The organism is Roseivirga misakiensis (assembly GCF_001747105.1).
GTDB lineage: Bacteria > Bacteroidota > Bacteroidia > Cytophagales > Cyclobacteriaceae > Roseivirga > Roseivirga misakiensis.
Genome location: NZ_MDGQ01000005.1, coordinates 1,614,804 through 1,672,474, shown reverse-complemented (window position 1 = coordinate 1,672,474; position 57,671 = coordinate 1,614,804). Strand labels below are relative to the sequence as shown.

Sequence of the window (57,671 nt, the reverse complement as noted above, 5' to 3'; positions counted from 1 at the left end):
GGGCGGAAAAAACAAAAGGCTATTTAGAGTAACGACTTACGGTTACAATATGCTCAAAGAATCCAAAGCAACGAGGGAGTCATTTTGGAATGTGTTACCACAAATTTCAACTAATTGATGAAGGAAGTTACTCCTCCAAAATTGGGTCAAAAGCTTCTGAAATGGATTATTTCAGAGGAGCTTTATGATGATATCGATGGCGATTTAACAGAGGTGTTCTACAACGACGTCTCCGACTTGTCATTAGCAGCCGCCAAGCGTCATTACCTCTGGAGTGTACTTTCATCGACAAGAAACATCCACTTAAGAAGAAAACTCAAATTTTATAACCCACTGGTCATGTATAAAAACTATTTCAAAATCACCTTCAGAAATATTCTGAAGTATAAAGGTTATTCGTTCATCAACATCTTCGGCCTGGCATTAGGGATGGCTTCCTGTTTGCTCATTCTTCTTTTTGTCCATAATGAGAGAAGTTTTGATGGATTTCATGAAAAGAAGTCAAATATTTATCGATTAGACGAGGTTCAAACTTTTGGGGCAGTCTCGGCCCAGAAAGTAGCCTTATCTATGTATCCGATGGGCCCAAACTTAATGGCAGATTACCCTCAAATAATCGATTTTACTAGGTATTGGACGTTAAATAGAACTCTGCTGAACATTGATAATGTATCGCATTATTTAGAAAATCCGGTCCGTGTTGACACCTCTTTCCTTAGGATTTTTGATTTCAAACTCATTCAAGGTGATCGAGACAAAGCGCTAAACGAGTCGCTAAATATACTCTTGAGCGAATCTAACGCTGAACGAATTTATGGATCGGAAAACCCGATGGGTAAAATTATCGATATCCCTGATTTTGGTGCTCAGTTCACAGTAGCTGGTGTTTTTGAAGATGTTCCAGATAACTCTCATCTGCAGTTTGATGCGCTCGTAAGCACGCTTGCTTGGGATGATGAACAGAGAAAAAATGCATGGGGTTCAAATTACTTGAACACCTATTTAGAATTAGCGAATAATGTAGATATCGATGCATTAGAGTCGAAATTCAATGACTTCTTGGTCAAGTTTATGGGAGAAGAATCCCTAGACTATTATGAGCTTTTCCTACAACCATTGAATGAGGTTCACCTAGGCTCAATGGACATTACGCACGACTATAACAACCATAAGAAGTTCTCTAAAGCGTCGGTCGATATTTTTCTAATCTTAGCCTTTTTCGTTTTACTTATAGCGAGTATAAATTTTATGAATTTATCCACTGCCCGAGCTGCTACCCGTTCCCGTGAAGTGGGTGTTAGGAAGTCAGTAGGAGCATTTAAGGGCCAAATTACTGGTCAGTTTGTAATTGAATCTATCATGCTCGCTCTGTTAGCCCTTGTGGTGGCGATCGGCATGTGTTATGGTGCTATCAATACGCTCATTAATATCATCGATCGGGATTTAAGTATGAATCTCTTTTTCGAACCTTTCAATTTGATGCTTGTGCTCGTTACCGCAGTATTGATTGGTAGTTTATCTGGTATTTACCCCGCTTTCGTGATGTCTCGTTTTAATCCAGTGACAGCCTTGAAAGGTAATGGTTCTACAGGTGGTAGGTCTACGTTTAGAAGTGTTTTAGTGGTTTTTCAGTTTGCCATTGCCATTGCTATAATCATTGGTACTACGATCGCGACTCGCCAACTAAACTTTATGCAAAACCTAGATTTAGGTTTCGATAAAGAATTGGTCGTGTCGATAGACATGTATGGCGATACTAACGAGAAGTATGATGTGCTAAGAAGTGAATTGAACAATCAGCCTAGTATTATTGGTGTTACTGGAACGAGCCAAAAGCTTGGCAATAACTTGCATCAGACCAGTACAACTTATGAATTAGATACCGCTAGGGTAAATGGTTCGAGCTCTTTTGTGATTGTGGATAGTAATTTCTTCGATTTCTATAAAATGGAAATCGTTGAAGGTAGAGCATTGAGTAAAGACTTTGCGGCAGATGGCCAAGGGAGAAGTTTTATAGTAAATGAATCTTTGGCTAAAGAACTCGGGGCCGATGGTTCTGATGTGCTGGGTATGCCATTTCATTTCGGAGGCACTGATACACTAGGAGCCATTGTGGGAATTGTAAAGGACTTTAATTATAACAAGCTTAACTTGAAAGTTGAGCCACTTTTTATGAGTAATCAACCTTGGGCTTCTTGGAGTGAAATAAATGTGAAAATTAAGCCAGGTAATATTCAGGCTTCATTAGAAGAAATTGAGGCGGTATGGACCTCCTTATTTCCTCAACGGCCATTCGAATATGAGTTTCTTGATGATCATATCGATGCGATGTATCAATCGGAACAACAATTGACACAAGTGATCAGTATTCTGTCAGGGCTTTCTATCATAATTGCTTCACTAGGACTTTTTGGTTTGGCCTCATTTACGGTTCGACAAAGACTTAAGGAAATGGGTATTAGGAAGGTTTTGGGGGCTAGTGTTAGCCAAATTGTAATGCTACTGTCCAAACGTTTTACGGTTCTTGTTCTGATCGCCTTTATAGTAGCCGCACCATTAACATATTACCTCATGAACGATTGGTTGGAAGGCTACACTTATAAGATTACCGTTGGTGTCACCGTGTTTTTAATCGTAGGCGTTGGATCTTGGCTAATTGCTTTACTCACGGTAAGTATTCAGTCTTTAAGAGCAGCTAAATCCAATCCTGTAGATACGCTAAGAATAGAATAAGATTTTTGAGGTTAAGGTGGAACTAAATTTTTTTACTCTTTTTGCGTCTTTTTTTTCATTGGTCGTCTTCGGATAAAAACTATGAAAAGAATACATATCAATTTATCGGTTAAGGATGTTCAAAGGTCTATTGAATTCTATAGTGCACTTTTTGGAACCTCGCCGAGTTTTATCAAACAGGATTATGCTAAATGGTTGCTCAATGATCCAAGTGTTAATTTTTCAATTTCTCAGACACCTGGAGTAACGGGGATTAATCATCTGGGCATTCAGGCAGATAACGAGGAGGAATTGTCACAGCTTTACCATCAGGTAGGAGAGGCAAAAGGAAAGGTTAGAAACGAAGGGGATACTATTTGCTGTTATGCGCATTCAAATAAGCAATGGATTAAAGATCCACAGGACGTAGAGTGGGAGATGTTTTATACTTACGGCCAAACTGAAGTGAATAAAGTTGCAACTAAAGAATGTTGTGACGACAATTGTTGTCAAGTATGAATCCGCAATGTCAAGTAGTAGCGCCTGTTTTTCAGGAATATAGTTTAAAGCTCACTCGGTTTATTAATAGCCGAGTGAGTGACCCTGTGGATAGTGAAGAGCTTTTAAGCACGGTAATGATGAAGATATATGATCATTGCGAAAAGCTTGAAGACATCAAGAATACGGAAGCATGGCTAATCACGATAGCTAAAAATACAATTGCCGATTATTTTCGAGATAGACAAAGACAGTCTGGTAAACAGCACATGTCTGATGTTCTGATAGACGAGTCAAGTGATGCTTATCAAGACTTAGAAGCATGTGTTCCTTCTTTAATCAAAAAACTACCTGAGAAATACGCTAAGCCCTTAGCTGATTATGAATTAAGAGGTATACCTCAAAAGCAGCTAGCGAAAAAATACGGTTTAAGTGAATCCGGACTCAAATCGCGTATTCAAAGAGGAAGAAAAATGCTCAAGGAAATGTTTTTTCAATATTGTGGACACTTGGTGTTAGAACTTGGCTGTAATGATTGTGATAATTGCTGATATCCAATAAAAGCCCTGATTCTATCCTTAAATCAGCCAATAACAGAGTAATCGTGATTACACAAAAGGAATTTCGCTTCTACGATGTATTAATAATTTGAGTTCGTTTACAAAGATTCTCTAGCGACGTCTCACAGTCAAACAGATACACTTAAGGCTTTTCTTTCATAAATATTATAAAAACCTTGATTGAAATTACCGACTTGTAAATTGGTAATAGCGCCTAGTGGATTTACATTTGACAAAAAGGAATTATAGAATTCCTGCTTGAATAGCCATATGAGTTTTTTTTCGAGACATAGGGAAGAATTTACGGTAATACGCGATTATGTGATTGGGTGGCTACTCGCCCTTACGCTTTGGACAATTGTTCGCAGCGTAGGTGTAACAGTAAACGGCCCCGTAAATGAACCCACACTATTGCATAATATTCGTATTGTAACAGTTTTCGGAATTTTAATGGGCGTACTATTTGGGATAGCACAGCTGAAGCTTGAGCGATACCTTTACAGACGTGTTCCGCTTTGGCGATTGGTTCTTTATGGATTATTGACCGACGTTGCCATCATGGCCATCATGTTCTCGATGGCTTATCGGATATTTCGAGATATTGTAGGGTTTAATGAAGATGTTTCATTCTTACAATTCATTCAAGACCCATCTGCAATACTTGTCTTTCTCTATTCAATACTGGTAAGCTTCGTTCTAGCGTCGATTCGGCAACTCAATTTGCTACTAGGTAAGGGTAATCTATGGAGATTTATCAAAGGTGATTTTTATCAACCAAGGGTGGAAAATCGAATCTTTATGTTTGTAGACTTAAAGGATTCCACTGGAATTGCTGAGCGCCTCGGACATATCAATTATAGTAGTTTTATTCAGGACTGTTTTTATGATCTGCATGTGGTTCAAAACTATAAGGCAGAAGTCTATCAATATGTTGGAGACGAGGTGGTACTGAGTTGGAAAGTCACCAAAGAATTGGATTATAGTCTTTGCATTCAAGCCTTTTGGGCTTTTGAGGATCGTCTTTTAGCCCGTGCAGACTTTTATAAGCAGAAGTATGATTTAATTCCTACTTTTAAAGCAGGGCTACATTTCGGAGAAGTAACTACGGCTGAGGTAGGGGAGATTAAAAAGGAGATTGCTTACCATGGTGATACAATGAATATTGCCTCTCGCATTCAGAACAAATGCAACGATTTTGGTCGCACTTTACTGATTTCTCAATTTTTTAGGGAGGAAATAAAGAAACACAAGCATTACAACTTAGAACTTATGGGGAACGAGCTACTGAAAGGTAAAAATCAAGTGATTGATATCTATGCAGTCAACAGAGCATAACGACGTTATGCTTTTTGTACGATTTCTAGGAAAGTTTTACCCTCTATTTTAGCGTCTAACCAACTGATCAAGTCAAAATATAGTAAGGGTTTGGCATCCAGCGGATTTTTCTTTAATCGCTCTAAATGATGTCTAAGCTCAATAAATGACTTTTTCAAATCTTGAGGATAGATTTGTCCAATACCAGAAATTAAGCTTAGGAAAGACTTCTGGAATTCACCTAGGTTGTCTTCTTTCTTAATATAGTTTAAAGCTGATTTGATTTTACTTTCCATTAGGTCAATATCTCCAGTGTCATAGGCAATTAGTATATCTATGATCCTAGAAAACCCCTTAAGGTCAGTTCGCAGGTTATCACTATAGGCAACAACTTTATTCAAGTAGGATTTCGCTGTTTCATAATCAGAAATGGCGAAATAGAATACACCGGCCTTATAGTATATGACCATGAGGCTATGCATATCGATGGAGGAGCGAATCGTGGCTACATCGGCCAAGACTTTCGTAGTGCTTGAGGTCTGATCTCGGAAATCCTTTTTTAAGAAAACGTTATTGAAATGCTGGATGGCCTTATACTTTGTAAAGAGTGTTCTAGCATTGCTTGTAGATAATGCCTCTGAAGTCTCCAATTGTAGTAAAATGCTAAAGTATTCTGAGAATTTCTCTACGTCATTCACACGAAACGCCGATTGTAATAACCTATTTAGTCCTTTTAGGTAACCGGATTGACGCTTTTTATCCAATTGAGTATCCTGAAAAATTAGAATCCATTTTTCGGCGTATTTCACGCAAGATTCAAAATCGTAAGTCAAATAAGAAAACCAGTAGAATGTCCTGTATAAGTAGAATTTCTCGTTAAAAGCCAGCTCATCCTCGTTATAATCTGGCAGACTTGTATAAAAAAGAGCCCTTAGGTTATTCAAGTCTCTTTCATTTTTTACGGTACCTTGTTCTATAAACCTGGCTTTCATTTTAATGGCCAGCGTAAAGAATTTTTGAACGTTATTAAAACGATGGAAAGCACTTTCAGTTTGTGCATCCAAATCGTCTACATAATCCTCATTTAGTTCGAAGACTTGCTGTGATCTTATTTGCTTTTCGTAATCTAAAAGCGCCAATTGGAATAGATCTTTTCGGTAGTCACCTGTTGTGTTTTTGGCTTTTTTGAGCAAACGGAGACTTTGTTGATACAAACCCTTTTTGTACAGCACTCTTATATAATCAAGCTGTTCGCGCAGCTCAATGTCAATGTCGTGCTTTAGATTAGACAATCGCAGACTGGCTAAAATCTGACTGTATAAATGCGACTTGAGGTTAGCAAATTGTGTGTCGCTAACATCGGTAAGGCGTTTTTTCAAGTAAACTTCGTCGTACTCTTCTAGCTTATCCATGGCATCAAAAAGCCTTAAGAATTTGGCTTCATTGGTCGTGCCAGACCTTTTTGCAAAAATTTTAAAACTACGCTTTTCAGACTTGGTCAAAGACTTGATCAGTTCAAAGAGTAATTGCTCATTTGGCGTTTTGGACATGCGATGAAATTAGTATTTAACTATCAGATAATCAGTAGTCTATATAATATATTTTAGGTTTTGGAGATCATAGAATTGGCTTATTCTCGATTTCGCAAAACAATCAAAGAAGGTAAATTCCTAAATCATTCTGATCTCCATCGTGGAGAATCAGTGTAAACGTTTCCCAACAGCGTTTCAATCCAAATAGCGAGAATCATATGACGAGAGGATTATACCGTCCAGAGTTCGAGAAAGATGCATGTGGAATAGGGTTTATTGCCAAAATGAATAATGAGGCATCTCATGATGTTGTAGCAGATGCACTAACCATGTTGCATAGAATGGAACATCGCGGTGGGGTGGCTGCTGACGATATGACGGGTGATGGAGCTGGTATAACAACAAAAATTCCTGATCAACTTTTTAGAAATGAGGCGAAGTCTCAAAATATTGATTTACCAAACCCGGGAAACTATGGAGTGGCAATGGCCTTCATTCCTAAGAACCTAATCTCACTTTATGACGCCATAATTTCTGATGCCTTAGACGAACTTAATCTGGATAGTTTTTGGGTGAGGTCAGTCAAAACTAACAGTCACGAGTTAGGAGAGTTTGCTAAATCCAACGAGCCCGAGATTATACAATATTTCATTAAAGGAGATGATTTAACAGGCACGGCACTCAATAGAAAGTTATACATTTTTAGAAAACTAGCTGAGTACAAAGCAAAAGGCCAACAACAATCAGATGCCTTTTATTTTACTTCATGTTCTTCAGACACTATTATCTACAAAGGTGAGCTAAGAACTTGGCAATTAGATGATTACTACAGTGATCTTCAACAGGAAAGTTATGGTAGCTCAATGGCTATTGTACACTCGAGGTTTTCAACTAATACGCTGCCCGAGTGGCGATTGGCACAGCCCTTTAGGTTCATTGCACACAATGGGGAGATTAACACGATAAAAGGAAACATCATCAAGATGCTTTCCAGGGAGGCGCTGTTTAAAAGCACGCATTTCACCAAAGATGAAATTGATATTCTGCTACCTATCTGTCAGCTTGAGTTTTCTGATTCTGCCAACCTAGACATGGCTGTGGAACTATTAGTGATGGGAGGAAGAAGCCTTGAACGTGTTTTGGCTATGCTTGTACCACCTGCATGGAAAGAAAATGAAGCACTGACTAAGGAATTAAAGGCATTTTATGCTTACTACGCGACTTTCTTAGAGCCGTGGGATGGGCCAGCAGCACTGTGCTTTACCGATGGTCACGTAATTGGTGCTTGTATCGATAGAAATGGCCTACGGCCAACGCGTTATGCGATTACGCAAAGTGGAAAGATAGTTTTTGCATCTGAAACAGGTATTGTCGACCTAGAACCGGCAGATGTTATTAAAAGAGGTAAGTTAAAACCAGGGCAGATGCTCTTGATTGACTTGGATAAAGGCACTTTCGAGGAGGATGAGGAGATTAAATCTAGGCTTAGTCTAGAATACCCATACGAGGAATGGAATAAAAACTTGCTTTTACCAATCGATGAGATTTGTCCACCCGAAAAGGTATTTAAAGCAAAGACTGATCATTTGCTAAACGATCAGCTTCTTTTTGGTTACTCCAGAGAAGTTTTGAAGTTCATTCTTGAACCGATGGCAACCAAAGGTACAGAGCCTATTGGATCGATGGGAAATGACACGCCATTGGCTGTATTCGCAAAGCGGAATGCACATATTTCAAATTATTTTAAGCAACTTTTTGCACAAGTAAGTAATCCAGCTATCGATCCGATCAGGGAAAAGTCTGTAATGTCATTGGTCACTTATTTAGGACAGTCAAACAACCTTTTGGAGGATAATGACCCAACGTCTAGAAAAATAGTATTGGAGCATCCCGTTTTAACTGAAGCCCAGTGCTCATTTCTCAAAAAATACAATGCCGTAAATTTCAAGGGAACGGAGCTTTCTGCCGTATACCGCGTTGCAGATGAAAGTTTAGAAGAGGCTTTGGAAAGGCTTACTTTCTCGGCAGAAGAGCTTGTTAATGCTGGCGCTAACTTGTTGGTAATTTCGAACAAGCCTGTTGCTGGGAAGCTGTCTATTCCTGCACTATTGATCACTGGTGCCGTACATCATCATTTACTCGATAAAGGCCTTAGGGCAAGAACGAGCCTGATTGTAGAGGCTGGTGATGTACTAGAAACGCATCATTTTGCTACACTTATTGGTTACGGAGCATCTGCGGTTTGTCCATATCTGGCCTTTCAAAGTATTGTAGCAAATGATGCCTTGGATAAGGCAGAAGCGATTGAGCATTACATAAAAGGAGTTAATTATGGTCTGAGGAAGATACTGTCGAAGATGGGCATATCAACGCTTCAGTCATATGAGAGTGCTCAGATATTTGAAATATTAGGTCTAGCCGATGAAGTTGTTTCAAGATGTTTCAAAGGATCTGTAAACAGGATTTCTGGAAAGGGTTTTAAAGAATTGGAACAAGAAATCATTGAAAACCATCGATTGGCGAGGGATTCTTATGAAATAGATAGACGGTTGGCCGATGGAGGTATTTACCAGTGGAGAAAGGAAGGAGAGGCCCATCTTTTTAATCCAAAAACCATTCACTTACTTCAAAAATCTACCAAACTCAACGATCAAGCACTGTTCAGAGCATATTCAAAAGCCATTGACCAGCAAGAGGAGGCTAATGTAACATTGAGAAGCCTGTTTGACTTCAATAAGACTGAATCTATTCCACTAGAAGAAGTTGAAAGTTCAGAAAAGATAATGAAGCGATTCGCTACTGGCGCTATGTCTTTTGGTTCTATATCCGAAGAGGCGCATACTACCATAGCAAAAGCAATGAATTTAATTGGTGGTAAATCGAATAGTGGAGAAGGAGGAGAAGATGCTAATCGGCTTAAGCCAGATAAAGATAGATTACTCGCGCGTTCGGCCATTAAGCAGGTAGCTTCAGGACGATTTGGTGTTACAGCGCACTATTTAGTGAATGCAGATGAGATTCAAATTAAAGTCGCCCAAGGAGCCAAACCTGGAGAAGGAGGGCAGTTACCAGGGTTGAAAGTAGATGAGAATATCGCTAGAATTCGAAATTCAACACCAGGAGTGACGCTCATTTCACCACCACCACACCACGATATTTATTCGATTGAGGATCTAGCTCAGCTTATTTTTGACCTAAAGAATGTCAACCCCGAAGCCGAGATAAATGTAAAACTCGTATCTGAGGCAGGTGTTGGTACCATTGCAGCCGGTGTGGCGAAGGCCAACGCTGATAATATTCTAATATCAGGACATGATGGCGGAACAGGCGCTTCGCCATTGGGTTCTATACAACATGCCGGAATTCCATGGGAGATCGGTTTGGCTGAAACACATCAAACGTTAATGCGGAACGGCTTAAGAAACCGCATTAAACTCCAAACTGACGGACAAATTAAGACGGCTAGAGACATTGCAATAGCCACAATTTTAGGGGCTGAAGAATGGGGCGTAGCCACTGCAGTTTTGGTTGTGGAAGGCTGCATTATGATGAGAAAATGCCATTTAAACACCTGCCCAGTTGGTATTGCCACTCAAAATCAAAAACTGAGAAAACTCTTCATAGGAAAGGTGGAACATATCGTCAATTTCTTTACGCTAATGGCTGAAGAATTACGGCTAATCATGGCAAATCTTGGTGTTAAGACCATAAATGAACTTGTTGGGAGAACGGATTTATTAACCTATAACAAGGATAAAGCACAAGGAAATGTTGGTGGTTTGGACTTGTCACCGATTCTTGATAATCCATTTATTGATGAAACTAAGGTCCAGTATAAGAATGAATCACAACCTAGTCGTATTGATCAAGTTTTAGATCACCGACTGATTCAACTGGCGCAGCCAACCTTTAAACATGCTGAAAGAGTACGTTTTGAGCAATCAATCATCAGTGAGGATAGAACTACAGGTACTATGCTCTCAGGAAAATTTGCACAACAGTTTGGCGCAGAAGGATTGGCAGATGGCACGATTACAGTAGATTTTTCAGGAACGGCCGGGCAAAGTTTTGGTGCTTTTTTAAGTCATGGTATCACATTTAACCTTGAAGGGGAAGCAAATGACTATGTGGGTAAGGGGCTTTCTGGTGGTAAATTGGTGATCTATCCATCGCCTGAAAGCAGCTGCAAAGCCGCCGAAAATATCCTTATTGGCAATGTAGCCTTGTATGGAGCCACGCGAGGACGACTTTATATAAATGGACAAGCAGGAGAACGTTTTGCAGTGCGTAACTCAGGTGCTAAGACCGTTGTAGAAGGAGTAGGCGATCATGGATGTGAGTACATGACCGGTGGTCGGGTAGTGATTCTTGGAGAAACAGGAAAGAATTTTGCCGCAGGCATGAGTGGAGGAATAGCCTATGTTTTCGCACAAGATTTCGATTTTCATAGTCGATGTAATATGGAGCTCGTTGAACTAGAGTTTCCGAATGACGATGATTACAATTTCTTACTTCAGATGATCGAAAAGCACCATCGATACACGAATAGTGTCAAGGCTATCGAGATTTTAAGTCAATGGGAGCATGCGAAGCAACACTTTGTAAAGGTGATTCCAACAGAGTATAAAAAGGTATTAGACCTAAGAAACAACTTTAGACAAGTTATAGCCTAATGGGAGATATTAAAGGATTTTTAAAGCACGATAGAATTGCAAAAGGCAATGAGGCTCCTGAACAAAGGAAGAAGCACTTTGAGGAGTTTTCTATTCCATGGAATAAGGCAAAATATGAGGATCAAGCCAGTAGATGCATGGACTGCGGAATTCCATTTTGCCATGAAGGCTGTCCTTTGGGAAATAAAATCCCTGATTTCAATGATGCGGTTCATCGGGGTAACTGGCAAGAAGCATGGGAACTTCTGAAAACGACGAATAACTTTCCTGAGTTCACGGGGCGTATTTGTCCAGCACCGTGTGAGGCATCTTGTGTTTTAGGCTTAAATAATGAAGCTGTAAACATAGAACATATTGAAAAAGAGATCAGTGAAACTGCCTTTAAAGAAGGTTGGGAAAAGCCGATTGTTCCTACCACAGAGACAGGTTTTAAAGTGGCCGTAATAGGTTCTGGACCTGCAGGTTTAGCGGCTGCCGAAGAATCTAGAAAAAGAGGACACAGTGTAACCGTTTTTGAAAGAGATAATGCACCTGGGGGGCTTTTACGATATGGAATTCCAGATTTCAAGCTAGATAAATCGACAGTGGCGCGAAGAGTTTCTTTAATGGAAGCGGCGGGAATTGAGTTTAAAACTGGTGTTGAAATCGGGGAGGATATCACTGCTGAAGTACTAGAAACCACCTTTGATGCCATCATATTATGTACTGGATCAACTGTTCCAAGAAATCTGACTATAGAAGGAAGGGATTTAAAAGGAGTCCATTTTGCCATGGACTATTTGAAGCATCAGAATCAAGTCATCGCAGGTGAAATTGACAGCTTAAATTCGGAAATGGATATGGCTGGAAAACGTGTGGTGGTTATTGGTGGGGGTGATACAGGAGCAGATTGTGTTGGGACATCGAACAGACAAGGTGCCGTTAATGTCAGCCAAATAGAACTGCTTGAAAAACCACCATTGGCCAGAGCTACTAGCAATCCTTGGCCAGAATGGCCGATGGTTTTGACCACCTCAACCTCACATGAAGAAGGAGTGGATAGAAACTGGGCGCTGCTGACAAAACGTTTCATCGGTTTAGACGGTAGGCTCACTGGTGTAGAGACTGTAAAGATTCAATGGATAGATCAGGCAAGGTTCGAATATCAAGAGGTTTCGGGAACTGAGGAAGTTAAACCATGTGACGCGGTCTTCTTAGCTATCGGTTTTGCCAAACCTGAAACAAAAGGAATAGTCGAGCAATTTGATCTTGCGCTAGATCAGAAATCAAACATTAAAGCGTCAGGATATAAGACATCTAAGCCGAATGTTTTTGCAGCGGGTGATTGTAGAAGAGGTCAATCCCTAGTAGTTTGGGCCATTGCGGAAGGAAGAAAAGCAGCTGTTGCTGTAAATCAGTATTATCAAGCCTTAGTTCCAAAGACTTAGTTTTTATTGTCACTTAAAACAGTGTCAAGAATTGGTTTAATTATGCTTTCCATTACGGCATATCCAGCTTTATTTGGGTGTACCAAATCATCTGCAGTTGTATAATCCGGAACTTTCATCCCGCCATTTCCATCTTCCATAGCACTAAATAAATCGGCATAGATCATATTATTTGCTTTTGCATAGGCTTCGATTTGTGCATTTAACTCAGGGATTTTTTTCAAAGGGTTCATATTAGGCTTCCAAGGGTAATCTTTCGCTGGAAGCACAGAACAGAGGATTACTTTAATGCCATTTTGTTTTGCAATAGCAGCCATGCTTTTAATATTCATTGCGATTTCATTGACTGAAACTGGACCAGAATTTTGAGCAATATCATTGGTTCCTGCAAGAATCACTACGGCCTTGGGTTTTAACGCAATAACGTCTGCTTGAAAGCGTAATAACATTTGATGCGTGACCTGTCCGCTTATGCCTCTGCCGATATAGTTATTATCGTTGAAAAAATCGGGACTATAGGAAACCCAAGCTTCGGTAATTGAATTCCCCATAAATACGACACGCTTTTCCTCTGAAGTTGGAGCTTTTAAGGCCGAATTAGCTTTTTCATATCTCATAAAATCAGCATAATCGTGAATACTAAATTGGTCTTGCGCCATCGCAGTGCTAATGTTGATGATGAAAAGGAATATAAAAGTACTCAGCCTGTTCGTTTTCATGGTTCTTTCTTCAGAAGGTCACTTATTTTGGAATCCACTTCCTTAGCCGTATTTCCGCTGTAGCCTGATTTAAAGTATTGAATTACACCATTCTTATCTATAATACAATGAGTTGGGTAAAGCTTGATGTTATATAAAAACGCAATCTCGCGTCCTTCAGGGACGATATCGTAGTCAAAGGATTGATTTGACAGGAATTTGTCAATCATGGGTTTTTTATCCAAGGCCACAGCTACGAACTTAACGTCCTCACCTTCGTGTTTCTCTACAATTTCATTGAGTTCGGGCATTTCCAAAATACAGGGCTTGCAGCCAACGAACCAAAAGTTGATGGCTACAACAGAGCCTTTTAAATCGGCTAAACTAATTTCTTCACCATTCAAATCTGTGACAGTAAATGGTCTGGCCGGTTTACCTATGGAAGCGGCGAGTAATTTCTTGTTAGCCTCAGATTCCTCCAGCCGTTTTAATTGTTGCTCGGAGGCTCCCTTGACATGCATGGCGACTATTTTGCCTTCTTTATCGACATAAAAGTCTTGGGTAAACCTGCCGGTTTTCATGAATTCAAGGACCTTCTTTTCATCGATTATTTTTCCCTCTGGCCCATAGAAAACGATTCTGCCACCATACCTGTTAGGTTCTCTGGCTTGCTGGGTTGTGATTACCTTCCATTCCGCAGGGAATTCTATTTTTTTCTGTCCATGAATTTGGCTGAAGCTTAGTAAAAGCAATAAGAAATAGAAGTATTTAGCCTTTTTTACCACCTATCTGCGTAGTTTAACCTGTAGCTAATATATCAAAAGTTGTCATTTGACGCTTTCGCCCCTTAGGTTTTATTCCTATCGGACAATTTCTTAATTTGAAGCATGCAATATGATGTAAGTAGCACCGACGAGTACATTGCCGTGCTAGAGAATGATTGGAGAAAAGAAAAGCTACTTCAACTTAGAGAAATAATTAAGCAAAGTGCCACACATTTGGTAGAGGGTATCAACTATAAAATGCTTAGTTATGCCGATCAAAAGGGAGTGATTTTTCACCTTAATGCACAGATGAATTATGTGAGTTTTTATGTTGGCGATGCATCTAAAGTAGACCCTTCAGGAGAACTGCTTAAAGGAATAGATGTCGGGAAGGGCTGCTTAAGGTTTAAAAAAAGCGTAGACCCTAATAACACTCAAATCGACTCCTTTATCAAAAAGGCGGTACTTTTGTGGCAGAATAATGTTGATATTGGTTGTTGAATTAACAACCTCACATGGCTTAATGCTGTTATACACTTGAATATACTTCAGAACATTAAACACGATTCAAAATGAGCTTTAAATTAACGACCGCCTTCCTGACACTACTCGCATTTTTGGCTTGTGATACACCTGAACTATTTGATTCAGATGAACCCACTACCGAAGCCGTAAAGGCTGAACTTGTTACCTCCGAGTTGACCAACCCTTGGGGGATGGCATTTTTACCGAACGGAGAAATTCTGGTGACTGAAAAGAGCGGTACCATCGTACGAATCGCCAATGGAGAAATTGTTAATAAAGACGTCAAAGGTGGACCAAATGCTGTTTCTAGAGGGCAGGGTGGACTTTTGGATATTGAGTTACATCCGGATTTTGAAAACAGTAAATGGGTCTATTTCACCTTTGCTAGTGACGAAGGCGAGGGGTCAGGGGCAATGACTGCACTTTCTAGGGCTCAATGGACAGGTGAAGGTTTTGAAAACCATACGGTGCTCTATAAAGGTTCACCGAATACACGAGCAGGACAGCATTTTGGCAGTAGAATCGCGTTTGATAATGATGGCTATGTTTATTTTTCGATAGGCGACAGAGGTAACAGAGATAACAATCCTCAGGATATCACAAGAGATGGAGGCAAAGTTTACCGCTTACATGACGATGGTAGAATTCCATCAGATAATCCTTTTGTCAACGTGGATGGAGCAAAAAAGGCTGTTTATTCTTACGGTCATAGAAACCCACAAGGAATGGCCAAAAACCCTGAAACTGGAGATATTTGGGCCCACGAACACGGTCCTCGCGGTGGGGATGAATTAAACCTGATCAGTAAAGGAAAAAACTATGGTTGGCCAGTAATTACTTACGGTATTAACTATAGCGGGAGTAAGATTACCGATGAAACTTCCCGTGATGGTATGGAGCAGCCAGTTACTTATTGGGTTCCATCAATCGCACCATGTGGTATGGCCTTCGTGAGCGACTCAAAATATAATGGCTGGGATGGAAACATAATTGTTGGTTCCTTAAAGTTCTCTTATTTGGTGAGGCTAGTAGTTGAAAATAATAAAGTCGTAAAGGAAGAAAAGATCGCAGAAGGTATTGGTAGAGTTAGAAACGTAGAAATGGGTAATGACGGTTATCTGTACGTAGGAGTAGAAGGAAAAGGTCTTTATCGTTTGCTACCAGAATAACGATTAGCCACTTTTTTTGGCTAGCGCAAAGTAATTTCCTAACAGTAAAAGCGACATACCCAAAGCCGTGTAAACTGTGAAATTGAATCCTTCCAAAAAGGTAGAAATAGTCACAGCGATAAGAGGTAAGAGGACGATTGCATAAGCCGCGCGATCTGGCCCTATTTTGCTAATCAAGGTCAAGTAAGTAACAAAGGCGATGATTGAACCAAAAATCGTTAAGTAGCTCAAGGATAGGACATAGGCCAAACTAGTATCAAAAACGATTGTTTTGCCGACTACGAGTGCAATTCCGAGCATCAGTAGTCCGCCATACCCCATTCCAAATGCTGTAGACTGAATAACAGGGATATTAATTTTTGAATTACTCGCCGATACTATATTGCCTAAACTAGCGCTTGCTACACCTAAAAAGCACAGGACAATCCCCGTAACCGAGTCGCTCCCCATGGAGAATGATTGTAACTCATCTTTAAAAATTATCGCTGTTCCAAGAAGCCCTAAAAGCGCTCCAGAAATGACTTTAGATACAACTTTTAGTCGAAGAAAAATGGCTCCAAAGATCATATTAAAGAAGATAATGGTAGAAAATGCAACCGCGACTAAGCCACTATTGATCAAAGATTCAGATTGATAAACCAACCAGTAATTCATGCCAAACAAAAGTGATCCTTGTAAGGCAATTCTTGCATGGACTTTCAACGGATAATTGAGCGATTTCCTCTTGATTAAGCAATAGCTTAAAATAATGAAAGATCCAGCCAGAAAGCGATAAGAAACAGAAAGCAATGGATCAACTGTACCTAATTGAAACGTGATAACGTACCAAGTGGAACCCCAAATAACAGCCGGAATAATGAATAAATGAACATTGTTAACCTTGCTGTCTTGCATGCTGCAAATTAAACCAAATCAATTCGGAGCAGAAGTTACCTAATTGAAAATGTTTGATAGTCCAGTTGAAGTTTTCTACATATTCAGCCAGTAGGTCAACTTAAATACAATTTGACGATTCTTGATATTTAAGCCGTCATTACCATAATTATCGGTATAGACGAGGAAGAAATCAGACATAGGCTTGTAACGCCACTGAAAACGGCTGAAGATGTTATAGTTTTCGGATTGTGAATTATACTGAATAGAAGTAGTCCAGAACATTTTATTCGAAAAACTGATTTCCGTGTTCGCCCGGAACAAATGCAATTTGGTTTCGCCGAAACCTTCGGCCAGTTCCACACTATTGTACTCATAGTTTATCCCGAAGGTACCCCAAGGCTGTGCGCGTACATTTAGGCCAGTGGCTATTCCATACCTAGTGCCATTGTAAAAGTCTCCGTAACGTAGCGTCCATTCCGTGTTGAATACTTTACGTCTATCAGTATTAAAGTTGACGTTGTAATCTGTGAATTTGAAATTGGTGGCTGGGAGAGGAGTATCAGCACCTATTAAGTTGGTAGGTACTGGTAAATTTACTTCGGTGAAAAATCTATTGAACCTTAATTCAGACGTGTTTTTAAACATGAAGTCATAGCCAAGCCCATGGTTTCTTTCATTTAATGAACCATCAGGGTTGTTATAGAGCCAATGCCAAGTTCTCGGTCCGTGTTGATTTAAAATGCTCTTGTCATTTTTTGGAAAGAATCTATATACTGACCATACATTATATCTGCTAAAGCCCTTTCGGATGCTCTCTTCAGTGATCGCATCAAAATTGTTGATCCTTGGGTTGAAGCCCAATTCAGTGATATAATTTTCACCCACCCGATCGAATGTCCAGCCGCCTCGGAGGTGTCTACCGCGATATCCTCCAGACATTCCATAATAAGTGTTTTCTCCTAATTTATCGTCTGTGGTAGCCGCGTGAAACCTGACGGTATTATCCCAGGTGCCAGTAGGGTGAACGTAGTTGAATTCTAAGCCCCCATTCCGACCAAAATCATCACTAGCAGCCTGTCTATTGATAAAAAGCGCCTTAATTACTGACCTTTTAAGTACCCGTTGGTGCACAGCTGCCACTGTATAATTATTGGCAAGTGACTCTTCAGTTTCGCCAGTCTGAATGTTCATAACACCCAGTCGCATGTCTTTGGTGATATTTCCTGTGAGGCGCGCTCCGTAGTTAATCGGGACTTGCTGACCCTCCGAAAGGCCTATAGTCCTAGAAAAGAATGGTTGAATTTGCCAGCTTCCGAAGTTGGAAAAAATGTCGCCGTTTTCAAGAAAGAAGTTTCTCCTTTCTGGGAAGAAAATACTGAAACGCGTCAGGTTAGTCACTTGTTGATCTACGTCCACATTTGAAAAATCTGGGTTTAATGTGAGGTCCAGACTTAAAGAACCAGTCACAGCTACTTTAGCATCAATTCCCGCGTCAAAATCCTGTGTATAGTTGGTTTGGCCTTCATCTTCGAAATCCCGCTGTGTGCCACCAGCTACATAAGGAATCAACACTACTTTGCCTTTTGCCTTTTCGGGTTTTTCTTCCCACTTCATGGTCCCCATGAAATTCAAATCTATGCCGCCATAATTGAGTGGAAACTGTGTCCAGGTTGAGTACTCATTGCGTTGCATATCTCCACGGATAAAATTGATCCCCCAATCAGAAATTTGAGTTCCATACCGTAATGTTTTCATAGGTATAGCCATTTCCACTAGCCAGTGATCGGCATATTGTTTCACTTCAGAATACCACTTATTATCCCAGTTTTCGTCGAACTCAGTTCTACCACCATCAAGGCTTAAAAGAGCCTCCATTTGCGCACCACCAGCATTTACTCCAAAAAAGAAACCGCTCTGTTTATTGTTAAATGGATCTATTACTACGGTGAAATTGTCGCTGTTCCAGTGCGCATCACGGTTATCCCTTCTTAAGGATTGGACAACTCGGTTTCCTGTGTCATAAAGTTTTGCCTTTACATAGATATACTCTGCATCGTAGGTGGCCCAAACTTCAGATAAAGCATTGGCCACCCCCTGATCTTCGGGCCAGTGATTGATAAACTGAGATATTTTTTCGGCATTTTCCCAGCCTTCATCACTTTCATCACCATCTATGCTGATAAGGCCTTCGGTATGTTTCAGATTATAGATAAATAAGTCGCGCGTCTCGCGGGTATCTTGTGCCATAATATCCGACACCAAGAGAAAGAGTATGAGGTAAAAAAATGGTTTCATAGTAGCAGCAGTTGATCGTTGGTATGATCGCGTATACTATGACTATGACTTTAGGTTTAGCGAATTTTGGCCTTTTAGACCAATGTTTGTACCTGATAGACGGAAGGACTATCTGGCCAAAATATGTATTTGGTCGATGTTAATACGAACTTCAGGAGTACTATTAACCCTTACATCCAATAAACTGTAAGTTTGCAACTTATTGAATAAGTTTAGGGTTCGAATTAACCATTGCTGAGTGGCTAATCCGTTTCACTGAATTTAAAATCAGCAACTTTTAAAAGGCCCATTTAAGCTTACTATGCCGAAGATCAATTTTGAACGACTGATGTTTGATACACCACGACTCATGTGGCATGTGATCTTTTGGCTCATCTATACTTCATTTTTTGCGATCGTTTATGGTTCTTTTGAGGAAGACTATAGTCGTCAGTTTCAACATGTTTGGTTAGATGCCATTGTACAGATTCCAGCGGTATATTTGGTGCTTTATGTCCTGATGCCAAAACTCTTGTTTAAAGGTAAATATGGGCAGTTCTTCGGCTGGTTATTGCTGATAATATTGGTTTTTAGTGGCCTGAATTGGTTCGTTTATGTTTTAGTACAAAAGCCTTTGCTTTGGCCGGATGATCCATATCAACCCATTTTATGGAACGTAGGAAAGATATTCAAAACCACAGCTAAAATTTATCCTGTTGTGGTGTTAGCCATCGTATCTAAGTGGTTCAAATATTGGTACAGAGAGGAAAAGAATAATCGACTATTATCAGAAGAGAAGTTACAAGCCGAGCTTAAGTTTTTAAAGGCTCAAATCCATCCTCACTTTCTATTTAATACGCTTAATAACTTATATGCATTAACCCTGAAAAGCAGTAAAGAGGCACCAGAGGTTGTTTTAAAGCTTTCAGATTTACTCAATTACATGCTCTATGAATGCAGTGCGGATAGCGTTTCGCTCGAGAAAGAGGTGAGGCTTGTCAAGGATTACATCGCATTAGAGAAGATCCGCTATGGCGATCGGCTTGAAGTTAATTTCAATTGTGCTCAACATATTGGTGATGTCATGTTAGCGCCTTTGATGATTTTACCATTTGTAGAAAATGCGTTTAAACATGGTGTTAGTGAAGAATTAGACCAGTCATGGGTAGCTATCGACTTAAATAGAAAAGGTGAGCAGCTAACCTTAAAGGTAGAAAACAGTAAAAGTATACAACACAAAGAAGAAGACCACTTTGAATACAAGAAAGGGATAGGTCTTAAAAATGTTAAAAGAAGGTTAGAAATTTTGTACGGAGACGACTACCAGCTGGACATTCACGAGTCCGAGGAGTCATTTTTAGTAGTGCTCAAATTGAATTTTAAAGGTCATTAATATGAAATGTATCATCGTGGACGATGAGCCTTTAGCCCGAGAGGTTATCGAATCTTATGTGGCTAAAATAGACGGATTGGAGTTGGTCGCTTCATGTGATAATGCTGTAAAGGCGTTTGACATCCTGAAAAAGGAGTCTATTCAGCTTATCTTTTTAGATATCCAGATGCCCAAATTGAATGGGATTGATTTTCTGAAAGTACTTCACCCATTGCCTAAGATAATTTTTACCACCGCTTACCGCGAATATGCGATTGAGAGCTATGAGTTGGATGTGGTAGACTATTTGCTCAAACCAATCTCTTTTCAACGCTTTTTGATGTCTGTAAACAAGGCCATGAATGAAAATGGTACAACAGGAATAGAAGAGGGGCAAGGAGACGAGCTAAGGTCGGATCATCCTTACATATTTCTCAAAGCCGATCGAAAAATGGTAAAGGTATACCTGAAGGATATCTTGTATATAGAAAGCCTGAAAGACTATGTGAGGATTAAAATGCCTAATAGAGATGTAATCAGTCTTCAGAAAATCAGCTTTTTGGAGCAAAAATTACCTGAAGACTGTTTTATTAGAATACATCGATCTTTCATTGTTCCATTTAAGAAAATCGAGGCCTATTCAAACCACGTGATTGAAATAGCTGGAACAGAGCTGCCTATTGGCAGGAATTATAAGGAGAAAGTCCTCGGTATTCTCAATGATGATAAATCTATTTTAGGCTAAACTATCGCTTAGTTCCTGAAATTGTAGATTCACAACCATCTGATGATGGACCATCATTTGACAAAGTTAAAGTGGTACCGTTGATGGTGTAAATCGCGGTTTCACAGTCTCCATCGAAGCAAATCGTGATTTTATTCCCGTCAATCGAATAAGTAGAAGTCTCTGACTCCGTTTCCGTTTGGGATTGATTTGTTGCTAGATCTGTAATGACCGTTACAAAATTTGTTGTGAAGTTGCCATCGGCATCAATCACTAATGTAGCAGATCCACAAATCTCGAAGCCAAACTCATTTACACAAGTAATTAAGTTTGCGGTATTGTCGTCTGGGTCTGTACAGTTGACTGAGGAGAGGTTAGTAACATCCCAAGTTCCAATTATTTCATCCGCTGGGTTTACATCATCTGGATCGCAAGATAGAACAAGAGAAGTAGAGACAAGCGCCAATAATAACAGGCGCATAAAGCGTGTTGTGTTTTTCATATACTGAGTTTTAATCGTGTTGTTATCTTCAAATGTAGATAAACCTGATTAAAAATGGTAGAATCAAATTAAACCGCTGCTTTTAACCCTATTAAAAACATAAAGCATTTCTGAGGCAATTTGTAATGAACGCTCATCATACATTTCCTCTTCTTGTGGAGTGTCATCAAAGGCTTTTGGGTCTTCATACCGTAAAGGAATTCGAGCATCAGTTCCTGGAATAAAAGGACAATTCTCGTCAGCGTCGGAGCAAGTCATTACAGCGGCAAAACCAGACTTAGGGTTAATTGGATCGTCAAACAGCTTTGAAAAGCAAGTCAATGGCTCATTATCCGAGTATCGTACTTCATATTTTGGGTTATTCGAGTCATTACCGACTATTTGGAATCCTTGGCGCCGCAGTGAGGCAACAGCTCTTTCGTTAAAGGCAGTTACTTCTACGCCTCCAGAGAAAGACTGCAATTTAATATCGCTGTATTCGGCTGCGGCAGCTGCCCAAATTTGAGAGAATTGACTACGTCTTGAATTGTGCGTACAAATAAAGTGAAGACGTAAATCTTTACTAGTTTCAAGCTGTTTCCGACAATAGTCGGCCAGTTGATTTAAAATATCTAGTCTTTCTGTTGGAATAGATAAAGCGGCTGCGCTCTCAATAGTTTCTAGTACTTGTGTGTTCATGAATTCACTATTCTATGTTAACAACAGCCAGAATTAGGATCACAAGCGTTGGCTTTCATTCTGATATTTTTGAGTCGAATTTTTGGCTTTTCTGCTGGCAATCCACATTTATCAGGAGCTAGGCAATCCGTTTGTTTATTGATTAGGAAAAATTGATTGTCGCTGAAATCCAGACCGAATTTCGATATTGTCTGTGGCCCCTGATATTCTACTTCAACTTCAAAGTCACCCATGTCAAGGAGCTTTTCCGAAAGCGATACAATGTCTAGTAATTTCTGTGGTTGTAATCTGTGGTCGACATCTACTGAAGACCAGAGTTGAAAGTTTACGACTTTTTCGTCTCTCATAGTACCACCACAGTCAATGAAATTCTTTTGAATAACACCAACCTCAGTAATGTGAAAGTGAGAGGGGACTTTAGTGCCATCAGGCAGTACAAATTGAAGTCTTTCTAAAGTCTTAAGCTTGTTCTTTACTTGTGATAATCTCATTGTAGCTCGATTATATATCTATAAATACATATATGAAAATATACTAATATGTATATATTAATATTTATTGAATTGAAGCTGACTCATCCATAAACCAGATTAATTCACCGTGAGTAGGAGATACATGAGCCGCTGGATACGTTTTATAATTACCGGTCTTATTAAATATCTCTGTCAACTTTTCTGCCTTACTTGCTCCAGTCGCTAGAAAACAGATAGACTTTGCATTGTTAATCACTGGTCCGGTTAGCGTTACTCGCTTTTGACCTGAATCTGGATTTATGCCAACTGCACAAACACTAGGGCTATTCATCAGCTCAATTTCGTGCGGAAATATCGAAGCCGTATGGCCATCAGTTCCGATACCTAGTATGATAATGTCGAATGCCGGAATATCATTTATAGATTGTAAATTCTTGTTTAAAAGAGCTCCGTATCGGTCGGCTTCATCATCAGGTAAATTCTCTCCCAAAACACGATGAATATTAGCCTCTGGTATGTTAATCTTAGAAATTAAATGCTCAACAGTCATCTTATAGTTGCTGTCATCATCCGTAGGAGGAACACAGCGTTCATCTCCCCAATACAAATGGATTTTCGACCAATCGATCTCATTTAGGTATTTTGAGGCTAGCAGATCAAACAAAATTTTTGGCGTCGATCCACCAGAAAGGGCTACCGTTAAACTGTCTTGTGATTTGTGTTTAGATAGTAGGTACTGCGCGAAACCATCGGCAGCCGCATTAGCGTCTTTGTATATCTGTTTTTCCATTTCTATAATTCGCAGTAGTTGCCATCGTCCGTGAGATTTGAGCACGGATATCGCCAATTCATATTCTCTCCATCTATCAGGTTATCCGCATTTTCTGGCCCCCAAGTTCCTGCTGGGTAACCATAAACCGGAATAGATTCGTCGTTTTCCCAGGCTTTTAAAATGGGGTCAATGAATTCCCACGCCGCTTCGGTACTGTCACCTCTTGCGTATAGTGTGGCATCACCCTGCATACAGTCCAGAATTAATCTCTCATAGGCATCTGGCACATAGACATTGCTCAATTCGTCATACTTGAAATCCATGTTTACCTGCTCTGTATTAAAACCAGCACCAGGTATTTTCATATCAAACTTGAGCAGTATGCCTTCATTTGGCTGAATTCTGATCACCAATACGTTTTGCTGGTTCGATAATGAGCTATCATGAGCAAATAGATGGTGATGATTTGGTTTAAAATGAATGACGACCTCAGTTACGCGAGTAGGCATGCTTTTACCGGTCCTGATATAGAAAGGTACATCTGCCCAGCGCCAATTGTCTATGAAGAACTTCATGGCCACGTAAGTCTCGGTCTTCGATTGATCTTGAACACCTTCCTCCTCACGATAACCTTTAACAGCTTCACCACGCACAGTAGAGTTTAGGTACTGACCACGTATTACATTCTCCTTAATATCTTGATCGGTATAAGCTCTCAAGCTTTGAAATACCTTTAGCTTTTCGTTTCTAATGGACTCAGCGTCAGGCCTTACTGGCGGCTCCATAGCTACAAGTGCAACTAATTGAAAGAGATGATTTTGGATCATATCTCTTAAAGCACCAGATGAATCATAATAGCCGCCTCTTTTTTCAACACCGACGTGTTCGGCCGCAGTGATTTCTATGCGATGAATATAGTTCCTATTCCAAAGTGGCTCGAAAATACTGTTTGCAAAACGTGTCACAAACATATTCTGAACGGTCTCTTTGCCTAAATAATGATCAATTCTATATATCTGTTCTTCGGAGAAACTGCAGAGCAACCCTTTATTGAGTGCTTTAGCAGATTCAAGGTCGTAGCCAAAAGGTTTTTCTACAATCAATCTACTCCAGCCATCAGTATTCCCATTCAATCCATTTTCTGCCAAGCCATTGGCGATCGTTTGGTAAAGACTTGGTGGGGTAGCTAGATAAAAAATGTAGTTGTTTTTGGTTGTTATCTCCTGATCGAGCTGTTCAAGCCTGTTCTTTAATTGACCGTAAGTCTCAATATTTTTAGTGTCAACCGCTTGATAAAAGACAAGCTTAGCAAAGCGTTCTAGGTTTTCTTCCGTTGCTGTGGATTTGCCTTTCAGGTGCTCATTGTTGAATACAACCTTAATGCGATACTCTTCATCTGTAAATTCTGACCTGCTCACACCAATTACAGCATAAGATTCTGGTAGAAAGCCTCCGCAGAACAAATTGAATACTGCTGGAATTAGTTTTCTTTCGGTGAGATCACCAGAAGCACCAAAAATTACCAGTGCCTGATTGTCAGTTTTTTTCATTTATTTTTTTTGGTCGACCTAGCTTGCTTTCTTTGTACAGACTTAAATCGAAACGCCAGAAAATAGTTCCCAAAACTAGCGAATGACGTGCAATGATAGAAGTCGATTTAGCTTTATGTCGAATTAAATTTTAACATTCAACGAATTCGGCAAAACGAGGTACTTAGAGTATAGAAATTAGAATATGACAGATACAAAATTTGATTTTGGCTTAGTAGGTTTAGGTGTAATGGGACGAAATTTTATCCTCAATGTAGCGGATAATGACTTTTCGGCAATTGGTCTAGACTTGGATAAAGAAAAGGTGGATTCATTGCTTTCAGAAGGAGAAGGTCGGGTTGTACATGCCACACAAGACAAAATTGAGTTCATCAACAAGCTGGCTAGCCCTAGAAAAATCATGCTTTTGGTACCAGCCGGTAAACCTGTCGATGCTGTCATCAATGATTTGAAACCTCACTTATCGGAAGGAGATATTATTATAGACGGAGGTAACTCATTTTTTACAGATACAAATCGTCGTTTTGAGGAGTTAGCAGCTGATAGTATTCATTTTTTTGGTGCAGGGGTTTCCGGAGGTGCGAAGGGTGCAAGAAAAGGACCTAGCATAATGCCTGGTGGAGATAAGCAGGCTTATGCCTTTATCAAACCAATCTTTGAGGCCGCATCGGCCAAAGTGAATGGAGAACCATGTGTGGCTCATTTGGGAAATGGTTCTGCGGGTAACTATGTCAAAATGGTACACAACGGGATTGAGTATGGACTTATGCAATTGATTTCTGAAGCTTATTTGCTCATGAAAAATGGTATGGGGCGCTCTAACTCCGAAATTCAACGAGCCTTTGCAACGTGGAATAATGGTCGACTAAAATCATTTTTAATTGAGATTACTTCTGAGATATTTAACAAGAAGGATGATTTAGCCGATGGCGATCTCATTGATGCTATTCTTGATAAAGGAAAACAAAAAGGCACTGGTAAATGGACTTCACAAAATGCCATGGATTTAGGTATTCCCATTCCGACCATTGATGTGGCAGTGAGTATGCGGGAGATTTCTGCGCTTAAATCTCAACGGGTGGCCGCTGAAAATCTTTATGGCAAAAAGGCAATCAATTCTTCTGAGCTCACGATTGAGCAGTTAGAAGAAGCACTATTTTTTAGCTTCATCGTGACTTACGCTCAAGGTATGCAGCAGCTCGTTTATGCTTCTGAAGCTTATAATTATGAGTTAAACCTTGAAACGATAGCTAAAATTTGGCGTGGTGGCTGCATCATTCGGGCTGAATTGTTAGAACAAATGAGAATCGCTTTTGACAAGAACCCTAGCCTTGAAAACCTGTTATTGGATGAATCATTCGCTGAAATGATCAAGCCTTTGCTCCCTAGTGCCTCAAAAGTGATTACTGAAGGGATGAATGCTCAAATTCCATTAGCAGCTATGAGTGCAGGCTTAAACTATTTTAATGCCTTCACATCTGGGAGACTACCGATGAATTTGGTTCAAGCTCAGCGCGATCACTTTGGATCGCACACGTATGAACGACTTGATCGAGACGGCATTTTTCATACCGAGTGGTAATTAAATTGCTTGATAAGCGATATAAATCAGTATAAAACTGCTTAGCGAGATCATACTTGATTGGATGGTCCAAGACCGCAAGGTTTGTTGTACAGAGTGATCCAAATAACGGTTGACAAGCCAAAAGCCACTATCATTTACATGTGATAAGACAATAGAACCTGCCGCAATGGCCATCATAATCAATGTTTTATCCAGCATGGTCAAGTCCATACCAGGGATAACGGCTGCTACTATGCCTGCTGCAGTAAGCATGGCTACGGTAGCGGAACCCTGCATAATTCGCACCAATACGGCTACCAAATAGGCCAGTAGCACAATAGAAATTGTACCTGACTTCATGGCATCGGCAATCATTTCACCAATTCCAGTGTTAATCATCATTTGTTTCAAAACACCACCGGCACCAGTAATTAGAATGATAGACCCCGCAGGTCCAAGCGATTTATTGGCTACATCGAACAACTCTTTCTTGGTAGCGCCTCTTTTTGAGCCTAAAAAGTACATCGCCAATAAAGTAGCAATGATAAGAGATACGAAAGGATGTCCGATAAAACTTATCGCATCTACAATCGCCCCCCCTGAAATAATACCTTCACCCGCTAGCGTCTTCAGTAAGGAACCCACTAAAATCAACACAATTGGCAATCCAAGGATAAAAAATATGGTACGAACGAGTTTACTATCAAACTGATCATCTACGACAGCTGCTTCTTGATTTATAATTGCCGATTTAGGTGTGAGGAACCGACTTAATACTAATCCACAGATCAATGATATGGGTAAACCGATCGCTGCTCCAACGACAATCGCGTAACCCAAGTCTACCTTGAGGATATCGGCTACGGCTACTGGTCCGGGTGTTGGTGGAATAAAGCTGTGTGTAATGGCCAAGCCAGTTAATAAAGGCAAGGCATAGTGCAATACATTTTTACCACTCTTTAAGGCGAGGGCCTTGACGATCGGAAATAAAATGATAATGCCTACATCGAAGAAAACGGGAATGGCAACGATAAAGCCTGTAACCAATAAAGCTAATCGGGATTTAGCTTCACCGCCTTTTTTTAACAGAAACTTTGCCAATGCTTGGGCACCTCCGGAGTGTTCAAGTAATGCCCCGAAAATGGCGCCCAGCCCAACGATAGTTGCAACAAAGGCTAAAGTATTGCCCATGCCAGTCGAAATGGAGTCTATGATCTTCTCTCCAGATAATCCACCGATAAGTCCAACCCAGATACTGGCTATCAACAAACTCAGAAAGGCGTTTAATTTTAGCCTTATGATGAGGAGTAAAAGAATGGCGATACCCGAAAGGATAGCAAAAATGAGTTGAAGGTCATTCATGGCGTTTCAAATTGACCAAAAAGCTAATGAATTAAATGAAGTCTGCGAAATGTTCGGTGGCTAGACTAATGATTTCAGTAGGGCTCTGCTTTGCATTGAAAGTAACGGCATCTTTGGGCTCCTCTAAAGTATTGAGCTGAGATTTGACAAGTGAAGCAGGCATAAAATGATTTTCTCTACTGCTTAAACGTGCGACACCTTCTTCATAAGTCAACTTTAGGTAAACGTATTGATTATCAAGTCTTTGATTCAAATAATCGCGATATGATTCTTTTAAAGCGGAGCAAGCCAATACAAATGAGTCTCGATGAGATTGCAATACATATTCTACAATGGCTCCAAGCCAAGGCCACCGATCATCGTCGTCAAGAGGAGTACCTCTACTCATTTTTTTTATGTTTTCACTGGGGTGAAAGTCGTCTGCATCTAAAAATGGAATTCCAATACGATCGGAAAGCAACTTACCAATTGTCGACTTGCCAGAACCTGAAATACCCATCACTATGATTAGTCTCTTTTTAGACATTTACTTCCTCAATTTGTTAAAATCACGATTTTGCCGACAATTATACTAAACATGCTAAAGATCAATTCGTTGAAATGAATTAAATTAGTCTTTATGCGTATTGGCCTCACCATAATAGCCCTTACTATGCTGTGCTTTACAGATGTTAAAGCGCAAAAGTTTGGTGAGCCGTCGCATGTGCAAAGTATCTATTTTGGCGGAGGAAGTTATTACGTCAGTAGAAGACAATCGAAGGAACTGATGAGCTTTTTAGATTCGATCCCCAATTTGCACAATTTCGTTATTACTGTTCACAGTCATACAGACAATCGTGGTGGAAAAGAATATAACCAATGGTTAAGCACCATGAGGAGTGAAATGGTGATTGAGGAGCTTATTCAGCACAAGAAAATCAAGAAAGAAGTAATCGAAATCAAAGATTTTGGTCTGTTTAACCCAGTTCATGATAACAGTACTTGGGAAGGCCGACGCAAGAACAGACGTGTAGATATCATTTTTTGGCTCGCTATTTAGATTCCCTTCGGATTCTTTTAATCACAACATTATAATGGTCGTTCTTTTCATGGCTATTTTGAATTTAAGTATGTCAATCCAAAACTTAGCATCGAAAAATCGAAGTATATCATGTCCGTTGAATTGGACTTAATATCTTTGAAAGTGTCGAATAAGAGAATTGCCATAATTGGGGGAGGTGCAGCAGGCTTTTTTGCTGCCATATCTGCTAAACAACACGAGCCAGAGGCAAGTGTTACAATTTACGAGAAGTCCAATAAACTTTTAGCCAAGGTAAAAGTATCTGGTGGCGGACGCTGTAATGTGACGCATGCTTGTTTCGAAAAATCGGCTTTATCGAAGTTCTATCCCCGTGGTGGTAAACAATTAAGAAAGGCATTCGATCAATTCTACACGCAAGATACTGTTGACTGGTTCACTAATCGAGGAGTGGAATTGAAGGTGGAATCGGACAATCGAATGTTTCCAACAACGGATAATTCTCAGACCATTATTGATACTTTAATGGAGGAGTGTAAAAGGCTTGGCATTAGGATAGCATTAGGCTCTGGAGTTTCTCAAATTTTACGACAACCAAACCTTCTTAGCCTTACTATCAATAATCAAGAATTATTATTTGATAAAGTGATTGTGGCCACGGGAGGAAGCCCTAAAACACAGGGATTCGATTGGATAAAGGCCTTGGGGCATACTATTCAAGACCCCGTGCCATCGCTTTTCACTTTCAACATGCCGAAAGAGAAAATAAAGGCATTAATGGGATTATCAGTGCCAAATGCAACGGTCAGGGTACAAAAAACAAAACTGATGCAATCTGGTCCATTACTTATTACACATTGGGGAATGAGCGGTCCAGCAATCCTAAAAACATCTGCTTGGGGAGCCCGATTATTGAGCGATTTGGGTTATCAGTTTGCCATACATGTGAATTGGTTAGGTAATCTTACTGAAGCTGATTTTCGAGCTAAAATCGACGATCATATGCAACAATATGGTAAGCGATTGATTCGAAATAAAAATCCATTTTTACTACCCCAAAGGTTGTGGGACTATCTCATAGAAAAGGTTGCAATTGATAGTGATAAACCTTGGCTGGAGATCGGCAAGAAAGGTGTAAATAAGTTGCTGAATGTACTGCTCAACGATCAATACGAAGTTTCAGGCAAAACTACCTTTAAAGAAGAATTTGTAACCTGTGGTGGTATTTCTTTAGCTGAAGTTGACTTTAAAACCATGGAAAGTAGGGTCTGTTCTGGGCTTTATTTTGCTGGTGAGGTACTTGATATTGACGGGATAACTGGAGGTTTCAATTTCCAGGCAGCCTGGACTACTGGTTTTATCGCGGGTAAACATTCTGAATAAACAGTTGTCCACTCAAGGAAATCGAAGACGGACTTTCGGAGCTTTTGTATTATCTTCCAAAACTGATTTTACTGTTCTACTTTAATATTGACAAATGTCTGGAAAACGCATTTTAAAGGCCATTTTACTAACGTTTTTAGCGGTGCCTGTCTTAGGCCAAGATATGGCTGATTTACTTAAATCATACCGATTTCGTAGTGTTGGGCCTAATCGAGGTGGTCGAGTGACCGCTGTGATGGGTGTAGAATCGCAACCGTCCGTATTTTATATGGGGGCTACTGGTGGCGGTGTATGGAAAACGGATGATTACGGTATATCATGGCGAAATATTTCAGATGGCTATTTCACAACGCCTTCTATCGGTGCCATTGCCGTCTACCAAAAGCAACCAGATGTTATCTATGTGGGTACGGGTTCAGATGGTATTCGATCAAACGTGATTACTGGAAAAGGTGTTTATAAGTCTACTAATGCTGGTAAGAAATGGGAATTCATTGGGTTAAAGAATACTGGCCAGATTGGTGCTGTTGAAATTCATCCAGATAACCCAGATGTCGTTTATGTGGCTGCCATTGGTCAAGCCTTTGGCAAAAATGAAGATCGAGGGGTTTATAAGACTACCGATGGCGGAAAATCTTGGGATAAAATTCTTTTTCACTCCGATAGCGTAGGTTTTTCTGATCTAGAATTTGCTCCAGACGATCCAAATACGATTTATGCAGGTGCTTGGAGGGGAGAGCGTAAGCCTTGGACCATAATTAGTGGTTCTACTGAAGGTGGTGTTTATAAATCAACAGATGGCGGTGCCAATTGGACGAAGCTTTCAAATGGTTTACCAAGTAATTTGATAGGTAAAATTGACTTTGCGGTTTCTCCGGCAAATCCAGATGTGGTTTACGCCAATATAGAAGCTTCTGACGATCAAGGCGGTCTATATAGATCAGATGATCGTGGGGCGAGCTGGGAGTATGTTTCTGATAACTCAAACCTGACGAACAGACCATTCTATTATACGAACATATATGCCAATCCAAAAAATGAAAATGTACTCTACAACAGTGCATTAAGGTTTTTAAAATCTGAAAACGGCGGTAAAAGTTGGCGATCAGTTCAAACGCCGCACGGTGATAATCACGATATATGGATTAACCCAAATGATACAACTATTTGGATTCAAGCCAATGATGGTGGAGCCAATGTGACATTAAACAATGGGAAATCATGGTCTACTCAATCCAATCAGCCAACAGCCGAATTGTACCAGGTTGATGTTGATGATCAAGAACCTTATTGGTTATATGCTGGTCAGCAAGATAACTCTACCATGGCTGTGCCAAGTATGCAAACTGGTAGTGCTCGTGCAACGATATTCGGCGTAGGAGGGTGCGAAACAGGTCCTGCAGTACCAAAACCAGGTAATTCAGATATAGTTTATTCTAACTGTAAAGGCCGTTTTGGGACTTTTGACAAGCAAACGGGTCAGGAAATGCAGTACTATGTAGGTGCTAGCAATATCTATGGCCACAACCCGAAAGATTTAAAGTTTAGATTCCAGAGAGTGGCGCCAATTCATGTTTCACCCCATAATCCAAATGTAGTTTACCATACCTCTCAGTATGTTCACAAGACCATGGATGATGGTAAAACATGGCAAATCATATCTCCAGATCTAACTGCATTCGATGATCGGTACCAAGTTGTACCTGGAGCGCCAATTACAAGAGATGTAACAGGTGAAGAATACTTTAGTACTATATATGCTATTCAAGAATCGAAAATTAAGGAAGGCCTGATTTGGGTAGGTGCCAATGATGGACCGGTGCACTTGACAAAAGATGGTGGTGCAACATGGGACAGAGTAACGCCAGATATGCCAATTGGTGGCCGTGTAGATGCTGTAGAACCATCGGTACATAACCCCGCTAAGGCCTATGTAGCAGTATTAAGATATCAGTTGAATGATTATGCGCCATATATCTACAAAACAGAGGATTATGGTCAGTCGTGGGAGCTTTTAACAACTGGGGACAATGGATTGCCAGGTGATTACCCAACACGCGTAATTAGAGAAGATCCAGAGAAGGAAGGTATTCTCTATGCAGGGACTGAATTTGGTCTTTTCGTGTCATTAAACGACGGTAAAACATGGAATGCATTTAACAATAATCTACCAGTAACACCGATTACGGACATGAAGATTCACAGAGATGACTTGGTCATGTCAACCATGGGTAGAGGTTTCTGGATTTTGGATAATATTTCGAGTATCAGGAGCCTAGATAAAGCTGCAAAGACTTCAGCTTACCTATTCAATCCAAAGGATGCGATTCGATATAGAATGAATGGACGTAATAGCCCAAGAAGTGGAGCTAATATTGAGTATTATATCGCCGATGAGAAACAACAAGTTAGACTCGATATCATGAATACCTCGGGTAAAATTGTAAGGTCTTTTGTAAGTGGAAAATCTGAGCCAGCAGTGAATACTGAAGTAGATATGGGTACTGGTTTTAGTAATCCGCCAGCGTCAGGCGGCCTGTCCAACAAGGCGGGTATCAATAGATTTAACTGGAATATGAGGCATCATGGAGGTTGGAGTGCAAATCCTAACCGATCGTATATGGGCAACGGTCCAATGGTTGCGACAGGAGCTTATAAGGCACGTTTGACCGTGGGTGATCAAATTCTAGAGACGAGTTTTAATGTCGAGTTAGACCCTCGATCTACGCTCGTAAACGATCAAGATGTAAAAATGCAAGAAACACTTGCCTTAGGTTTGAGAGAATTCCAAGGAGAAGTAGCCAAACTGATAAAAGCAGTTAATGATGAGCGAAAAGCGCTTGATAACTCCCTTAATCAGGAAAAAGTGAGTAAGAAGACCCAGAAAAGAAAAGAAGCACTTGATGCGGTTTACTACCAGTTGGTGACTTCGCCAGGAACTTATATGCAGCCAATGCTAAGTGCTCAGACTAGTTATTTGAACAGTATGATTTCTAGAGCCGATCAACAACCGGGTAAAGATGCATATGATCGTTTCGAGGAATTGAAATCGAAGTTTCAAGAAATTAAAAAGGAATTCGAATCACTGAAGTAAGCAAGTGTCAGACTTAGGTTCGAATAAGTGGTACAAAAAATTACCGCATCCAATTGTGATGCTGTTTGCGATCATTGTCTTAACGGCAATTTTGAGCCATATAATTCCTGCTGGAGCCTTCGAACGAGAGATTGTTGATGGTAGACCAAGGGTTATTCCAAACTCTTATAAAACCATTGAGCAGACGCCACTTTCCTTTCTAGATACGTTTTTAGCGATCCCAGGAGGGTTCTCTTCGGCCATCGCGATCATTTTTGTGGTACTTTCTAGTGGTATCATGTTCGGCGTATTGGAAAAGTCGGGTATGATTGAAAATGCAGTAGGGACTTTCATTAAAAAACTCGGTTTAGAGCGGAGATATCTGGTGGTGGTGATCATGACTTATGTCTTTGGGATGCTCGGTGTTTTTGTGGGTTATGAAAATAATATCGCCCTGATTCCCATCGCAGCGATTACGAGTTTGGCACTAGGAGGCGATTTAATGCTTGCTGCGGCTATATCTGTAGGTGGTGTAACAGTTGGCTTTGGGCTTTCACCATTCAATCCCTATACCGTGGGTACAGGCCACACGATCGCGGAAATGCCTATGTTTTCAGGTTGGCTAATCCGATCAATTCTTTGTTTTTCAGCCTTGACATTTCTAGCCTATTGTAACATTCGATACTTTAAAAAAATCATAAAAACCCCCGAAAAGAGCCTTTCATTGGGCATAGATACGAGTGGTTTTCAATTGTCAAAGCCAATTCAAGAGTACCGTATGACAATCAATAACTGGTTGATCCTGTTGATTTTTGTTGGTGGTATGGCCTTTATGTTATTCGGAGTGTTTACCTATAAATGGTACATCAATGAAATCTCAGCCACATTCATAATGATTTCGATCGCTGCGGGAATTGCTTCAAGAATGAGTGGTAGAACGATTAGCGAAACGGCCTTAAAAGCTGTGTCAGTCGTAGCGCCAGGCGCATTTATGGTTGGTTTTGCCACCTCTATTAAAGTAGCCATGGAAATGGGTAGTATTTCCGATACGATCGCTTTCTACCTAGCCGAAGGTTTATCTGGTTTGCCCGTTTATGCATCTGCCGTAGCAATGTCAGGGGCACAATCAGTGATTAATTTCTTTATCCCAAGTGGAAGCGGTCAAGCACTGGCCACATTACCTATCATGATTCCGGTTGGCGACGTTTTAGGCTTAACGAGACAGACAACCATATTAGCCTATCAAATAGGCGATGGTGTAACGAATTTATTGAACCCAACATTAGGCGGCCTAATAGCCATGTTAGCCATGTGCCGTATACCATTCGATAGGTGGTTAAGGTTTATCATTCCAGTAGTCGGAGTCATATTGGCCATAGCATGGACTGTACTGTTGGTAACGGTCTTAATCAATTGGGGACCAGCATAATACATGTGCTAGAAGTGATTTTCGGCCATAGGTTTTAAAAGTAAAAGTGTAAGTAAGGATGAACGCAGAAGAGATCTTATCGAAATTAGTTTCATTTCCAGTTCTGGGCGGTGAAAGTAATTTGACAATTATACATTGGATTAAAGATTATTTAGAATCACACGGAATAGCGGGTGTTTTGGTACCAAATGAAGAAGGCAATAAAGCATCGCTACACTGTCGAATAGGTCCTGCTGTTTCAGGTGGGGTAATACTTTCTGGCCACACAGATGTAGTGCCTGTGGAGGGACAAGATTGGACTACAGCGCCGTTTGACTTGATTGATAAGGCGGATGGTAAACTTTATGCGAGAGGGTCTTGTGACATGAAAGGTTTTGCTGCTTGCTGTCTAGCTGCGTTACCAGACATGATCAAATCAGACCTTAAAAAACCGATTTATTTTGCGTTTTCTTACGATGAAGAGATCGGATGCCTGGCTGCACCAGAATTGGTTCAAGCAATCAACGATTACTACGAAGAAAAACCTCAATTCGCGATAATTGGTGAACCATCTATGATGATTCCAACAGTTGGACAAAAGGGGATATGTATTTTCGAAACAGTTGTTACGGGCTCAGAAGGGCACAGTAGCAGAATAAAACAAGAAGTAAGTGCCATTCATGAAGCCATGCGGTTGGTTTTATGGCTAGAAAATAAAATGAATAGCCTAATTGGAGCTGGTAAAACAGACGACCGTTTTACACCAAACCATACGTCAATTCATATTGGAAAAATAACCGGAGGCATAGCGCCAAATGTAATTGCACAGGAGTGCCGCTTTAATTGGGATGTTAGGACTATTCCTTCAGAAACACCACAAGAGATCTTCGAAGAGTTTGAAGTTTATTGTAGGTCGCGAGAAGAAGCGTTAAGAGGTGTTTTCCCAGAATTCGCTATCAAAACAAATAATATACATCCTGCTGTGCCTGGCCTTAATACACAGGCAGATCAAGAAATTGTCTCTCTAACGAAGCAATTGGCCAATGAAACTAGGTTGGATGCTGTTTCTTATGCCGCAGAAGCAGGTCAATTTGCTGAAGGAGGGTTTGAAGCTATTATTTGTGGCCCTGGTGATATTGCGCAGGCTCATCGTGCAGATGAATTTGTAGCAAAAGAGCAATTAGATAAGTGTGTAAAGTTCATGCATAACTTGATCGATCATCTTTCTTGAAATGAGAATTGAAGAACTATTCAAACAACATGATGTTGAAACACATCCTGTTGTCAAATTCAATACTGCTTTGCCACTCGATTTGGGAGCTCAGAATGAAGCCTTATCTAAAGTAGATTTGAATAATGAAGCGTCTTTTGATCAATTCATTTTCAATCAAATTGCTTCGAGCGGTAAAGATGTCGGAATTGGAGGCTATGGAGAAGTAAGAAGTCTTTATTCGCGGAGTGAATTATTTGAAGGAGAGGAGCCGCGAACAATTCATCTTGGTATTGATATTTGGTCGAAGGCGGGAACACCTGTTTACTGTCCTTTTCAAGGTGAGGTGCACTCATTTGCCAATAGAAATGTACACGGAGATTATGGTCCAGTGATTATACTTCGGCATAAGTTGATGGACTTAGAATTTCATACCCTTTACGGTCATTTAAGTAAATCATCTATTGAAAATCTTAGTGTTGGTCAAAAAATTTCGACTGGTGATCAGTTTGCCTTTATGGGAACTTACGAAGAAAATTTTCATTGGCCACCACACCTTCATTTTCAGCTAATCAGGAATATGCAGGGATATAAAGGAGATTATCCCGGTGTATGTAAGTCAAGCGGGAAGGAAGACTATTTGACCAACTGCCCTGATCCATCTTTCTTCATTTATTAAATATTTTCATTACCTGTGAACTTTTTTATCAATACGTATGTATGTACATATATATAATTCAATTAGCTATGACATACAAAGAAAGAACACAAGAGATTTACAACTTGATTGGCCAAGGTCAACTATTAGAAGCATTCGATAAATACTACGCAAGCAATGTAGTAATGACAGAACCTAGAGGTTCTTGGGAAGGAAAAGATGCTTGTAGAGCACACGAAGTAGAATTCCTAAGTTATGTCAAGGAATTCCATAACCTAGAAGTAAAGGCGATTACGTCTGATGAGGAAAATGGCGTAGTAATGCACGAAACCATGATGGATGTAACATTCCAAGATGGTAATAGAGTACAAATGGAGCAAGTTGGTGTTCAAAAATGGGAGGGAGACCAAATTGTTCATGAGCGATTCTACTATGACAATGCTCAGTAAGAAAATTTTTACGAAATAATTAAGGAGCTTAATGCTCCTTTTTTTATGCCCAATTCTCTAGATTTCACTATGAATCAAATCGGAGGCATTTTACTAGCGGCAGGACTCTCTGATCGCATGCAAGGCCCAAATAAAATGCTTCTGCCTTACGGAAATTCTTCGGTAATCGGCACAACCTATCAAGCACTTTCCCAAAGTAGATTATTGAAAACCGTAATTGTTACGGGTAGGGATGCTGTTCTGGTGCAGGATCAAATTCTACTTCAAGGTGACGATCAAATAGTACATAATGGTCTTTTTACAAGTGGAATGACTTCGTCTATCCAGGTGGCGTTAAATGAATTGAAATCCTTTGAGGCCGTTATGGTATGTTTAGGTGATATGCCGCTTTTGACTTCAGCAGACTATGATTTGTTAATCAATACATTTGAAGAGACTTGTGACGATGGCCATATACTAGTGCCTTGGTTTCAAGGTAAACGTGCAAACCCGGTTATATTCAGCAGGCAATATTTCGATGAAATTCTAAATCATGAACAACCCAACGGTTGTTCAGGAATCGTGAAGCGACATCCTGAAAAAGTATTGAACTTAAACGTCGATAGTGAGCGTTTTATCACCGATCTTGATACACCGAAAGACTACCAGAGGCTGAAAGAAAAATAGGTCGAATGGTCAACTAGTCAACGAAATGTTAAATAAGGAAGAGCTCATCAGATACAATAGACAGATTATTCTACCCGATTTCGGTGTAGAAGGTCAGGAAAAGCTAAAAAAAGCCTCTGTATTGGTGATTGGAGCAGGAGGGTTAGGTGCACCGAATTTGATGTATTTAGCAGCAGCTGGCATTGGACGAATCGGAATCATCGATTTCGATGAAGTGAGTTTATCAAACCTACACCGTCAGGTACTTTTCAAGACTTCAGAAATTGGTCAATCTAAAGCCGAAGTTGCGAAAGGCAGGTTGTCCGAATTGAACCCGACGATTGATTTCGTTACGTTCAATTCCCCGATAACCTCTTCCAACGCCTTGGATATCATTAATGATTACGATGTGGTTGTTGATGGATCGGATAATCTACCCACCAGATATTTGGTGAACGATGCATGTTTCTTCTTGGGCAAACCTTTGGTTTATGGTGCCATATTCCGTTTCGAAGGACAAGTATCGGTATTTAACCTAATCGATGAAAAGGGGTTAAAGGGCCCAAATTATCGCGACTTATTCCCCACACCACCACCACCCGAATTAGTGCCTAGTTGTACGGAAGGGGGCGTTATAGGTGTATTGCCTGGCATTATCGGCTCTATGCAAGCCAATGAGGTGATTAAGGTAGTAACTGGAATTGGAGAAACACTCACTGGTCGTTTGTTCCTTTTCGATGCGTTGGATATGACTAGTCGCACGCTAAATGTTAAGCACCAGCCAAGCAATCCGTTAACTGGTGATCACCCAGAACTAACTGAGCTCATTGACTACGAAGCATTTTGTAGTGGAAGTGATGAAGGTCGTCAGATAGTTGAAATTAGTCCACGAACACTCATGGAGAAAATGGCCAAAGGATCACCTTTTATTCTAGATGTAAGAGAAGATTATGAGTATGAAATTTCCAATATTGGTGGGGTGCTTATCCCACTAAACCAGCTCAACGATCGTTTAGGAGAAATTCCAAATAATGAAGAAGTTGTTGTGATGTGTAAAACGGGTGGGAGAAGTAAAAAGGCTATAGACTTATTGTTTAAGTCAGGTTTCAAGGATCTCGTCAATTTAAAAGGCGGTATTTTGGCTTGGCGACACGAAATTGATCCTACATTGAAAGTATATTAGTAGTTACGGATAAGGAATGGATATAACAGTAACCGCTTTCGGCATTGCCAAAGACATAATAAAGAATAAGGAGGTGATCATTTCATTACCGAGTGATCGTTCGGTAGGGGCGTTGCGATCTCTTTTATCCAATAAATATCCAGAATTCGAGAAATTGGCTTCCCTAAAGTTTGCAGTAAATGCGGATTACGTCGAAGACGGCCATGAATTGAAAGCAGGGGATGAAGTGGTGTTAATACCACCAGTAAGTGGCGGCTGATATGAGAGAAATATTCATAACTGAACATAAATTGGACGCCAAAGCATGTACTGAGGCAATAACATACCCTGGGGCTGGAGGTATCGTGGTATTTGTTGGTACGGTTAGAGATCAGACCAAAGGTAAAACCGTAAAACATCTAGAATTCGAGGCGTACGAGCCGATGGCTTTGAAGGAGATGAAAAAGATCGCAGATTATGCGACAAAGCATTGGAGTTTGCATCAAATGGTCATTCATCATCGTACTGGATTGGTGCAAATTGAAGAAGAGGCTGTCGTCATTGCCTGTTCATCTGCGCACCGAAAAGAAGCATTTGAAGCATGCCAATACGCCATAGATACATTGAAAGAAACTGTTCCTATTTGGAAAAAAGAAGTCTTTGAAGACGGAGAAGTCTGGGTTTCAGCCCATCCATAAATAAACATTGAAATGGTAAGTCTAGATACGATCAAAGCGCAATTTCCAATATTTAAGCAAGTAACGCCTCATGGCAAAAGACTGGTTTATTTAGACAATGCGGCTACATGCCATAAACCTCAGTCTGTTATAGATAGAATTACCAAATTTTATGCTCAAGACTATGGCACCGTTGGAAGAGCTTCATATTGGCCTGCCTATAATACTACCAAGCAGTTCGATCAGGTAAGGCATCAGGTGAAGGAGCTAATCAATGCACAACACGCCGAAGAAATTGTTTTTACTTTCGGTACCACCGATGGTATAAACAAGCTGGCTAATGCCTATTTGAGCCCTCGACTTGAAGCTGGAGACGAAGTGATTGTTTCCGAAATGGAGCATCATGCTAATATTCTTGCTTGGCAGAGAGTGTGTAATGAGAAGGGGGCTTCAATCAAGGTCATTCCGATGAAAGACACCGGTAACTTGGACTATGAGGCCTACGAAGCACTATTGAATGATAAGGTTAGGCTGGTAGCTATCACGGGTATTTCGAATGCTTTGGGTGTCAAGAACGACTTGAAAGCCATTGTAAACCGAGCCAAGGCAAAGCAAATTCCAGTATTTATAGATGCCGCTCAAAGCCTATCCCACGATCCGATCGATGTAACCGACCTAGGTTGCGACTTTCTCGCTTTTTCGGGTCACAAACTATATGGACCGACAGGCGTTGGAGCGCTTTATGGTAAGAAAGCGCTATTAGAAGCTATGCCGCCCATGAGTTTAGGCGGTGGAATAGTGAAAGAAGTGGGCTTTAAAAATAGTTCATTTCAGGATTCACCGACCAAACATGAAGGTGGAACCCCAAATATCGCCGGAGTAATCGGCTTGGGTGCTGCTATTGATTTCATTAACGAAGTTGGTTACGATCAAATTGGAGCACATACCCATGATCTTACCAATTATGCATTAGAAAAGCTCAGTCAGATAGAAGGAGTTCAAATTGTGGGAGAAGTGACGGATCGCGCTTCTGTATTATCCTTCGTAATGGAAGGTGTTCATGCGCATGACCTAAGCACACTTTTAAATGAGAAGGGAATTTGTATTCGAGCTGGTCATCATTGTGCTCAGCCATTGATGAAGCGCATGAAACAACCTGCAACAGCAAGGGTGTCTTTCGCTATTTACAATACAAAAGAGGATGTTGATGTATTGGTAGCCGCATTAAAAGAGATAAAGACCTTTATGTCATGAACGATAGGATCAAAGCCCTCTATCAAACGCACATACTGGTAAATGCCAAAGATGAAACCCATTTAGGCAAATTCGAAGGTGCTACGCATGTTTTAGAGGCTTATAATCCCATGTGTGGGGATAAATTCACTTTGTACCTTTCGGTAAAGGGTAATCAAATTGAAAAAGTACGATTTGAAGGTTATGGATGTGCCATATCTAAGGCATCGACAGCAGTATTAGCAAAACAAGTAGAAGGGAAGACCCTCCAAGAAATTAAGCCAATAGTCGACTTATTCTTCGAATTGGTAGACCACGATTCCGATCATTTACCAGAAGATTTAACTGATAATCAAGATTTGTTGGCATTCGCGGCTGCACGCGAATTTCCAGAGAGAAAGACTTGTGCAACTTTGAGTTGGACTGAGGTTGAAAAAATAGTATAAGACCTTTTGCACCCTGAGAAACCCGAAGGTATCTTACCATTCATGAGATTCTTCGTTTCGTTTTACTCCATTCAGAATGACGATAATCGTGTTTCTGAGCGCAGCGAAGAATCTTTTTGTTTAATGGATGCTTACTGGATAAGTCGGAGATCTGTTGACCATTGACGGGATTCTTCGTTTCGTTATACTTCACTCAGAATGACGATAGCCGTGTTTCTGAGCATAGCAAAGAATCTAATGGTTTAATGGATGCTTTCTGAATATGTCGAAGATTTGTTGACCATTCATGAGATTCTTCGTTCATTACTCTTTACTCAGAATGACGATAATCGTGTTTCTGAGCGCAGCGAAGAATCTGCTTGTTTAAAGGGTGCTTTCTGGATAAGTCGATGATCTGCTGACCATTCATGGGATTCTTCATTTCGTTTTACTCCATTCAGAATGACGACAGCCGTGTTTCTGAGCATAGCGAAGAATCTATTTGTTTTATGGATGCTTTCTTAATAAGCTGAAGGTCTCTTAACATTGATGAGATTCTTCGTTCGTTATACTTCACTCAGAATGACGAAAGCCGTGTTTCTGAGCGCAGCGAAGAATCTACTTGTTTAAAGGGTGCTTTCTGGATAAGTCGAAGATCTGCTGAATATTCGTGGGATTCTTGGTTTCGTTGTACTCCACTCGGAATGACGATAGCCGTGTTTCTGAGCACAGCGAAGAATCTATTTGTTTAATGGATGCTTTCTGGGTAAGTCGAAGATCTCTTTACATTCTTGGGATTCTTCGTTTCGTTGTACTTCACTCAGAATGACGATAGCCGAGTTTCGGAGCATAGCGAAGAATCTTTTTGTTTAATGGATGCTTACTGGATAAGTCGAAGATTTGTTGACCATTGATGAGATTCTTCATTTCGTTTTACTCCATTCAGAATGACGAAAGCCGTGTTTCTGAGCACAGCGAAGAATCTCTGGATTCAATGCAAAGCCTCTTCATCCGAAAATGCTTACTTCATCGCCACTAAACATGCTGGTCAATCAAGATGTGATTGCCATCTGGGTCAGTAAGAACAACCGAGGCTGGCCCAGTAGTAGTGGGGTCAGCCTCTCTATCGAGTTTGAGGTCACTTTGCTTTAAGTGATCTTGGATTTGCCTTACATCGTCAAAATCATCGAGTGTATTTGCGTTTTGATCCCATCCAGGGTTAAAAGTCAGTATGTTCTTTTCGAACATGCCTTGAAATAAGCCAACAATTGAGTCTCCGTTTTTCATAATCAGATAATTTCTCTCGATATCTCCTGCGAAAACGCTAAAACCCAATTTTTCATAAAATGCCTTAGAGTTGTGTATGTCTTTAACGGCTAAACTGATTGAAAAAGCACCTAGTTTCATGTGTAGATAGTTTAAAAAGTAAGAGGAATATCTTTATAAATGGGATGAATTCCAATTGAAATCCTTCTTAGTCAATCAAGTTCACGGTTCTTACCGCGCTCAAACTCTGACTTAAAGTCTGCCAATGATCGCCTAGATTTTCAGAGAGGTATAGGTTGCCATTATTCGTACCAAAGGCCATTATTGAGCCCTTTTTGTCGAATCCTGATCTTAAAACTAGATCGAAGGCCCCTTCTTGTGGAAGACCATGGCGTTGTGCGGTCCAAGATTTCCCCGCATTCGTGGTTTTATACACCGCTAGTTTGTTTTTGATTGGGTACCTCAGACTATCGGATTGTGCCGGAATAACCCAAGCCGTATTGACGTCATTTTCGTCAATGACTAGCGCAAAACCATAGACCGCTTCTCCTGAAGGGTCAGAAATATCTTTCCAAGTATTGCCATTATCATCAGACCTATAGATACCACAGTGGTTTTGTTGCCAAATCACGTTGGGTTTTTTCGGGTGTCGAAGCATGATATGCGGATCATGGCCAATTTCAGTCTCTGTATTTGGAAGAAAAAAAGATTTTAGACCATTATTACTCGGTAGCCAGTCATTTCCGAGGTTAGTCGACCTAAAAACACCTGCACAGCTAATTCCAACGATTAGCTCATTGCTGTCGTCAGGGTGAGTTACCAGTGTATGGAGAAAAGGACTGTTGCTACCTTTTCCGCCACCTTGCCAACTGGATCGACTTTCGTGCTGCGAGAGGCCTGAAAGCTCGGTAAAAGATGCACCTTCGTTGTCGGATATAAAGAGCGCAGCAGGTTCTGTTCCAATGTAAATTCTTTTAATTGGGCCAACGGTTTGACTCTCAATTTTCCAGATAGACTTAAGGGAAAAAGGACTCTCTTTAGGGAATTTGGGAGCTTCTATCTCCGTGAAATTCTCTCCTTGATTGTTTGATCTGTAGACTTTTGGTCCCCAGTGTTTATGATTTATTGCTAGCCACCAAACACCAGATGTATCTTCATGAAACGCACCAATCGGCATACCGATAAATTGAATGTCAGTCAGTTTCCATTCACCCTGGACTTGCTCATAAATGATTAGCCCTTTATCTGTGCCTGTTACAAGTTTCATCGTATAGTTAAGCTTAACAATTGTTAAACTTGGTAATCAGACTTACCACCAGTTTTCTTCAATAATTTGGTTTCTTTGATCACGATGTCGTGAGAAAAAGCCTTACACATGTCATAAATCGTCAATGCAGCTACTGATGCACCCGTCAGTGCCTCCATTTCTACGCCAGTCTTACCCGTACAACGTGCCTCTGATATTACCTTTACCTCCAGTTTATCGTTCACATTGATTTGTATGTCAATCTTGTTCAAATTGAGTTGATGACAAAGCGGTATTAACTCAGATGTCCTTTTAGCACCCTGAATTCCAGCGACTATCGCGGTTTGAAAAACAGGGCCTTTTAGTGTCTTTATTTCACCATCGCTAATGTATGCCTGCATTTCTTCAGGTAATTGTACCAATGCCTGCGCAATTGCACTTCGGCTTGTAACAGCCTTATCACCTACATCTACCATTGACGGTGACTCTTCTTCTATGTGAGTAAACTTCTTGGTCATGCTTAAATCTTTCTGTAGAAAAGGTAAGGATAAACTTCTCCTTTCTTAAACTTATTCTTGTCGCTCGGTAGGATAATGAAACCATTGGCTTGGCTCATATTCGCAAAATCTCCAGATCCATGGCCCCGAATCGGAGTGGCTTCTAATTCTCCTCTTTCGTTTGATTCAACACTACATTCCAAGAAGTAGGTGAGTGGCGGCATAAATTCAATATCCTGATTCAGTTTGACGTAAATAGGTGAGGTTTGTATCCCCAAAGAAAGCTCTAGCCAATGTCTAATGTAGATGTTGGCGCAGGCAAAAGTAGAAACGGGATTTCCGGGTAATGCAAAAACTGTAGTACCATTTGGCGTAGTACCAAACCAAAACGGTTTTCCAGGTCTTTGTTTCACCTTATGAAAGTGTTTTACAACACCGAGCTCCTCTAATACTTCTGGTAGAAAATCGAACTTACCTCGAGAAACACCTCCCGTAAGTACTAATAAATCAACAGTTTCTATAATTGATGATAACTCACTCTTCATCAATTCCTTATCGTCTTTAAGGTGATGTTGTTTAGCGTTGATGTTCCAAATCTTCAAAAGGTCTTGAACGCCATAATTACTCGACCTTCTTATTTCATGATCTAGCGGTGTTTCATCTATCCCAACAAGCTCATCGCCGGTGGTGATAATAGCAGCTTTTGGTGGTAGTAAAACTTCTAAATTAGGTCTACCGATCGAAGCGGCAATGATCATTTCTGGGGCACCTAAAACGGTGCCTTTTGATAATACTATCGCACCCTGCTTTTTGTCTTCGCCCTTAAAATGAACGTTTTGTTGGAATTTTATGGTGTCGATATTGATTGTCGCAATGTCTTCTTCAATGGTGATATCCTCATAACGGATGACAGTATCTGCATTCAAAGGCAGCATAGCACCAGTCATGATTTGCATGCATTTAGACGTGTCTTCAAGGCTTGCCTGTGGCATACCCGCACCAATCGTGTTTTCTATCTCAAACCGTCTTTGTCCATTCTTGTATGACTCATAATTGATGGAAATACCATCCATAGTCACGCGATCGAAGGGAGGAAAGTCACGATCGGCATAAACATCTTCATTTAAAACGTGTCCATTAATCTCTTCAAGACTTAAAAGGCCTGTTTTGGGACTTAAAGGATGTTTTGATATTGTTTCTAATGCTTCGTGATATTTTATCATTTCGAAATTTGTTCTTGCCGTTTGTTTCCACAGGCAGCACAAAATGTTGCACCTGGGGTTCTATAAGGTTTACCGCAATTTTCACAAGGAGGTCCATAAAGACTAATTCTATGGTGCATAATTGCATTAGGGTGAGTCTCCTCAAAGCCAGTGATTTTTGTATAGTAATCGCTCACTGGTTTAAATCTTTCATGAAAACTACCGGCTTTCTTGAATGCTTCACCATAGAGTCGATATGCTTCAGCATACTCTTCCTCATCCAACATTGGAAGAACCATCTTGCATCGCCAACACCAAAGTTCTTTCATGAATATATCTTAGATGTTAAAGTTGAATTGAGAATGTTTGATTGACAATTGAAAATTCATAATTCAACATTGCTTTACCCTCCAATAGTCGCCATAGATTCAAATGAATTCGCCGCCGAAGATTTCTGCTTTTCTGCCTCGAAACCATCTTTTGCTCGTTGGGCAAATAGTTTTTTGAACTGCTGCTCAACTTCTTTGTCTGTAGCCCCATTTCGCATAAAATCCCTGAAACTGAATCCACCATTTTGATACAAGCAGGTTTTCAATTCACCTTTTGGGGTTAGTCTAATCCTGTCACAACTCCCACAAATAGTTCGTGTATAAGCTGGAATAATGCCGATGCTACCCTGGGCACTAGGTATTTTGTAATTCAGCGAAGTCGAGTTTGTTTCATCTGTGAGTTTTTCAAGATCGGGATAGGCGGATTGTATATGCGCTAAGATCTTGTTGTGATTCCACTCGATCGGCTTATATCCTTTAGAACCACCATTAAATGGCATTTCTTCGATAAACCGAACGCTTACATGATCGGTATGCGTGAGATTGCACATGGGGAGAATATCTTCCAAATTGTGCTCCTGCATTACCACAGCGTTGATTTTCGTGTTAATCCCAGCATCAAGTAAGGCGCGATAATATGTCATTACTTGATCATATTCATCTCTACGGGTGATCTTATGGAAACGAGCCTTATCCAAGCAATCAAGACTTAAATTGACTGAATGGATGCCCATGGCTTTGAGATTTTTTATCTTATCTAGTGGCCCTGTTCCGTTCGTTGTTATGCTTAATCGATCGATTTTTTCAATCCCGGAGACTTTCTCCATAAATGGAATCAATCCTTTTCGCACAAAGGGCTCTCCACCCGTAATCCGGATTTTAGAAATGCCCAAATCAGCCAAAATATGGATGAGTCTTTCCATTTCCTCATAAGTCAGGATTTGAGATTTCTTGTTAAAATTGAGTCCCTCTTCTGGCATACAATAAAAACACCTGAGATTACATCGGTCGGTCACCGCTAAGCGCAAGTAATTGAGTTGTCTGCCGTGATTATCGAAAAGCAAATTGAGGGTATATTTGTTATGCATTCAAATATACTGGCAAAGGAGACATTATGTTAGACATTCTTACAAGAATAAGGCAACTGGTAGCAGAGAAGGAAGAATTTGCTATGGCAACGGTAGTGAAGACATGGAGAAGTTCTCCTAGACAAGCTGGTTCGTGCTTGGTGGTCACAAAAACGGGCCAGATGATAGGTTCTGTCAGCGGTGGATGTGTGGAAAATGCAGTGGTGCAAAAAGCACAACGTGTTTTAGCAACGGGGCATTCAGAATTAGCCAAGTTTGGTGTTGCCAATGAAGATGCCTGGGAAGTGGGTTTAAGCTGTGGTGGTGAAGTTTGGGTTTATATTACACCTTTCTATACCGAAGATTTATGGGAAAAGCTCGATGATGCCCTAGATGGTAACATTGGTACAGCCTTAGTGACCAATTTGTCTGATGGATCACAGACACTGATAGAAGATATTCTTCCAGAAAGTGAGCTAAAGGCCGTAGTTAATGGAATTTATCAAAAGCGGTCAAATTCACTATTGTCAGTTGAGGGAGTAGAATATTTCGTTCACTCATTTCCTCCGAAAAACAAAATGATTCTAATCGGTTCAGCGCACATTACCGCCGAACTAATTGGTTTGGCGCATATGTATGATTTTGAGACGATTGTAATCGATCCGCGAGATACTTTTGCTCATAAAACGGACTTTGCAATAGCTCCAGATACTTTGCATGTTAATTGGCCCCAAGAAGTTTTGGGAGATTATGCACTGGATAATGAAACCTACGCTGTTATCCTTTCCCATGATCCTAAAATTGACGATGAGGCATTAAAGATTTTATTACCATCTGGTGTACGATATATCGGTGCCTTGGGAAGTCGAAAAACACAAGCAAAACGTATTGAAAGGCTAAAGTCGTATGGATTTACTGACGAGGAGATTAGTAAGGTAAAAGGACCGATAGGCTTGAATATTGGCGCTATGTCGGCCAAAGAAATAGCTTTGAGCGTAATAGCCGAAGTCGTAAAGGTGAAGAATGGGGTGGATTAATCTATCGAGGAGTATCGGAATAGCTTCTTCTAGATCGGCTGGAATTCTTATAGTTATTGGTAATCCAACCTTTTTGCCCAGCATCGTTTTCAACTAGCCAAAAATCTCGATTTTTTCCTAGCACAAATAATTGATCATTTGCATCTACATCCGTTAAATAAGCTCTTCTATCTGGGCTTTTTAGTAATACACCATGGTCGCGAGCATACAACCTTTCCAGGGATCGGTCTAAATCACTAATCAAGTTTTTCCTGATATAGCCTTCTTGACCGTTGGGTAATTCGATTCTGTAATGACTAGCCGTGGTGCCGATCGCTCGGGCAATTTGATTTTTAGCAATCCTGATCGATTGTCTCCCTTCCACATCTTTTGAGATGCTTGTTGAGCGATTGACTCTAATTTCTTCTCCTAGATAAGATAAATCTCCGCCTACTCTTTTTAGTCTTTTTCCGGTTGCTTTTAGGTGATTGAGCGGATCTGTTGCACCGTTTTTATAGATGCCAAAGTGAAGGTGCGGGGGAGTGGTTCTGGCATTTCCGGTATTACCCACAGTTCCAAGTGTATCACCAGCATTGATCCGATCTCCTTTTTTAACCAGAATTTTATTCAAATGGGCAAAATATAGACTTTGAGATCGTTTTGAGTCGTAAAGCCACACTACATTTCCGCCAATACCACGTTTGCCTGCTGTACGGACATAGCCATCAGTTGGTGCTATTATTGGCGTGCCTCTTGCTGCAAAAATATCTACACCTTCGTGCTTACGTCTGCCGCCATCTCTTGGGGCACCCCAAAAACTACCAATTGCTTTATCTGTTTTACCTGCTACTGGAAACCGAAGAGTGGGTACGTTTTGAATGGTAATTTTGAATTCACCACCCCTCAATAATTCTGGTTGAAACCGTAATACGTAAATCGCGTCTCTTCTTGGTTCAAAACCTAAGAGCAGCTCTTCACTATCTGCGGTGGCTACATGCCTAAGTTTGCTGTGTTCATCGATTCTGAATAAGTCGACAAAGGTTTTAGCATCATTTTGTGACATTCGCTCCACATTAACCTGAATCTTTTGCCCTCTTTTTGCACTAAACTGATAGCCTAAGGCAACCGCTTCTTTTTCGTCTATGTAGATCGCTTCTTCATAAGGAGACGATATCTTAATCGGTGATTCTAGAGATGTTTGGGCACTCTTTTGCCAATCTGCACCCAATGCTGTTGAAAGTAAGTTGGCCTCCTCCAAAGAGTGTTCGTAAGCTTCGTGATCATTTCTTGGTTTAAATGGTGCAGGTACTTTTTCGTTTTCACAGCCTAGCACTAAAAAAATAGCTAGACATAGGCATGCAGTGGTGGTGCGTTGCAGCATATTGTTGATTTCAGTTGATATTTTGACCCTTGATAACTAACTCCTAAATAAGGTGTCAGGTTTCATTTACCCTTAGTCAACGAAAAAGTAGGGTGATATTTTATACAGTCTTCCTGTAATTATTAAAGTCAGACTAAATGAAGTCTTTAGATGCTTGATCTAATTGTCATAAGCACCATTTAGCCATAGCCAAAAGCGTTTCAGCGGGTTTTTATCCTTTTGAGGTTTTGAGTTTACAGTTGGTGTAGCTTTCGATTTGTCGCTGTAGGGAACTGCAGGGCCAGTTTGAGAATCTGCCACTTTAGTTTTCTTCTTCTTTGGAGTCGAGGGCTTCATTTTTGCCCTCACATTTTCTTCGTAGTGCTTTTTCTTAAGCTTTTTTAGTTTTTCCTCTTCCTCAAACTTCTTTTTAATGGCCAGTCTTTTTGCCTTTTCTCGTTCTTCAGCCAAGGAATTCTGTTTGCGATCGGTACGTCTCCTTCGTGGTTTGCTAGAACGATCGGCTCTAGGCTTCTTACTAGTTTTTTCGACAGGTTCTTCTTCCTTTTCTTTAACAACAGGTTCGGGTAATTCAATCTTACCGACAACTTTTAAGCCTTCTAAATGTGGCTTTTCAGCTTTGTAAGTTTCTAAAGATTCAGTTTGAGCGTGAAATTCTTCTTCAAGACTGATGACTTGAGGACGCAGCGATTCGACAAATTCAGGCGTTTCTTGTGGCGCATTTACTTCTGATTCTTGGATAGTAACCTCTTCTTCGGCAGGTTCAATTATTTCCTTTTCTGTCGGCTCTTCAGTTTCTGTAGGGATAGTCTCTAAGGCAATTTCAGGGGCAAAGCGATTATTCAAAAATTCAAGCTCTTCCTCAGTGATCTTAATGTTAGGGTGATTATTTACTTCACGAAAGTTCTCTTGAAGCACCGCTACAATCTGATCTGATGAAATGTTAAGTTGTCTTGAAAGTTGCCCAAGTCGCATGCTGATACGGAGTTAAAATGCGAATATAAGGAACTTGCTAAAATAATAGGAGGTGAAAAGCGGATGAAGAACGCCTCATTTGATAAAATTTGTAGAATTAAACACAAAAGCCTGATGTGTATAATGCACATCAGGCTTTCCTTTTCTATATGTAATCTAGATTATTGTTTTGGAAAAGAGGCATTAGCCATAACTTCTTTCATTTGGTCGGTATGTCTTTTGGTATGTCCAGCCATAAATAAAACAGCCTGATAAGTGTCTATTGTACCAAATGGAAGTGTTCCGTAGTGGTTTCTTAGATCGGCATCTGTCTTTTTCATAAACTTGATGTGCTCAGCTCTCAATGATTTAAACTCTTTGATCACCTCTTTAACAGATTCCGTCTTGTTTTCGGGTTCAAAAGGAGGGAACGTTTTCACTTTTTGTTCTCTACTTTCTATTACACCCATAATTTGTTCATCTGTCATTTGAACCTCACTTCGTCTAGAGGGGTCAGCTTCTGTAGCCATAGCACCGGTAACAAAGTTTGCCCAAAGGCTTGACTCTGATATAGTGATGTGTCTTAGGCATTCGGCAACTGACCAACTACCGGCGTCTGGTTTAAAGTTCAGTTGTTCGTCGGATAGCCCTTTCAAAACTTTCATCATTTCATTTTCGGTATCCTTCAAATACTTGATGGCAGCTGTTCTTTCTTCTTTCGTAATCTTGGTTTGTGCTTGTAGTGCCATACCGCCAATCAGCAGTAAGGACATAAGAATTGTTGAGAATCGTTTCATGGTTAAAAAAATTAGTGCTTTTGAAAAAATTATATGTTTAAAGTTACTTTTATAACATTCAACCCTATCACGTTCTAAAAAATAAAAAGGGACAATTAATCTGAAAAAAATGGAGTGGACTGAAATAATGGGGCATGTTGGTGCAGTTTTGAGTAGCATAACCTTTATACCACAAGTGCTGCAAGCTTGGAAAACAAAGAGTGTTGGCGACTTAAGTATGAATATGCTTTTGATTGTAATTACGAGTACAGTGGTCTGGCTTGTTTATGCCTTTTCTCTAAATCTACTGCCGGTTATTATTGCCAATTCGATCATTTTTGTACTGAGCGCTATCTTGATTTATTTTAAATTGACCTTTAAAGAAGCGCCTAAAAAGTGATTGTAGTCTATATTCTGATAGGTACTAGCGCTTTAGTCGCTTTCCCTTTTGTGAAAAAATACATTAGGAATCAGAAGCCACTAATAATTCCACCAAACTGGCACGGGATTCTTGTTCAGAAGGTTCGTTTTTTTAGAGAACTAGATGAAGTGGATCGGCAGGACTTTCTAGAACAGTTAGCACGGTTTCTACGAAATGTTCCCATAAATGGAGTCCAGGTTGAAGTAACATTGGCTGATCGTCTTTTAGTAGCTTCTAGTGCTGTAATCCCTCTATTTGGCTTCAGAGGTTGGGAGTATGGTTATTTAGATGAGGTTATTTTGTATCCATCGGCATTCGATCAAAACTTCAATTTTGAAAACCCTCAGGAGTTGATTATTGGAATGGTTGGGTCTGGAGCGATGGAAGGTAAAATGATTCTTTCAAAACCTGCATTACATGTAGGGTTCGATAATTCTCAAGATAAACAAAATGTAGGCATACACGAATTTATCCACCTTTATGATAAAGAAGATGGTGTTATTGATGGTGTTCCTGTTTCTTTTATGAACGATGAACACATCATGCCTTGGATAGACCTAGTACGGGTTGAAATGAGTAAAATACACAGTGGAGAATCTGGTATTAGAGGCTACGGGGGATTAAATGGTAAGGAATTCTTTGCTGTAGCAGGGGAGTATTTTTTTGAAAGACCACACCTTCTTGAAGATAATCACCCCGAGTTATATGCTATGCTTTCAATGTTCTTCAATCAAAAAATGACGGATACACTGCGTGTAAAAGAAATTAAGCCTAAGCCCTTAGGCAGAAATAGTCCGTGTCCTTGCGGAAGCGGCGATAAGTATAAGCACTGTTGCCTTGGAATAAAGTAAGATGATAATTAGCTAATATTTTTAGTTAACTAAAAATATTAGCTAATTTGTATTCCAATCACTGAATCAAACATGTTGAAATTATCAAAACACTTAATGTTAATTAAGTGGGTGGTATCAATAGTTTTTATTGATGCTATTAATCCCTATACCTATGTCTGTAGATAGTACCATCATGCACATGGACCTAGATACATTCTTTGTGTCTGTAGAAAGGCTGTTGGATAGCCGCCTAAAGGGTAAGCCAGTCTTAATTGGAGGGGTGACAGACCGGGGAGTAGTAGCGGCATGCAGTTATGAGGCTAGAGCCTACGGTATACATTCTGCCATGCCTATGAAAAAGGCAAAGGAGCTTTGCCCAGAGGCTATACAGATTAGAGGAAATTCAGGAACTTATTCTAAATATTCAGAAGATGTTACGGCCATTATAAAAGAGACCGTTCCTTTATATGAGAAGACCTCAATAGATGAATTCTATGCTGATCTGACTGGTTTAGATAAGTTTTTCAGTAGTTACCAAATGGGTACAGAACTTCGCGAACGGATTAGAAAAGAAACAGGTTTGCCTATTTCTTTTGGCATGTCAAAAAATAAGACGGTATCTAAAGTAGCGACGGGTGTAGCTAAGCCAGACAATCAACTGAAAATTGCAAAGGGTGATGAGAAACCATTTTTAGCACCACTCTCAGTAAGTAAAATCCCTATGGTAGGGGAGAAAACCCAGCAGACACTTTTTAGCTTAGGTGTAAAGAAGATTAAGACCATACAGGAAATGCCTGTGGAACTTATGGAAAAAGTTCTGGGTAAAAATGGGGTATCTATTTGGAAAAAGGCCAACGGTATTGATCACTCTGCTGTAGTGCCTTATAATGAACGTAAATCTATTTCTACCGAACGTACTTTTGATAAAGATACTATTGACATTCATAAGCTAAAGGCCATACTGTTGGCCATGGCTGAAAATTTGGCTTTTCAATTACGAAGAGGCTTAAAACTTACAGCTTGTGTTACAGTTAAAGTGCGTTATTCAGATTTTAACACCTATACATTACAATCTCGAATTCCATATACCTCTGCGGATCATGTCCTAATTGCTAAGGTGATGGAGCTATTTGATAAACTACATAATAAGCGGCTTTTAGTGCGATTAATAGGGGTTAGGTTTAGTCATTTAGTAGAAGGGGGCTATCAGATTAATTTATTCGAAGATGCCGAAGAGATAATAAGCCTCTATCACGCCATGGATAAGATCAGAGATAAATATGGTGATAGAAAAGTGATGCGTGCTTTTGGCATTGAAGCAAAGACAATTAGTCGTTTTAATCCATTTACTGGAGAGCCGCCACCATTATTGGCAAATCGCAGACAATAATACATGAATAAATTAACATGTATTAATATTTATATATTAATTTATTTAGTTAAATCAATGTTAATTTCAAGCCATAGACTCCAGAAAGGAGGGAGGCCGTATAAAACTATTTCCGTTAAAGCTAAAAAATACCTACCAATAGGTATTTGATAATTTTCGGAAAATCTTGAATTTAAAGCTTCAACCAAAGAAACTATGAGCAAGTTATTAGCCTTGGCCTTCAATGAATTGGGGGTTAGCGAAATTCAAGGGCCCGAACACGAAGAGCGAATTCTTACCTATGCCCATGAATCAGGTTTTGAGTCAATAAACGACGATGAAACTCCCTGGTGCAGTATATTTATAAATTACTGCTGTGTAAAACTAAACCTCGAACATACTGGTAAAGCCAACGCGCGGTCTTGGATGCATGTGGGTAAAAAAACAAAAAATCCTAAACCTGGTGATATAGTCGTTTTTTGGAGAGAAAGCATTCAGTCTTGGAAGGGGCATGTTGCTATTTTTACGGGTTTTTCTGCTGATGGTACTCAAGTGTTTTGCCTCGGTGGAAATCAAGGAAATAGAGTATCTATCGCGGCTTACAGTGCCGATAAAGTACTAGGCTTTCGTCGGTTAGAAAAGCAAACTAGTAACGCGCTTCCAGCACCAGTTCTACGCAAAGGCAGTCGAGGTAAAGAGGTGGAAAAATTACAGATAATTCTTAACCAGCTAGGCTATAACTGCGGAGACCCAGATGGTGCTTTTGGTCAAATGACCCATGATGCACTTATACTATTTCAATCAAATAATCGCTTAGCAATAGATGGGGTCTATGGCAATGGTTCAAAAGATATGATTGAATCTTTAATGCAAAGCTAAATCAATCATAAAGATGAATTTCGAAAAAATTCTTGGTGATACTTTGCGTGATTTAGGCTCTACAGAAGTGGCTACACTCTTAGTTTCCGATAACGGAACGGAAGTCGGAGCATATAGCAGAATTGATCTGGAGGGTGATCACATTGCCTATATAAACCCACAAAATCCTGATGTACAAAAAATGCAGCAGGCAGCTATAAAGCAATCATTACTAGCAAGAGAAACAACACTAAAATTAATAACAGCAATAATTAAAAATTAAACCAATGGGACTATTACAAAAATTAGAAGAAGCAGTAACCGATTTTGCCACATTAGAGGTAGCTACATTTACTAAGGCCGAACCAACCAACATTCCTGTCAGTATGAGTTTTAGTAACGACCAAGGAAATGTTAGTAGTGATACAGTTTTTACCGCAGTTAGAGCGGCTTTGGCAAACGAAGAATTGGTGGGCTACGCTCGATTTGAAATCGACGGCGATACGGTTGCTTTTGTAAATAACAACCCAGCGTACTCAGATGTCCTAGAGTATCACAAATCAGTAATTCAGGACAGTCAAAATGCTCGAAAAGCTATCTATGACACTATTGTAGGACTCGGAAGCTAGTGATTATTACACTATGAAATTGTTCCGCTTTGAAGGGTTATTTGGGGTTAACATTCAAAATGTTAGCCCTAAATATATCTTAACGAAAGTTAGAGAAAAAGGAGAAACTATTGATAAGACTGAGGTATCACCACCTCATCCTTGGATTCAGTTTCTAGTCATCAAGCGGCAGCAGATTGGAAAATATCTTTTAAAAAAGCTATTCTAAAAGCTTAAGCTTGTAGCTAAATGTCAGATAGTAAAATTCTCAAATATTTATCAGATTCCTTTGATGAGGAAGCAGTTGATTTACTAGATAATTTCGGCTATGTATCTTTTTCAAAAGATGGCAGCGATGAGAGACCTAATAAAACTGCTGTCAATTTGGGAATAAAAGAGTTTAGAGCAGAGTACCTCCAATCTATTATTTATGAACCCAATCAACCAATTACATCAAAGCATTTAACGGAATTTGAGTTGGATGATTTGGCCTACATTAGTGATTTAGAAGGCCGATTCAAACTGAGTGAACATAGGACTATCATTAAAAGTGATGCCTTGCTCATAAGAGTTTTACGTTTTCGATTGAATCTACTCGGTTTGGTGTCATCAGTGAATAATCAATATGATACTGAGTTAGAAAATGGTTTAACGCAACTTTCTAAGTTCTTACAAGTCACAAGCCAGGGAGAGCTATTCCACTTAATCGATGATTTTGATGAGCTGATAACTGTGGCCGCTAAAAGAACATGGAACATAGGTTTTAGGGGACTTGCGAGTGTAAGCTATGACGGTAAATCTAGTCTAAAACGAGATTCAGATGCTATGAAACAAAGCCTTCGGATGGTTGAGAATACCGGGTCAATTTCAAGCACTTCTGTAGATTTTTATAGCAATGATTTTGTTGATAAGCCTTGGCTGACTAAAAAAGCTGAGAAACATTTAACCGTAATTCAAAATCACCCCTTCAACAATTTTATAGTCAGACTAATTCAGATAAAACTCTGGTTGCTTGGTGCTTATGGCCATAAAATTGATGGAGATATGAAATTAAGAACCATTGAGGCTTTGGAAGACTTTCACGAGTTGATTGAATCAATGAATACTGCAAGTCAGCAATTGCACGTAATCCCTTCAAGGTTTGTATTCCGGATGAAAGGAGGAAATTGGTTAATCAATTATAAATACCTTCTCTTAATAGGAATACCCAATGTGGAGGTGGGCTTTGATGCAAATGAGTTTGATGTAAAAGCAGTATCCGCTCAGCTTCAAAACCTTATAGACCAGGTAGAAAATCAAGCTGACAAAGACAAAGTTTTAGCAAAAGTCGATCAATTAGTTGATGAACAGTTGAACGAAAAGGTACCAAGAAGAAAAAAGAAAGTAAGGAAGGCCAAAGGCTTTATGCGTCAAGTAGTTGGTTTCTTCAAAAAAGCGGTAGAATGGCTTGCGGCTGGCATTCAGAAAGTGATCGATGTTATCAGTTCATTCTTTAAAAAGGTGAAAAATGCCGTAGGTTATCTGATACGAGAGATCCGCGAAGCAATCAATAAAACAATTGAGACTTTTAGTTTTTTCTTTAGTAAAAGGAAAATCACTACGAATAATCTGATTACGAGCGATTTTGATATTGATTTCGATGCCGTCGCTACACTCAGTGCAGGTTATACGTCTACCGACTTAGAAGCGCACCAATCAAAAGTAGATTCGTTACTTGATACAATGAGTAACGTTTTTGGTGTGTTTGGGAAGGTAATACCAATTGTTATTGACCTTTTAAAAGGGCCAGTCGGTTGGGTGAAACTCGGAATCAAACTCGTTAAAATTATTTTAAAAGATGGCTTAGATTCTCTGTTTAAGCCAGCACTGTCTATTGTCAAATCATAAATTATATGTTGAAAGTCGATTTAAAGATTGTTGAGTCAGACGATGGAGTCTCTTTTGATGAGGCACACATTAAGCTACTTAAAGAAGGAGCTGTATTGCTCGAAAAAATTGTTAATGACAGCGACTCATTCGAAAAAAAAGTAACTGGAAAAGGGTTGAGGCGTCCCAAACGGTTTAGAAGAAGCAATGGACTAAGCCGAACCGAGGTCTATAACGTCTTCATGAGTGGGGATGATAAGTTCACAGAAGAATCATCTACTGACTCTAATGTTCAAGGTGATATGGATATTGATATATGGATTCACCCTTATAAGACAAAACCAGGTGTTGTGGGGTATACGACGCCGAGTACGCATGCCACGTGGATTAACTTGAACAAGCTATATCAGTGGATGAATAGATATAACAATCAGCCTAATCTGTTGAGGGCAGAAATAGCTGGTAACTTGGCGCATGAGTATTGTCATAACCTAGGGTTTAGACATGGTCGGGGTGGTAGTACTCGTGCCAACAGAAAAACTGTACCTTATTTTATTGGAAATACGGTAAGGGATATTGGTAGAAATGAAGCGAATTTATTTGCTATCGGTAACTCAGAAGA

The 57,671-nt window shown here is 40.0% G+C and carries 55 protein-coding genes (2 of these 55 cut by a window edge); 34 read left to right on the top strand and 21 right to left on the bottom strand.

Features of this window, described 5'->3' with window-relative positions; translation table 11 throughout:
- From BFP71_RS14875 to BFP71_RS14855, 5 genes are all read left to right on the top strand, one after another.
- A protein-coding gene (locus BFP71_RS14875) for a helix-turn-helix transcriptional regulator (RefSeq protein WP_069836233.1) crosses the window boundary here: on the top strand, positions 1-118 show its final stretch. The gene continues 209 nt to the left of window position 1, outside the view; 118 of the gene's 327 nt are visible here — the last part of the coding sequence; its start codon lies off the left edge, out of view; it ends in the stop codon at positions 116-118.
- Positions 118-2,733, top strand: coding sequence for an ABC transporter permease (locus BFP71_RS14870; protein WP_088125063.1), 2,616 nt, complete (start codon positions 118-120; stop codon positions 2,731-2,733). The genes BFP71_RS14875 and BFP71_RS14870 overlap by 1 nt, the downstream gene beginning before the upstream one ends.
- An 81-nt stretch (positions 2,734-2,814) precedes the next feature.
- Positions 2,815-3,231: an ArsI/CadI family heavy metal resistance metalloenzyme gene (locus tag BFP71_RS14865; protein ID WP_069836232.1), complete on the top strand. Its 417-nt coding sequence runs from the start codon at positions 2,815-2,817 to the stop codon at positions 3,229-3,231.
- A complete protein-coding gene (locus BFP71_RS14860; protein ID WP_069836231.1) occupies positions 3,228-3,761 on the top strand; it encodes a sigma-70 family RNA polymerase sigma factor in 534 nt (177 codons plus the stop codon). The genes BFP71_RS14865 and BFP71_RS14860 overlap by 4 nt, the downstream gene beginning before the upstream one ends.
- A gap of 279 nt (positions 3,762-4,040) precedes the next feature.
- Positions 4,041-5,105: an adenylate/guanylate cyclase domain-containing protein gene (locus BFP71_RS14855; protein ID WP_069836230.1), complete on the top strand. Its 1,065-nt coding sequence runs from the start codon at positions 4,041-4,043 to the stop codon at positions 5,103-5,105.
- 5 nt (positions 5,106-5,110) lie between these two features.
- Here the strand turns inward: BFP71_RS14855 and BFP71_RS14850 are convergent, their stop codons facing one another.
- Positions 5,111-6,634 carry a hypothetical protein gene (locus BFP71_RS14850; RefSeq protein WP_069836229.1) on the bottom strand — a complete coding sequence of 508 codons (1,524 nt, stop codon included), beginning with the start codon at positions 6,632-6,634 and terminating at the stop codon, positions 5,111-5,113.
- A 200-nt stretch (positions 6,635-6,834) separates the two neighbouring features.
- On the opposite strand from BFP71_RS14850, the gene gltB reads away from it, so the two are divergent.
- Positions 6,835-11,289 carry a glutamate synthase large subunit gene (gene gltB / locus BFP71_RS14845; protein ID WP_069836228.1) on the top strand — a complete coding sequence of 1,485 codons (4,455 nt, stop codon included), beginning with the start codon at positions 6,835-6,837 and terminating at the stop codon, positions 11,287-11,289.
- Positions 11,289-12,716: a glutamate synthase subunit beta gene (locus BFP71_RS14840; protein WP_069836227.1), complete on the top strand. Its 1,428-nt coding sequence runs from the start codon at positions 11,289-11,291 to the stop codon at positions 12,714-12,716. Before gltB ends, BFP71_RS14840 begins: the two co-directional genes overlap by 1 nt.
- Here the strand turns inward: BFP71_RS14840 and BFP71_RS14835 are convergent.
- Both BFP71_RS14835 and BFP71_RS14830 read right to left on the bottom strand, forming a co-directional pair.
- A complete protein-coding gene (locus BFP71_RS14835) occupies positions 12,713-13,435 on the bottom strand; it encodes a GDSL-type esterase/lipase family protein (protein WP_069836226.1) in 723 nt (240 codons plus the stop codon). The genes BFP71_RS14840 and BFP71_RS14835 overlap by 4 nt on opposite strands.
- Positions 13,432-14,199: a TlpA family protein disulfide reductase gene (locus tag BFP71_RS14830; protein WP_069836225.1), complete on the bottom strand. Its 768-nt coding sequence runs from the start codon at positions 14,197-14,199 to the stop codon at positions 13,432-13,434. The genes BFP71_RS14835 and BFP71_RS14830 overlap by 4 nt, the downstream gene beginning before the upstream one ends.
- A 102-nt stretch (positions 14,200-14,301) precedes the next feature.
- Here BFP71_RS14830 and BFP71_RS14825 point away from each other — a divergent pair, with 102 nt between their 5' ends.
- Both BFP71_RS14825 and BFP71_RS14820 read left to right on the top strand, forming a co-directional pair.
- Positions 14,302-14,679 (top strand): iron chaperone, encoded by a 378-nt coding sequence (locus BFP71_RS14825; protein WP_069836224.1) that lies wholly within the window; start codon positions 14,302-14,304, stop codon positions 14,677-14,679.
- A gap of 71 nt (positions 14,680-14,750) precedes the next feature.
- Positions 14,751-15,872, top strand: coding sequence for a PQQ-dependent sugar dehydrogenase (locus BFP71_RS14820; RefSeq protein WP_088125062.1), 1,122 nt, complete (start codon positions 14,751-14,753; stop codon positions 15,870-15,872).
- A 3-nt stretch (positions 15,873-15,875) separates the two neighbouring features.
- Here the strand turns inward: BFP71_RS14820 and BFP71_RS14815 are convergent, their stop codons facing one another.
- Positions 15,876-16,766, bottom strand: a complete 891-nt coding sequence (locus tag BFP71_RS14815) for a DMT family transporter (RefSeq protein WP_069836223.1) — start codon at positions 16,764-16,766, stop codon at positions 15,876-15,878.
- Between the two features lie 75 nt (positions 16,767-16,841).
- Entirely contained in the window at positions 16,842-19,043 is a 2,202-nt protein-coding gene (locus BFP71_RS14810; protein ID WP_088125061.1) for a DUF5916 domain-containing protein, read from the bottom strand.
- Positions 19,044-19,344: 301 nt separating this feature from the next.
- Here BFP71_RS14810 and BFP71_RS14805 point away from each other — a divergent pair, with 301 nt between their 5' ends.
- The gene (locus BFP71_RS14805) at positions 19,345-20,415 is read left to right on the top strand and encodes a sensor histidine kinase (protein WP_069836221.1); all 1,071 of its coding nucleotides are present in this window, start codon (positions 19,345-19,347) and stop codon (positions 20,413-20,415) included.
- 1 nt (position 20,416) lies between these two features.
- Entirely contained in the window at positions 20,417-21,139 is a 723-nt protein-coding gene (locus tag BFP71_RS14800; RefSeq protein WP_069836220.1) for a LytR/AlgR family response regulator transcription factor, read from the top strand.
- Position 21,140: 1 nt separating this feature from the next.
- Here the strand turns inward: BFP71_RS14800 and BFP71_RS14795 are convergent, their stop codons facing one another.
- The 5 genes from BFP71_RS14795 to zwf form a co-directional block, all read right to left on the bottom strand.
- Positions 21,141-21,620 (bottom strand): lipocalin-like domain-containing protein, encoded by a 480-nt coding sequence (locus BFP71_RS14795; protein ID WP_069836219.1) that lies wholly within the window; start codon positions 21,618-21,620, stop codon positions 21,141-21,143.
- Between the two features lie 63 nt (positions 21,621-21,683).
- Entirely contained in the window at positions 21,684-22,298 is a 615-nt protein-coding gene (locus BFP71_RS14790) for a low molecular weight phosphatase family protein (protein WP_069836218.1), read from the bottom strand.
- A gap of 17 nt (positions 22,299-22,315) precedes the next feature.
- Positions 22,316-22,789, bottom strand: coding sequence for a DUF6428 family protein (locus BFP71_RS14785; RefSeq protein WP_069836217.1), 474 nt, complete (start codon positions 22,787-22,789; stop codon positions 22,316-22,318).
- Positions 22,790-22,853: 64 nt separating this feature from the next.
- Positions 22,854-23,561 carry a 6-phosphogluconolactonase gene (gene pgl / locus BFP71_RS14780; protein WP_069836216.1) on the bottom strand — a complete coding sequence of 236 codons (708 nt, stop codon included), beginning with the start codon at positions 23,559-23,561 and terminating at the stop codon, positions 22,854-22,856.
- A gap of 2 nt (positions 23,562-23,563) precedes the next feature.
- Entirely contained in the window at positions 23,564-25,093 is a 1,530-nt protein-coding gene (zwf, locus tag BFP71_RS14775) for a glucose-6-phosphate dehydrogenase (protein ID WP_069836215.1), read from the bottom strand.
- A 184-nt stretch (positions 25,094-25,277) separates the two neighbouring features.
- Between zwf and gndA the strand changes: the two genes are divergently transcribed.
- Positions 25,278-26,675 (top strand): NADP-dependent phosphogluconate dehydrogenase, encoded by a 1,398-nt coding sequence (gndA, locus tag BFP71_RS14770; RefSeq protein WP_069836214.1) that lies wholly within the window; start codon positions 25,278-25,280, stop codon positions 26,673-26,675.
- Here gndA and BFP71_RS14765 read toward each other — a convergent pair whose 3' ends face one another.
- Positions 26,676-28,019 carry a GntP family permease gene (locus tag BFP71_RS14765; RefSeq protein WP_069836213.1) on the bottom strand — a complete coding sequence of 448 codons (1,344 nt, stop codon included), beginning with the start codon at positions 28,017-28,019 and terminating at the stop codon, positions 26,676-26,678.
- 31 nt (positions 28,020-28,050) lie between these two features.
- On the bottom strand, positions 28,051-28,545 hold the full coding sequence (locus tag BFP71_RS14760; RefSeq protein ID WP_069836212.1) for a gluconokinase: 495 nt from the start codon (positions 28,543-28,545) through the stop codon (positions 28,051-28,053).
- 93 nt (positions 28,546-28,638) lie between these two features.
- On the opposite strand from BFP71_RS14760, the gene BFP71_RS14755 reads away from it, so the two are divergent.
- The 13 genes from BFP71_RS14755 to sufU all read left to right on the top strand — a co-directional run bounded on the left by BFP71_RS14755 (position 28,639) and on the right by sufU (position 41,381).
- A complete protein-coding gene (locus tag BFP71_RS14755; protein ID WP_088125059.1) occupies positions 28,639-29,058 on the top strand; it encodes an OmpA family protein in 420 nt (139 codons plus the stop codon).
- A gap of 111 nt (positions 29,059-29,169) precedes the next feature.
- Positions 29,170-30,420, top strand: a complete 1,251-nt coding sequence (locus BFP71_RS14750) for a BaiN/RdsA family NAD(P)/FAD-dependent oxidoreductase (RefSeq protein ID WP_069836210.1) — start codon at positions 29,170-29,172, stop codon at positions 30,418-30,420.
- A 94-nt stretch (positions 30,421-30,514) separates the two neighbouring features.
- A complete protein-coding gene (locus BFP71_RS14745) occupies positions 30,515-33,514 on the top strand; it encodes a WD40/YVTN/BNR-like repeat-containing protein (protein WP_069836209.1) in 3,000 nt (999 codons plus the stop codon).
- 4 nt (positions 33,515-33,518) lie between these two features.
- Positions 33,519-34,922 (top strand): YfcC family protein, encoded by a 1,404-nt coding sequence (locus BFP71_RS14740; protein WP_222843491.1) that lies wholly within the window; start codon positions 33,519-33,521, stop codon positions 34,920-34,922.
- A 58-nt stretch (positions 34,923-34,980) separates the two neighbouring features.
- Entirely contained in the window at positions 34,981-36,132 is a 1,152-nt protein-coding gene (gene argE / locus BFP71_RS14735) for an acetylornithine deacetylase (RefSeq protein WP_069836207.1), read from the top strand.
- A gap of 1 nt (position 36,133) precedes the next feature.
- Complete coding sequence (locus BFP71_RS14730; RefSeq protein ID WP_069836206.1) at positions 36,134-36,790, top strand: peptidoglycan DD-metalloendopeptidase family protein; 657 nt, start codon at positions 36,134-36,136, stop codon at positions 36,788-36,790.
- A 68-nt stretch (positions 36,791-36,858) separates the two neighbouring features.
- Positions 36,859-37,218: a nuclear transport factor 2 family protein gene (locus BFP71_RS14725; protein ID WP_069837102.1), complete on the top strand. Its 360-nt coding sequence runs from the start codon at positions 36,859-36,861 to the stop codon at positions 37,216-37,218.
- Between the two features lie 69 nt (positions 37,219-37,287).
- Positions 37,288-37,884, top strand: coding sequence for a nucleotidyltransferase family protein (locus BFP71_RS14720; RefSeq protein ID WP_176723373.1), 597 nt, complete (start codon positions 37,288-37,290; stop codon positions 37,882-37,884).
- A 25-nt stretch (positions 37,885-37,909) separates the two neighbouring features.
- Entirely contained in the window at positions 37,910-39,046 is a 1,137-nt protein-coding gene (moeB, locus tag BFP71_RS14715) for a molybdopterin-synthase adenylyltransferase MoeB (protein WP_069836204.1), read from the top strand.
- A gap of 16 nt (positions 39,047-39,062) precedes the next feature.
- A complete protein-coding gene (locus BFP71_RS14710; protein WP_069836203.1) occupies positions 39,063-39,305 on the top strand; it encodes a MoaD/ThiS family protein in 243 nt (80 codons plus the stop codon).
- 1 nt (position 39,306) lies between these two features.
- Entirely contained in the window at positions 39,307-39,723 is a 417-nt protein-coding gene (locus BFP71_RS14705) for a molybdenum cofactor biosynthesis protein MoaE (protein ID WP_069836202.1), read from the top strand.
- A 12-nt stretch (positions 39,724-39,735) separates the two neighbouring features.
- On the top strand, positions 39,736-40,956 hold the full coding sequence (locus BFP71_RS14700) for an aminotransferase class V-fold PLP-dependent enzyme (RefSeq protein ID WP_069836201.1): 1,221 nt from the start codon (positions 39,736-39,738) through the stop codon (positions 40,954-40,956).
- The gene (gene sufU / locus BFP71_RS14695) at positions 40,953-41,381 is read left to right on the top strand and encodes a Fe-S cluster assembly sulfur transfer protein SufU (RefSeq protein WP_069836200.1); all 429 of its coding nucleotides are present in this window, start codon (positions 40,953-40,955) and stop codon (positions 41,379-41,381) included. The genes BFP71_RS14700 and sufU overlap by 4 nt, the downstream gene beginning before the upstream one ends.
- 1,014 nt (positions 41,382-42,395) lie before the next feature.
- Here sufU and BFP71_RS14690 read toward each other — a convergent pair.
- The 6 genes from BFP71_RS14690 to moaA form a co-directional block, all read right to left on the bottom strand.
- Positions 42,396-42,767 (bottom strand): VOC family protein, encoded by a 372-nt coding sequence (locus BFP71_RS14690; protein WP_069836199.1) that lies wholly within the window; start codon positions 42,765-42,767, stop codon positions 42,396-42,398.
- 67 nt (positions 42,768-42,834) lie between these two features.
- A complete protein-coding gene (locus BFP71_RS14685) occupies positions 42,835-43,893 on the bottom strand; it encodes a WD40/YVTN/BNR-like repeat-containing protein (protein WP_069836198.1) in 1,059 nt (352 codons plus the stop codon).
- 23 nt (positions 43,894-43,916) lie between these two features.
- Positions 43,917-44,390: a cyclic pyranopterin monophosphate synthase MoaC gene (moaC, locus tag BFP71_RS14680; protein WP_069836197.1), complete on the bottom strand. Its 474-nt coding sequence runs from the start codon at positions 44,388-44,390 to the stop codon at positions 43,917-43,919.
- A gap of 2 nt (positions 44,391-44,392) precedes the next feature.
- Positions 44,393-45,592, bottom strand: coding sequence for a molybdopterin molybdotransferase MoeA (locus BFP71_RS14675; protein WP_069836196.1), 1,200 nt, complete (start codon positions 45,590-45,592; stop codon positions 44,393-44,395).
- Positions 45,589-45,900: a hypothetical protein gene (locus BFP71_RS14670; RefSeq protein ID WP_069836195.1), complete on the bottom strand. Its 312-nt coding sequence runs from the start codon at positions 45,898-45,900 to the stop codon at positions 45,589-45,591. Before BFP71_RS14670 ends, BFP71_RS14675 begins: the two co-directional genes overlap by 4 nt.
- Positions 45,901-45,974: 74 nt before the next feature.
- Positions 45,975-46,988, bottom strand: a complete 1,014-nt coding sequence (gene moaA / locus BFP71_RS14665) for a GTP 3',8-cyclase MoaA (protein ID WP_245701852.1) — start codon at positions 46,986-46,988, stop codon at positions 45,975-45,977.
- A 26-nt stretch (positions 46,989-47,014) separates the two neighbouring features.
- Here moaA and BFP71_RS14660 point away from each other — a divergent pair, with 26 nt between their 5' ends.
- A complete protein-coding gene (locus BFP71_RS14660; RefSeq protein WP_069836194.1) occupies positions 47,015-48,004 on the top strand; it encodes an XdhC family protein in 990 nt (329 codons plus the stop codon).
- A gap of 1 nt (position 48,005) precedes the next feature.
- Here BFP71_RS14660 and BFP71_RS14655 read toward each other — a convergent pair whose 3' ends face one another.
- The 3 genes from BFP71_RS14655 to BFP71_RS14645 all read right to left on the bottom strand — a co-directional run bounded on the left by BFP71_RS14655 (position 48,006) and on the right by BFP71_RS14645 (position 51,115).
- Positions 48,006-49,364 carry a M23 family metallopeptidase gene (locus BFP71_RS14655; protein WP_222843489.1) on the bottom strand — a complete coding sequence of 453 codons (1,359 nt, stop codon included), beginning with the start codon at positions 49,362-49,364 and terminating at the stop codon, positions 48,006-48,008.
- Positions 49,365-49,523: 159 nt separating this feature from the next.
- Complete coding sequence (locus BFP71_RS14650) at positions 49,524-50,339, bottom strand: hypothetical protein (RefSeq protein ID WP_069836192.1); 816 nt, start codon at positions 50,337-50,339, stop codon at positions 49,524-49,526.
- A 161-nt stretch (positions 50,340-50,500) separates the two neighbouring features.
- Complete coding sequence (locus tag BFP71_RS14645) at positions 50,501-51,115, bottom strand: DinB family protein (RefSeq protein WP_069836191.1); 615 nt, start codon at positions 51,113-51,115, stop codon at positions 50,501-50,503.
- Between the two features lie 109 nt (positions 51,116-51,224).
- Between BFP71_RS14645 and BFP71_RS14640 the strand changes: the two genes are divergently transcribed.
- The 8 genes from BFP71_RS14640 to BFP71_RS14600 all read left to right on the top strand — a co-directional run.
- Positions 51,225-51,494, top strand: a complete 270-nt coding sequence (locus tag BFP71_RS14640) for a SemiSWEET family sugar transporter (RefSeq protein WP_069836190.1) — start codon at positions 51,225-51,227, stop codon at positions 51,492-51,494.
- A complete protein-coding gene (locus BFP71_RS14635) occupies positions 51,491-52,366 on the top strand; it encodes a zinc-dependent peptidase (protein ID WP_088125151.1) in 876 nt (291 codons plus the stop codon). The genes BFP71_RS14640 and BFP71_RS14635 overlap by 4 nt, the downstream gene beginning before the upstream one ends.
- Before the next feature lie 154 nt (positions 52,367-52,520).
- Positions 52,521-53,738 (top strand): DNA polymerase IV, encoded by a 1,218-nt coding sequence (gene dinB, locus BFP71_RS14630; RefSeq protein WP_069836189.1) that lies wholly within the window; start codon positions 52,521-52,523, stop codon positions 53,736-53,738.
- A gap of 195 nt (positions 53,739-53,933) precedes the next feature.
- On the top strand, positions 53,934-54,596 hold the full coding sequence (locus BFP71_RS14625) for a C40 family peptidase (RefSeq protein ID WP_088125057.1): 663 nt from the start codon (positions 53,934-53,936) through the stop codon (positions 54,594-54,596).
- Between the two features lie 13 nt (positions 54,597-54,609).
- Positions 54,610-54,858 (top strand): hypothetical protein, encoded by a 249-nt coding sequence (locus BFP71_RS14620; protein WP_069836188.1) that lies wholly within the window; start codon positions 54,610-54,612, stop codon positions 54,856-54,858.
- Between the two features lie 4 nt (positions 54,859-54,862).
- Positions 54,863-55,204, top strand: a complete 342-nt coding sequence (locus BFP71_RS14615) for a hypothetical protein (protein ID WP_069836187.1) — start codon at positions 54,863-54,865, stop codon at positions 55,202-55,204.
- A gap of 228 nt (positions 55,205-55,432) precedes the next feature.
- Entirely contained in the window at positions 55,433-57,070 is a 1,638-nt protein-coding gene (locus BFP71_RS14605) for a hypothetical protein (protein ID WP_069836185.1), read from the top strand.
- Between the two features lie 5 nt (positions 57,071-57,075).
- Positions 57,076-57,671, top strand: partial view of a hypothetical protein gene (locus BFP71_RS14600; protein WP_069836184.1) — the 5' portion only. Its footprint extends 37 nt past the window's final position; only the first 596 of its 633 coding nucleotides appear in the window; it begins with the start codon at positions 57,076-57,078; its stop codon lies off the right edge, out of view.

Bases quoted from the DNA above. Each gene is read 5' to 3' on its own strand.
- BFP71_RS14870 (WP_088125063.1), top strand. From the start codon at position 118: ATGAAGGAAGTTACTCCTCCAAAATTGGGTCAAAAGCTTCTGAAATGG.
- BFP71_RS14865 (WP_069836232.1), top strand. From the start codon at position 2,815: ATGAAAAGAATACATATCAATTTATCGGTTAAGGATGTTCAAAGGTCT.
- BFP71_RS14860 (WP_069836231.1), top strand. From the start codon at position 3,228: ATGAATCCGCAATGTCAAGTAGTAGCGCCTGTTTTTCAGGAATATAGT.
- BFP71_RS14855 (WP_069836230.1), top strand. From the start codon at position 4,041: ATGAGTTTTTTTTCGAGACATAGGGAAGAATTTACGGTAATACGCGAT.
- BFP71_RS14850 (WP_069836229.1), bottom strand. From the start codon at position 6,634: ATGTCCAAAACGCCAAATGAGCAATTACTCTTTGAACTGATCAAGTCT.
- gltB (WP_069836228.1), top strand. From the start codon at position 6,835: ATGACGAGAGGATTATACCGTCCAGAGTTCGAGAAAGATGCATGTGGA.
- BFP71_RS14840 (WP_069836227.1), top strand. From the start codon at position 11,289: ATGGGAGATATTAAAGGATTTTTAAAGCACGATAGAATTGCAAAAGGC.
- BFP71_RS14835 (WP_069836226.1), bottom strand. From the start codon at position 13,435: ATGAAAACGAACAGGCTGAGTACTTTTATATTCCTTTTCATCATCAAC.
- BFP71_RS14825 (WP_069836224.1), top strand. From the start codon at position 14,302: ATGCAATATGATGTAAGTAGCACCGACGAGTACATTGCCGTGCTAGAG.
- BFP71_RS14820 (WP_088125062.1), top strand. From the start codon at position 14,751: ATGAGCTTTAAATTAACGACCGCCTTCCTGACACTACTCGCATTTTTG.
- BFP71_RS14815 (WP_069836223.1), bottom strand. From the start codon at position 16,766: ATGCAAGACAGCAAGGTTAACAATGTTCATTTATTCATTATTCCGGCT.
- BFP71_RS14810 (WP_088125061.1), bottom strand. From the start codon at position 19,043: ATGAAACCATTTTTTTACCTCATACTCTTTCTCTTGGTGTCGGATATT.
- BFP71_RS14805 (WP_069836221.1), top strand. From the start codon at position 19,345: ATGCCGAAGATCAATTTTGAACGACTGATGTTTGATACACCACGACTC.
- BFP71_RS14800 (WP_069836220.1), top strand. From the start codon at position 20,417: ATGAAATGTATCATCGTGGACGATGAGCCTTTAGCCCGAGAGGTTATC.
- BFP71_RS14795 (WP_069836219.1), bottom strand. From the start codon at position 21,620: ATGAAAAACACAACACGCTTTATGCGCCTGTTATTATTGGCGCTTGTC.
- BFP71_RS14790 (WP_069836218.1), bottom strand. From the start codon at position 22,298: ATGAACACACAAGTACTAGAAACTATTGAGAGCGCAGCCGCTTTATCT.
- BFP71_RS14785 (WP_069836217.1), bottom strand. From the start codon at position 22,789: ATGAGATTATCACAAGTAAAGAACAAGCTTAAGACTTTAGAAAGACTT.
- pgl (WP_069836216.1), bottom strand. From the start codon at position 23,561: ATGGAAAAACAGATATACAAAGACGCTAATGCGGCTGCCGATGGTTTC.
- zwf (WP_069836215.1), bottom strand. From the start codon at position 25,093: ATGAAAAAAACTGACAATCAGGCACTGGTAATTTTTGGTGCTTCTGGT.
- gndA (WP_069836214.1), top strand. From the start codon at position 25,278: ATGACAGATACAAAATTTGATTTTGGCTTAGTAGGTTTAGGTGTAATG.
- BFP71_RS14765 (WP_069836213.1), bottom strand. From the start codon at position 28,019: ATGAATGACCTTCAACTCATTTTTGCTATCCTTTCGGGTATCGCCATT.
- BFP71_RS14760 (WP_069836212.1), bottom strand. From the start codon at position 28,545: ATGTCTAAAAAGAGACTAATCATAGTGATGGGTATTTCAGGTTCTGGC.
- BFP71_RS14755 (WP_088125059.1), top strand. From the start codon at position 28,639: ATGCGTATTGGCCTCACCATAATAGCCCTTACTATGCTGTGCTTTACA.
- BFP71_RS14750 (WP_069836210.1), top strand. From the start codon at position 29,170: ATGTCCGTTGAATTGGACTTAATATCTTTGAAAGTGTCGAATAAGAGA.
- BFP71_RS14745 (WP_069836209.1), top strand. From the start codon at position 30,515: ATGTCTGGAAAACGCATTTTAAAGGCCATTTTACTAACGTTTTTAGCG.
- argE (WP_069836207.1), top strand. From the start codon at position 34,981: ATGAACGCAGAAGAGATCTTATCGAAATTAGTTTCATTTCCAGTTCTG.
- BFP71_RS14730 (WP_069836206.1), top strand. From the start codon at position 36,134: ATGAGAATTGAAGAACTATTCAAACAACATGATGTTGAAACACATCCT.
- BFP71_RS14725 (WP_069837102.1), top strand. From the start codon at position 36,859: ATGACATACAAAGAAAGAACACAAGAGATTTACAACTTGATTGGCCAA.
- BFP71_RS14720 (WP_176723373.1), top strand. From the start codon at position 37,288: ATGAATCAAATCGGAGGCATTTTACTAGCGGCAGGACTCTCTGATCGC.
- moeB (WP_069836204.1), top strand. From the start codon at position 37,910: ATGTTAAATAAGGAAGAGCTCATCAGATACAATAGACAGATTATTCTA.
- BFP71_RS14710 (WP_069836203.1), top strand. From the start codon at position 39,063: ATGGATATAACAGTAACCGCTTTCGGCATTGCCAAAGACATAATAAAG.
- BFP71_RS14705 (WP_069836202.1), top strand. From the start codon at position 39,307: ATGAGAGAAATATTCATAACTGAACATAAATTGGACGCCAAAGCATGT.
- BFP71_RS14700 (WP_069836201.1), top strand. From the start codon at position 39,736: ATGGTAAGTCTAGATACGATCAAAGCGCAATTTCCAATATTTAAGCAA.
- sufU (WP_069836200.1), top strand. From the start codon at position 40,953: ATGAACGATAGGATCAAAGCCCTCTATCAAACGCACATACTGGTAAAT.
- BFP71_RS14690 (WP_069836199.1), bottom strand. From the start codon at position 42,767: ATGAAACTAGGTGCTTTTTCAATCAGTTTAGCCGTTAAAGACATACAC.
- BFP71_RS14685 (WP_069836198.1), bottom strand. From the start codon at position 43,893: ATGAAACTTGTAACAGGCACAGATAAAGGGCTAATCATTTATGAGCAA.
- moaC (WP_069836197.1), bottom strand. From the start codon at position 44,390: ATGACCAAGAAGTTTACTCACATAGAAGAAGAGTCACCGTCAATGGTA.
- BFP71_RS14675 (WP_069836196.1), bottom strand. From the start codon at position 45,592: ATGATAAAATATCACGAAGCATTAGAAACAATATCAAAACATCCTTTA.
- BFP71_RS14670 (WP_069836195.1), bottom strand. From the start codon at position 45,900: ATGAAAGAACTTTGGTGTTGGCGATGCAAGATGGTTCTTCCAATGTTG.
- moaA (WP_245701852.1), bottom strand. From the start codon at position 46,988: ATGCATAACAAATATACCCTCAATTTGCTTTTCGATAATCACGGCAGA.
- BFP71_RS14660 (WP_069836194.1), top strand. From the start codon at position 47,015: ATGTTAGACATTCTTACAAGAATAAGGCAACTGGTAGCAGAGAAGGAA.
- BFP71_RS14655 (WP_222843489.1), bottom strand. From the start codon at position 49,364: ATGCTGCAACGCACCACCACTGCATGCCTATGTCTAGCTATTTTTTTA.
- BFP71_RS14650 (WP_069836192.1), bottom strand. From the start codon at position 50,339: ATGCGACTTGGGCAACTTTCAAGACAACTTAACATTTCATCAGATCAG.
- BFP71_RS14645 (WP_069836191.1), bottom strand. From the start codon at position 51,115: ATGAAACGATTCTCAACAATTCTTATGTCCTTACTGCTGATTGGCGGT.
- BFP71_RS14640 (WP_069836190.1), top strand. From the start codon at position 51,225: ATGGAGTGGACTGAAATAATGGGGCATGTTGGTGCAGTTTTGAGTAGC.
- dinB (WP_069836189.1), top strand. From the start codon at position 52,521: ATGTCTGTAGATAGTACCATCATGCACATGGACCTAGATACATTCTTT.
- BFP71_RS14625 (WP_088125057.1), top strand. From the start codon at position 53,934: ATGAGCAAGTTATTAGCCTTGGCCTTCAATGAATTGGGGGTTAGCGAA.
- BFP71_RS14620 (WP_069836188.1), top strand. From the start codon at position 54,610: ATGAATTTCGAAAAAATTCTTGGTGATACTTTGCGTGATTTAGGCTCT.
- BFP71_RS14615 (WP_069836187.1), top strand. From the start codon at position 54,863: ATGGGACTATTACAAAAATTAGAAGAAGCAGTAACCGATTTTGCCACA.
- BFP71_RS14605 (WP_069836185.1), top strand. From the start codon at position 55,433: ATGTCAGATAGTAAAATTCTCAAATATTTATCAGATTCCTTTGATGAG.